Origin of the sequence: Siphonobacter sp. SORGH_AS_1065 (assembly GCF_030818595.1) — a bacterium.
In the GTDB taxonomy this organism is placed as follows: domain Bacteria; phylum Bacteroidota; class Bacteroidia; order Cytophagales; family Spirosomataceae; genus Siphonobacter.
In genome coordinates this window covers 1-57671 of sequence record NZ_JAUTAM010000008.1, presented here as the reverse complement: position 1 = coordinate 57671, position 57671 = coordinate 1, and the positions used below count along the sequence as shown (strand labels likewise).

Annotated in this window: 44 protein-coding genes (1 of these 44 running past the window's edge); 30 read left to right on the top strand and 14 right to left on the bottom strand. The window is 44.8% G+C overall.

Features of this window, described 5'->3' with window-relative positions; all coding sequences use genetic code 11:
- The 6 genes from QE390_RS22835 to QE390_RS22810 form a co-directional block, all read left to right on the top strand.
- Nucleotides 1-723: the 3' portion of a peroxiredoxin gene (locus QE390_RS22835; RefSeq protein WP_307144049.1), read on the top strand. 567 nt of this gene lie to the left of the window's left edge; the window shows 723 of its 1290 coding nt (coding positions 568-1290); the start codon falls outside the window, past its left edge; the stop codon is at nt 721-723.
- Nucleotides 724-847: 124 nt separating this feature from the next.
- Nucleotides 848-1456: a YceI family protein gene (locus QE390_RS22830; protein ID WP_106636128.1), complete on the top strand. Its 609-nt coding sequence runs from the start codon at nt 848-850 to the stop codon at nt 1454-1456.
- Between the two features lie 13 nt (nt 1457-1469).
- Nucleotides 1470-1946 carry a protein-disulfide reductase DsbD domain-containing protein gene (locus QE390_RS22825; RefSeq protein WP_307144048.1) on the top strand — a complete coding sequence of 159 codons (477 nt, stop codon included), beginning with the start codon at nt 1470-1472 and terminating at the stop codon, nt 1944-1946.
- Nucleotides 1943-2884, top strand: coding sequence for a cytochrome-c peroxidase (locus tag QE390_RS22820; protein WP_106636126.1), 942 nt, complete (start codon nt 1943-1945; stop codon nt 2882-2884). The genes QE390_RS22825 and QE390_RS22820 overlap by 4 nt, the downstream gene beginning before the upstream one ends.
- An 82-nt stretch (nt 2885-2966) precedes the next feature.
- A complete protein-coding gene (locus QE390_RS22815; RefSeq protein ID WP_307144047.1) occupies nt 2967-5717 on the top strand; it encodes a TonB-dependent receptor in 2751 nt (916 codons plus the stop codon).
- Nucleotides 5718-5728: 11 nt separating this feature from the next.
- Nucleotides 5729-6487 carry a DUF4397 domain-containing protein gene (locus tag QE390_RS22810; protein ID WP_307144046.1) on the top strand — a complete coding sequence of 253 codons (759 nt, stop codon included), beginning with the start codon at nt 5729-5731 and terminating at the stop codon, nt 6485-6487.
- A gap of 68 nt (nt 6488-6555) precedes the next feature.
- On the opposite strand, the gene QE390_RS22805 is transcribed toward QE390_RS22810, so the two are convergent.
- Complete coding sequence (locus QE390_RS22805) at nt 6556-7626, bottom strand: histidinol-phosphate transaminase (protein ID WP_307144045.1); 1071 nt, start codon at nt 7624-7626, stop codon at nt 6556-6558.
- Between the two features lie 481 nt (nt 7627-8107).
- Between QE390_RS22805 and QE390_RS22800 the strand changes: the two genes are divergently transcribed.
- Nucleotides 8108-9652: a sulfatase gene (locus QE390_RS22800; RefSeq protein ID WP_307144044.1), complete on the top strand. Its 1545-nt coding sequence runs from the start codon at nt 8108-8110 to the stop codon at nt 9650-9652.
- Nucleotides 9653-9708: 56 nt separating this feature from the next.
- The gene (locus QE390_RS22795) at nt 9709-10770 is read left to right on the top strand and encodes a formylglycine-generating enzyme family protein (protein WP_307144043.1); all 1062 of its coding nucleotides are present in this window, start codon (nt 9709-9711) and stop codon (nt 10768-10770) included.
- A 33-nt stretch (nt 10771-10803) separates the two neighbouring features.
- Here QE390_RS22795 and QE390_RS22790 read toward each other — a convergent pair whose 3' ends face one another.
- From QE390_RS22790 to QE390_RS22750, 9 genes are all read right to left on the bottom strand, one after another.
- Nucleotides 10804-12438: a 7TM diverse intracellular signaling domain-containing protein gene (locus tag QE390_RS22790; RefSeq protein WP_307144042.1), complete on the bottom strand. Its 1635-nt coding sequence runs from the start codon at nt 12436-12438 to the stop codon at nt 10804-10806.
- Nucleotides 12439-12608: 170 nt separating this feature from the next.
- The gene (locus QE390_RS22785; protein ID WP_307144041.1) at nt 12609-13280 is read right to left on the bottom strand and encodes a response regulator transcription factor; all 672 of its coding nucleotides are present in this window, start codon (nt 13278-13280) and stop codon (nt 12609-12611) included.
- Between the two features lie 30 nt (nt 13281-13310).
- Entirely contained in the window at nt 13311-14663 is a 1353-nt protein-coding gene (locus tag QE390_RS22780) for a caspase family protein (RefSeq protein ID WP_307144040.1), read from the bottom strand.
- A gap of 154 nt (nt 14664-14817) precedes the next feature.
- A complete protein-coding gene (locus QE390_RS22775) occupies nt 14818-15891 on the bottom strand; it encodes an OmpA family protein (protein WP_307144039.1) in 1074 nt (357 codons plus the stop codon).
- A gap of 1162 nt (nt 15892-17053) precedes the next feature.
- Nucleotides 17054-17704, bottom strand: coding sequence for an isoprenylcysteine carboxylmethyltransferase family protein (locus QE390_RS22770; protein WP_307144038.1), 651 nt, complete (start codon nt 17702-17704; stop codon nt 17054-17056).
- Between the two features lie 88 nt (nt 17705-17792).
- A complete protein-coding gene (locus QE390_RS22765) occupies nt 17793-18368 on the bottom strand; it encodes a hypothetical protein (protein ID WP_307144037.1) in 576 nt (191 codons plus the stop codon).
- Between the two features lie 119 nt (nt 18369-18487).
- Nucleotides 18488-20428 (bottom strand): caspase family protein, encoded by a 1941-nt coding sequence (locus QE390_RS22760; protein WP_307144036.1) that lies wholly within the window; start codon nt 20426-20428, stop codon nt 18488-18490.
- 7 nt (nt 20429-20435) lie between these two features.
- Nucleotides 20436-21131, bottom strand: a complete 696-nt coding sequence (locus QE390_RS22755; RefSeq protein ID WP_307144035.1) for a hypothetical protein — start codon at nt 21129-21131, stop codon at nt 20436-20438.
- Nucleotides 21132-21223: 92 nt separating this feature from the next.
- Complete coding sequence (locus QE390_RS22750; protein WP_307144034.1) at nt 21224-22126, bottom strand: RNA polymerase sigma factor; 903 nt, start codon at nt 22124-22126, stop codon at nt 21224-21226.
- A gap of 207 nt (nt 22127-22333) precedes the next feature.
- Here QE390_RS22750 and QE390_RS22745 point away from each other — a divergent pair, with 207 nt between their 5' ends.
- Genes QE390_RS22745 through cbiB form a run of 5 tightly spaced genes read left to right on the top strand, consistent with a single transcriptional unit; the run spans nt 22334 to nt 28284 of the window.
- A complete protein-coding gene (locus QE390_RS22745; protein WP_307144033.1) occupies nt 22334-22987 on the top strand; it encodes a methyltransferase domain-containing protein in 654 nt (217 codons plus the stop codon).
- Nucleotides 22988-22996: 9 nt separating this feature from the next.
- The gene (locus QE390_RS22740) at nt 22997-24868 is read left to right on the top strand and encodes a magnesium chelatase subunit D family protein (RefSeq protein WP_307144032.1); all 1872 of its coding nucleotides are present in this window, start codon (nt 22997-22999) and stop codon (nt 24866-24868) included.
- Nucleotides 24869-26356, top strand: coding sequence for a cobyric acid synthase (locus QE390_RS22735; protein WP_307144031.1), 1488 nt, complete (start codon nt 24869-24871; stop codon nt 26354-26356). It abuts the gene before it with no gap.
- A gap of 3 nt (nt 26357-26359) precedes the next feature.
- Nucleotides 26360-27364, top strand: coding sequence for a histidinol-phosphate transaminase (locus tag QE390_RS22730; protein WP_307144030.1), 1005 nt, complete (start codon nt 26360-26362; stop codon nt 27362-27364).
- Nucleotides 27355-28284, top strand: coding sequence for an adenosylcobinamide-phosphate synthase CbiB (gene cbiB, locus QE390_RS22725; RefSeq protein ID WP_307144029.1), 930 nt, complete (start codon nt 27355-27357; stop codon nt 28282-28284). The genes QE390_RS22730 and cbiB overlap by 10 nt, the downstream gene beginning before the upstream one ends.
- Here cbiB and QE390_RS22720 read toward each other — a convergent pair.
- Nucleotides 28281-30971, bottom strand: a complete 2691-nt coding sequence (locus QE390_RS22720) for an outer membrane beta-barrel protein (protein WP_307144028.1) — start codon at nt 30969-30971, stop codon at nt 28281-28283. The genes cbiB and QE390_RS22720 overlap by 4 nt on opposite strands.
- Nucleotides 30972-31346: 375 nt before the next feature.
- Here QE390_RS22720 and QE390_RS22715 point away from each other — a divergent pair, with 375 nt between their 5' ends.
- The 7 genes from QE390_RS22715 to QE390_RS22685 all read left to right on the top strand — a co-directional run bounded on the left by QE390_RS22715 (nt 31347) and on the right by QE390_RS22685 (nt 43267).
- Nucleotides 31347-32378, top strand: a complete 1032-nt coding sequence (locus QE390_RS22715) for a FecR family protein (RefSeq protein WP_307144027.1) — start codon at nt 31347-31349, stop codon at nt 32376-32378.
- A gap of 4 nt (nt 32379-32382) precedes the next feature.
- Complete coding sequence (locus QE390_RS22710; protein ID WP_307144026.1) at nt 32383-35952, top strand: SusC/RagA family TonB-linked outer membrane protein; 3570 nt, start codon at nt 32383-32385, stop codon at nt 35950-35952.
- Between the two features lie 20 nt (nt 35953-35972).
- The gene (locus QE390_RS22705; protein WP_307144025.1) at nt 35973-37340 is read left to right on the top strand and encodes a RagB/SusD family nutrient uptake outer membrane protein; all 1368 of its coding nucleotides are present in this window, start codon (nt 35973-35975) and stop codon (nt 37338-37340) included.
- A 10-nt stretch (nt 37341-37350) separates the two neighbouring features.
- Entirely contained in the window at nt 37351-39324 is a 1974-nt protein-coding gene (locus QE390_RS22700; RefSeq protein WP_307144024.1) for a TlpA disulfide reductase family protein, read from the top strand.
- 3 nt (nt 39325-39327) lie between these two features.
- Entirely contained in the window at nt 39328-40914 is a 1587-nt protein-coding gene (locus tag QE390_RS22695; RefSeq protein WP_307144023.1) for a S41 family peptidase, read from the top strand.
- Nucleotides 40915-40935: 21 nt separating this feature from the next.
- Nucleotides 40936-42078: a TlpA disulfide reductase family protein gene (locus tag QE390_RS22690; RefSeq protein WP_307144022.1), complete on the top strand. Its 1143-nt coding sequence runs from the start codon at nt 40936-40938 to the stop codon at nt 42076-42078.
- 157 nt (nt 42079-42235) lie between these two features.
- Nucleotides 42236-43267 carry a histidinol-phosphate transaminase gene (locus QE390_RS22685; RefSeq protein ID WP_307144021.1) on the top strand — a complete coding sequence of 344 codons (1032 nt, stop codon included), beginning with the start codon at nt 42236-42238 and terminating at the stop codon, nt 43265-43267.
- A gap of 44 nt (nt 43268-43311) precedes the next feature.
- Here QE390_RS22685 and QE390_RS22680 read toward each other — a convergent pair whose 3' ends face one another.
- Nucleotides 43312-43911 (bottom strand): RNA polymerase sigma factor, encoded by a 600-nt coding sequence (locus tag QE390_RS22680; RefSeq protein WP_307144020.1) that lies wholly within the window; start codon nt 43909-43911, stop codon nt 43312-43314.
- Nucleotides 43912-44154: 243 nt separating this feature from the next.
- Between QE390_RS22680 and QE390_RS22675 the strand changes: the two genes are divergently transcribed.
- Complete coding sequence (locus tag QE390_RS22675) at nt 44155-44574, top strand: BLUF domain-containing protein (protein WP_307144019.1); 420 nt, start codon at nt 44155-44157, stop codon at nt 44572-44574.
- 468 nt (nt 44575-45042) lie between these two features.
- On the opposite strand, the gene QE390_RS22670 is transcribed toward QE390_RS22675, so the two are convergent.
- Together QE390_RS22670 and QE390_RS22665 are read right to left on the bottom strand one after the other, a co-directional pair.
- Complete coding sequence (locus QE390_RS22670) at nt 45043-45456, bottom strand: OsmC family peroxiredoxin (RefSeq protein WP_106636094.1); 414 nt, start codon at nt 45454-45456, stop codon at nt 45043-45045.
- A 72-nt stretch (nt 45457-45528) separates the two neighbouring features.
- Nucleotides 45529-46155 (bottom strand): TetR/AcrR family transcriptional regulator, encoded by a 627-nt coding sequence (locus QE390_RS22665; protein WP_307144018.1) that lies wholly within the window; start codon nt 46153-46155, stop codon nt 45529-45531.
- 132 nt (nt 46156-46287) lie between these two features.
- On the opposite strand from QE390_RS22665, the gene QE390_RS22660 reads away from it, so the two are divergent.
- The 9 genes from QE390_RS22660 to QE390_RS22620 all read left to right on the top strand — a co-directional run.
- Entirely contained in the window at nt 46288-47319 is a 1032-nt protein-coding gene (locus QE390_RS22660) for a sensor histidine kinase (RefSeq protein WP_106636092.1), read from the top strand.
- Complete coding sequence (locus QE390_RS22655) at nt 47316-48062, top strand: LytTR family DNA-binding domain-containing protein (RefSeq protein WP_307144016.1); 747 nt, start codon at nt 47316-47318, stop codon at nt 48060-48062. Before QE390_RS22660 ends, QE390_RS22655 begins: the two co-directional genes overlap by 4 nt.
- Nucleotides 48063-48195: 133 nt before the next feature.
- Nucleotides 48196-48972, top strand: coding sequence for an acyl-CoA desaturase (locus QE390_RS22650; RefSeq protein ID WP_106636090.1), 777 nt, complete (start codon nt 48196-48198; stop codon nt 48970-48972).
- Between the two features lie 154 nt (nt 48973-49126).
- Nucleotides 49127-49765 (top strand): RNA polymerase sigma factor, encoded by a 639-nt coding sequence (locus tag QE390_RS22645; RefSeq protein WP_307144248.1) that lies wholly within the window; start codon nt 49127-49129, stop codon nt 49763-49765.
- 197 nt (nt 49766-49962) lie between these two features.
- Nucleotides 49963-50922 carry a FecR family protein gene (locus QE390_RS22640; protein ID WP_307144015.1) on the top strand — a complete coding sequence of 320 codons (960 nt, stop codon included), beginning with the start codon at nt 49963-49965 and terminating at the stop codon, nt 50920-50922.
- 208 nt (nt 50923-51130) lie between these two features.
- Nucleotides 51131-54481: a SusC/RagA family TonB-linked outer membrane protein gene (locus QE390_RS22635; protein ID WP_307144014.1), complete on the top strand. Its 3351-nt coding sequence runs from the start codon at nt 51131-51133 to the stop codon at nt 54479-54481.
- 13 nt (nt 54482-54494) lie between these two features.
- On the top strand, nt 54495-55847 hold the full coding sequence (locus QE390_RS22630; protein ID WP_307144013.1) for a RagB/SusD family nutrient uptake outer membrane protein: 1353 nt from the start codon (nt 54495-54497) through the stop codon (nt 55845-55847).
- Nucleotides 55848-55874: 27 nt separating this feature from the next.
- Nucleotides 55875-57002: a TlpA disulfide reductase family protein gene (locus tag QE390_RS22625; protein ID WP_307144012.1), complete on the top strand. Its 1128-nt coding sequence runs from the start codon at nt 55875-55877 to the stop codon at nt 57000-57002.
- Between the two features lie 103 nt (nt 57003-57105).
- Nucleotides 57106-57671 (top strand): PLP-dependent cysteine synthase family protein (locus QE390_RS22620; protein ID WP_307144011.1); only part of this gene is annotated, 566 nt, incomplete at its 3' end.

The following is a 57671-nucleotide window of genomic DNA, read 5'->3' as shown; positions in this document are numbered from 1 at the left end:
GAGGGGACTGTTCAGGGAAATGAATTTGTTCTTTCGGGCTTCACCGGGCCTAATCCCGTATTGATCAAAGGAAAAATCAACGAGGACAAAACCTTATCCGCCGAAATTGATCGTGGGTTATACGTTACTCAAAAGCTGGAGTGGACGAAAAACAAAAAGGCCGAACTTCCGGATCCCTATGCTCTGACTCAACTGAAGGAAGGTCAGAATAAACTGGATTTCACTTTCCCCGATCTGAATGGAAAAACCGTAAAACTGAGCGATGCTAAATACAAAGGCAAAGTGGTTATCGTGGAAATCATTGGGACCTGGTGCCCCAATTGCACGGATCAGACGGCTTTTCTTTCCCCCTGGTACAAGGCCAATAAACATCGCGGCGTAGAAGCCATCGCGGTTGGTTTTGAACAGAAAGATGATCTGGAATACGCCAAGTACACACTAGGTAAACTGAAAGAGAAATACGGTATTGAATACGACATTCTCTTCGGTGGTATTGCGGATAAAAAACTGGCTTCCGAGAAATTCGCGGCCCTCAATAAAATGATGGCGTTCCCAACAACGATCATCATTGGTCGGGATGGAACCGTGAAGCAAATCCACACGGGTTATACCGGGGAAGTAACGGGGAAATACTACAAAAACTACGTAAAAAAGTGGAATAAAGACCTGGACAAATACATTGCTGAAGAAGCTCCGGCCAGCAGCGATGTGGCCGCACGATAATCGTTCGATCGTCAAAGTTGATTTGCCATGTATTCGAGTATCGGGTAGTTTACCCGATACTCCTTAAAAAACCATAATTCGCTACTAATCAACTACATTTACAAAAACCTAAACAAAACTTGTCATGAAAAAAGTACTCGCTCTCCTCGCCCTTGCGTCATTCGCATTTACAAAGCCTCAGGCTACGGTTACTTACAAAGTAGATACCCAGAAAAGCACTATCGTGTGGAAAGGTAAAAAAGTGACCGGTGAACACTATGGCAACGTTACCCTGACCAGCGGCACCCTAATTGCTGATAATGGTAAGTTGAAAGGCGGTTCGTTTGAAAGCGATCTTCGCACGCTGACGGTTACAGATTTAAAAGATCAGGAATACAACCAGAAGCTGGTCAATCACCTCAAAGGGGATGATTTCTTCGCGGTTGACAAACACCCTAAATCAACCTTTGTGATTACGTCGGTAACCCCACAGGCAGCGGGTCAAGTGCAGGTCAAAGGGAAGTTAACCATCAAGGGCATTACGCAGGAAGTAAGCTTTCCCGCCACGGTAAAGGCTGATAAAAACCAGTTAACGGCATCAGCTAAAATTCCGGTAGATCGTACCAAATACGACATCAAATTCCGTTCGACTAATTTCTTCGAAAATCTGGGTGACAAAGCCATCCACAATGACTTTGAACTGGATGTAAACTTAGTGGCTAACGCGGGCGGCACGGCTTCGGCGAGTCGATAATCTTTCCTTGTTTATGAGAAAAATTTTTACTGGGCTAGTCGTTTTACTAGCCAGTGTGACCTCACTATGGGCTCAGGAAAGCGTTCAGCAACTCGAATGGGATTATTCGCTATCGAAGACCGCTCTCCAGCCCGGTGACGAAGTAGAGCTCATCGTGAAAGCTAAAGTTGAAAAAGGCTGGTCTTTGTACTCTTCTGATTTTAAGGCAGATATAGGTCCTCAGCCCACTCATTTTGAGTTCGTATCTAATGGCACGTATTCAGTGCTAGGTCCGGTCGTTCCCATTTCGCCCCAAACGAAGCAAGACAAAACCTGGGAAATAAATGTTTCTTATTTCACAAAACAGGCCGAATTTCGCCAGAAGGTCAGAATCGATAAACTAGATTATTTTTTCACAGGCTACATCACTGGTCAGGTTTGTCACGATAAAAAAGGCTTATGCGTTCCTTTCCGACAAGCGTTTAATTTTGATCCCCGAAATGCCCAATGAAAGTCTTTTTCCTCGCTCTGGGGGGGATTCTATTACTCTTTCTGAACTTCAGGTTTATTACTTCAGAAGAACCCCTAAGCAAAGTAGAACTGGGCAAAAAGCTCTTTTTTGACCCTATTCTTTCCGAAGATCGCACCATTAGCTGTGCTTCCTGTCACAAACCCGAATTTGCCTTTGCGGATACGATGTCCTTCAGTCTGGGTGTGCGAAATACCCCCGGTGAACGTAATACGCCTTCGGCGATGAATCTGGCAGGTCGGTTGCAACTCTTTTGGGATGGGAGGTCATCGTCTCTAGAAATGCAGGCTCTGGAGCCGATTGCGAACCCAACCGAAATGAACTTGCCCATCGCCGAAGCTGTATCCCGCCTTAATGGCGACAAGTTTTACGCAAAGGCTTTTCGTAAACTTTATAAATCAGACGTTACGGCTACTCAACTGGCAGAGGTAATTGCGGCCTATGAGCGAACGCTGGAAACCAGTAATACGCCCTATGACCGGTATATCAATGGGGACGATGCGGCCATGTCGGCTTCGGCCATTCGTGGCAGAAATCTGTTCATTGGTAAAGCCAATTGTGCCAATTGCCATTCAGGAGAAGATTTCACGGCAGATCGATTCAAGAACATTGGTTTATTCGATGGAAAGGATTTGCTGGATCAGGGGCGGTTCAGGATTGTAAAAGACAGTACTTACCTGGGTCACTTTAAAGTTCCGGGCTTGCGTAACGTGGCCTTAACGGCTCCGTATATGCATAACGGTATGTTCAAGACACTGCGGGAAGTCATTAATTATTACAACCATCCCGACCAGTTTGTCAAGAATGGTTTCAACCGGGACCCCTCTCTTAGTACCCCCCTGAATTTAAGCGAAGGTGACATTACTGATCTGGAGGCGTTTCTGCATGCGTTGACCGACGATCAGTTCACTAAAAAGTAAATCAATGAACCCGAGCTTCCCCTGCTCGGGTTTCTTTCAACTCATTTATTCTACTAATTCTATAGATTTAGTAAATTAATATATGAAACACTTTCTTTACCTGACTTTCCTACTGATTATCAGTTTAGCTACGAAGGCACAGCAACGAATCATCAGTGGTAATGTAAGCTCTTCCGCCGACAGCGGTCCCATTCCGGGAGCGTCTGTTTACATCAAAGGTACCACACACGGCAGCTCCACCGATGTCCAGGGTAACTTCAGACTTACGTTCAATAAAGGTACTACCCTTATTATTTCTGCCATCGGTTACCAGACGCAGGAAGTGGCTCTGAATGAGTCGAATCAATACGTCATCCGGCTGGAATCTGCGGCGAATCAATTGGGTGAAATTGAAGTAGTAGGCTCCCGAAACGCCAGTCGTACCCGAACAGATTCTCCCGTTCCCGTTGATGTAATTGATCTGAAACCCTTGAAAGAATCGGCTCCCCAAGTGAGTATTACCCAACTTCTGCAATACGTTTCGCCTTCCTTTCACTCGGTCAATGGCAGTAATGCCGGGGATGCGGGTTCGGCCCTGAATCTTTCGCAGCTACGGGGTTTAGGCGTAGATCAGGTGTTAGTGCTGGTGAACGGCAAACGTCGCCATAAAAGCTCTAATGTTAACTGGGGTGGATTGGGCAACGGAGCTACGGGTTATGACCTGAACTCTATTCCAACGGGTTCGATTGAACGCGTGGAAATACTCCGGGACGGAGCCGCTGCTCAATACGGCTCAGACGCGATTGCCGGGGTTATTAACATCGTTTTGCGGAAAAGCACCGACGAACTAACGGCAACCTCAACCGTCAGCACGCGGCGTCGCGGCGATGGAACTACGACGCGAACCAGTGCCAATTATGGATTTTCGCTGGGTAACAAAGGCGGTTTTTTCAATGCAACGGCTGAATTTGCTACGCAAGGAATTTCCCTGACTCCCGGCAAAGACGATTCGGGTTTGTACAACGGCCCGATTTACGGCGGAGGAGCCAATACTCGGGCTTACGATGCCATTTATACCAAAGAAATAGATGAGGCTATCCTCGCCAAGCGAGGCATTGATCGGCACTTTTTTGATCAACGCGGTGGCGGTTCTAACAAAGCTAAAGACGCGTTACTCTTTTTCAACGCGGCCATTCCCCTGAAAGAAGAAGCGGAAATCTATGCTTTTGGCGGAATCAGTCACCGCAACTCACAGTTTACGGCAGTCTATCGTCTGTCCGGCTGGACTGAGCGAACCAACTCGTTTTTATACCCCGACGGTTTTCTACCCGCGATGGAAAACATCATCACCGATAAGTCTCTGACGCTGGGTATTAAAGGAAAAGTACACGGGTGGAATGTTGATTTTTCGAATGTTTATGGAAAGAATGATTTCGGTAACGTCATCACCAATTCCATCAATGCTAGTCTGGGTTTGAAAAGCCCAACTACGTTTGACGCAGGAAAGTATAACGCCAGTCAAAACACAGCCAGCCTTGATTTCAGTCGTTACTTTGATCGGGTGTTGAAAGGATTGAACGTTGCCCTGGGTGCCCAGTACCGGGTGGAAACCTATCAGATCATTGCGGGAGAGGAAGCATCCTACAGCAAAGCCGATTTACGCACGATTTATGACATTGATACCACGGCGGCAGGTATTCCTTACCTGAATAATGCGGGCAGCATTGGTCTAAACGGTCTTTCGCCCGGCTCACAAATCCACGCCGGATTCCGTCCAGCCAACGAGGTCAATGTAAACCGGGCCATTTCAGCGGGTTACCTGGACCTAGAAGCAAACCTTACCCAGAACTGGTTACTATCGGGGGCGTTTAGGGTAGAGAATTTTTCAGATTTTGGAAACGTAACCACTTATAAAGTAGCCACCCGTTACAAATTCAGCAACTGGTTAAGCATTCGGGCTTCGCATAACACAGGCTTCCGGGCCCCCGATCTGGCTCAGTTCTATTATACCGAAACATCCACGAGTTTCCAGCAGGGCCGGGCTATTGATCAGGTAACGGCTTCCAACAAAAGTGCCGCCACCCGGGCATTAGGGTTCCCTTCCCTAACGCCTGAAAAATCAAAAGGGTATACCTTCGGATTTACTTCCCAACCCGTTCGTAATCTGGAATTAACAGCGGATGCGTATCTGGTTGAGGTGAACAATCGGGTAGGCAATACGGGTAACTTCTCAGCAACCGATACCAACTTACCCCTGGAAGTACGTACCCTCTTCGTGCAAACGGGAACAACACAGGCCAAGTTTTTCTATAACTCCTTTAGTACCCGCACGAAGGGTATTGAGTTTACAGGAAGTTATAAAACACCCTTCCGCAGTGGTCAGTTAACGCTTCTGGTGGGAGGCAACTTTGTAAAGAATGAAGTAACCAATGTCCATACACCCAAAGGGTTGGAAGCCTATCGTTACATTATTTTTAACGAAGGCGAAAAGGCCCGGGTTACCTCCAATATTCCCGGTCAGAAAATTACACTTCAGGCTTTCTACCGTCAGGGACGTTTTAATTACCTGCTTCGCACGGTGTATTTCGGATCGGTTACTACGGCTACAGCCCTGAATGCCACCTTCCCCCGACCTGATTATTTCTTCCAAAAACTCAATCCTATCTGGGTAACGGACGCTTCGGTAGGTTACCGCGTTTCTTCGGCCATTCAGGTAACGGCTGGTGTCAATAACCTCTTTAATCAGCTCGGCGATTATTCTCAGGTAGTCAGCCTGCGTAATCCGACGGTAGTTGGGATTCAAAACGGCAGTGCAGGGATTCAGCCCTTCGCCCGCCTTTCTGTCACTTTCTAAAAACAGCATCCATGAACAAGCTCTTCATAAAAGCAGGTCTGTTACTCACGTTCATTACAGGTTTGACTTCCTGCAACAAAACCGATTACCTTGATCTTAACGCCTCCGAACGTCCTGCATTAGCGGCCTATGTTCGCTTTGTGAACGCCCGTACTACCGCCACGCCCGTTCAGTTCTGGACGTTTACCAACCAGATCACTTCCACTGCCTTAGCCCCCGGTAATGCATCTGCGTATCTGCCTACAGTTTTTGGAAACGTTCAGATTAACCTGACGGAAGGTTCGGGAACGAGTTACAAAGCTTCTCAACAGTTTGGAAACAGTGCCACTTTTAGCAGTTCTGGCGGGCCGAATGGTCCCATTGCGGATTTTTATCATACCGTTTTTGCCACTCGTAAAAACCGGACTTCTGGAGACTCACTCATTCTCTTCTACGATAATCTGACTACTCCGGCTGCGGGCAAAGCCAAGCTTCGTTTCGTTAATCTTTCCCCCGATCAGGGAGCTGTGACGGTAACGGGTTCGGATGTTACTTTTACGAATGTGGCTTACGGAAGAGCGGCGAATTCAGCCCTGACCGGAGAAACGTTAAGTGCCTACACGCTCGGCCCCTTTTTAGAAGTAACTGCTGGAACGAAAACGCTTAACGTCAGTAATACGACGGGTGTTCTCCACTCAGCCTCCTACACGTTTCAGGACGGAAAAATTTACACCCTCTTTACTCAGGGTTCGCCGGGTGCCTTGAAAGTGGTTTCCCTCCTGCACAACTAACGATTCACTTCATCAATAGATCCGCGTTTAGCTTTAATCTTAACCGTCGACTATCAGAGTCGGCGGTTTTATTTATTAACAATGATCGTCTTTAGAACTTCCTGAGCCTTTTTATTTTCTTCGGGTAAGCCAATGGTAATGCGAATCCAGGTCTCGTAGGGAGCAAAGGCCCGTCCAATTTTAATACCAGCTTTCGTGAAGGCCGCTTCCGTTTCAGTATATGGTTTTTTCGTATCCAGATACACAAAATTGGCCTGAGAATTCGTATGAGTTACCTTCCATTCATCAAGCCATTGATTCCACTTTTGACGTTCTTGCTGGATTTGTTGGGTTACTTTGGGTAAATAAGCTTCGTCCTCCAGCGAAGCCAGAGCCGCTACCACCGACAGGCGGTTTAAATCATGGACATTACCCAACCCCTGAGCTTTCAGGTAACTGGCTAATTCTTTAGTCATGACGGCATAACCGATCGATAAACCCGCCAGTCCATAGGCTTTAGCAAAGGTTCTGAAAACCATGACATTATTACCCTTTTTAAGATCAGCCACGGCGGTTCGGCCCTGAAAGTCATCCGTAAATTCCAGATACGCTTCATCCACTATAACCAAGGCTTTCTTACTGGTTTTCTCAATAAAATCATGGAAGGTCTTCGCGTCATTCACCGTTCCCGAGGGGTTATGCGGATTCACCAGAAAGATGGCTTGGGTTCGTTCATTTACCTGCTTACTCAGGGCAGGTAAATCGTTTTCTTTATTCGCATTCAGTGGCACCGAGATTACCTTTCCACCCACCCGGGCCGCCGCGTGAACCAACACGGGGTAGCCCGGAACGGAGTAAATGAACTCGCTCCCAGCCCCGCCCTTCAATCCCAGGTAAATCCCCAGTTGATCCAGAATTTCACCCATCACAATCTGATCTGCCGAGACCCCTTCACGTTGAGCGATGGCTTTTAGTAGCAACTCCCCTTCTTCACCCGTATACCGACTTAATCGATTTTTTTCCGCTTCCAGTCGCTGATAAACCGCAGGAGAAGGGCCATAGGGATTCTCATTCAGCGAAAGAGGAATAACCTGAGCTTCCATTCGCGTGGTCAGGCTCAAGATCAGGAAAACAATCGCGTAAACGTGTCTTTTTTTCATCGCTGTCAAAATTCACTAGTCTTTATTTTCAATGTATTTAAGGAAACCATCTGAGCTTATCAGAAATTTAGTGATGGTCACAACATCATATAACGATTTCACATATACGTTATAATAAATCTGAGACTAATTCATCTGAATTTTCGATGATAAGTTATTAGAAACCCAAAGCATTCCACTAAGCTTTCTAATGATAATCCTCAACCCAACCATCGTATTCAGAGGCTTTTATAACATTGTAAAGATGAAACGCAGTGTTTCAAATTACTAATATAGCCTATAGATTTTATAGATTATTTTCATTTCTGTGGAATAATAACAAGATTTGCAGTCTGTAAAAGACATCCATTTTGCTTTTCTCTCTGGATCGATTTGTCATTCTTGAAAGTAGTTCAGGCAGGAATTTGCTCGTATGGTTTCATCATTAATTGAGTACCTGGACTGCTTAAAACTAGTCTATTGTTAGCCTCACTCTATCGAAATGAAGCGTACCTTTTTATACTTCTTCACTGCCCTTTGGGGGATCAGCCTAGGGCAGGCTCAAACGCCGCAGCGGCCCAACATCGTTTTCATTTTCTCGGATGACCACGCGTATCAGGCCATTAGTGCTTATGGCAGCAAGCTGGCTCAAACGCCTAACATTGACCGCATTGCCCGCGAAGGAGCTTTGCTTCAGAACAATGTGGTGACTAACTCCATTTGTGGCCCCAGCCGGGCTACTTTGCTGACAGGGAAGTACAGTCACAAAAATGGCTATACCGTCAACGAACGCAAGTTTGATATTAACCAGCCCGTTTTCCCGGAATCCTTACAAAAAAACGGTTATCAAACCGCGTGGATTGGAAAAATGCACCTGGGAAGCCTCCCCAATGGCTTCGACTACATCGACGTTTTACCCGGTCAGGGTCATTATTACAGTCCGGATTTTATCAACGGAAAACGGGATACCGTTCGGCATGAAGGGAAGTATGTCAGTAACGTAATCACTGAACTTTCGCTGAACTGGTTAGAAAAACGAGATCAGTCTAAACCCTTTTTTCTGGTGGTAGGTCATAAGGCCACCCACCGCGAATGGTTGCCCGATATTCAGGATTTAGGAGCGTACGACGGCGTTACTTTCCCCCTACCCGCCAATTTTTACGATGCCTATCAAAACCGGGAAGCGGCGGAAAAGCAAGACATGACCATCGAAAAAACGATGCGATTGAAGGAAGATTTAAAGGTACATCTGGACTACGAAGCCCAAAGGCTCTATGGCGAGTATAAACGCTTTACCCCCGAGCAGAAGAAAGCGTTCCGGGAGTATTACGAAGGCAAAGTCAGTAAAGAATTTGATGAGAAAAAATTAAGTGGCAAAGCCCTGACCGAGTGGAAATACCAGCGTTACCTGAAAGATTACCTCGCTACGGCCAAGTCGCTGGACCGTAACATTGGTCAATTGCTCGATTACCTCGATCAGTCGGGACTGTCGAAAAATACGGTAGTGGTGTATGCTTCCGATCAGGGGTTTTACATGGGCGAACACGGCTGGTTTGACAAGCGATTCATCTACGAAGAATCCCTGAAAACGCCCTTTGTGATTCGCTATCCGGGCGTAATTAAACCCGGAATCAAGGTGGCTCCGCTGGTTTCCAACATTGACTGGGCTCCGACCATTTTGGACATTACCGGCACAAAAATTCCGCAGGAAATTCAGGGGAAATCTTTTTTACCGCTTCTGAAAGAACAAAAACCTACCGACTGGCGGAAAGCGGCTTATTACCATTATTACGAATTCCCGGAGCCTCACCACGTTTATCCGCACTTCGGCGTTCGTACGGATCGTTATACGTTGGTGCATTTTTACGGCGAGATTGACCGCTGGGAACTCTATGATTTGCAGAAAGATCCTCACCAGCTAAAAAATTTGTACGGCGAGAAGGGCACTGAAAAAATCACAACTGAACTGAAAAGTCAGCTAAAGCAACTGATGATTGACTACGATGATCAGGAAGCTCTACGCTTGCTGAATAAATTAGTTAATTAATTTTGAGGAATGTAGCGGTGCCTTTTAGTTACTGCCTTCTCTAAACTCATTCGTGCATGTTTCGAATTTCATGGTTACTGGGTCTGATTCTGTTAAACTCCTGCCAGGATCGAAAACAACCCGCAACCAACCAAGCTACCATTCCGGTATGTGAAACAGGGGAAGCCATTCCCAGCCGAGTCGCTTACTTTAAAACGGATTCCAGCCGTACGAAAGTAAAGCCCGGTTCCACCCAGGGAATGGTTCGCATTCCCGGCGGTGATTTCACCATGGGGTCCAACGAATTCGAAGATACCCAACCCCTACACGCCGTTCACGTAGATGCCTTCTGGATGGACGAACACGAGGTAACCAACGCGGAATTTGCGGCCTTTGTAAAAGCAACGCATTACGTAACGGTTGCCGAGCGTCCCCTAAATCCCGCAGATTTTCCAGGTGTTCCGGCGGCTGACCTCGTTCCGGGTTCGGCGGTCTTTACCCCTCCTACGCAGCCGGTTTCGCTGGAGAATCCGCTTCGCTGGTGGAGCTACGTGCCGGGAGCAAACTGGAAACATCCTAAAGGTCCCCATAGCACTTATAAGCCGAACGATCCCGTTATCCACGTGTCCTACGAAGATGCCGCCGCGTATGCCCAATGGGCCGGTAAGCGGCTCCCTACCGAAGCCGAATGGGAGTTTGCCGCTCGAGGCGGAAAGGCACAAGCCACCATTTATTACTGGGGTAATGATCTCAAGCCGAAAGGGCAATGGGTAGCCAATATCCATCAGGGCCACTTCCCGGACCATAACGCTCAGGAAGATGGCTTTGCCGAATTAGCTCCCGTGAAAACCTATCCGGCCAATGCGTATGGATTGTATGACATGGAAGGCAATGTCTGGGAATGGTGCTCGGATTTTTACCGTCCTGATTACTACGCACAAAGTAGCAAAGATAACCCTAAAGGCCCTCAGGATAGTTACGATCCACAGGAGCCAGGAGCGGTAAAACGGGTGCAACGCGGCGGTTCGTTCTTATGCAGCGATCAGTATTGCATTCGCTACAAGTCCGGCAGTCGCGGAAAAGGCGAAGTAAGCAGCGGCAGTAATAACCTGGGATTTCGCTGCGTGATAAGTTTATAAGCGAAAAGCCTTTACTGCCTAAAGGCTTTTTCATTAGCTAAGAAATCGTGAAGTCCGACCGCCAGAATAATTAATTTTTACCAGTATGATTGTTCCCCGGCCGGGTTTGGAATCTATTTCCATTTTGCCATTCATAATAGCAACCCTTCTTTTCATGCTTTGAAGCCCCATCCCCCGCTTTTTTACCAGTGACGGCTCAAATCCCCTGCCATCATCTTCAATAATCAGGTTAATCTGCTTTTTATACCAGGTAAGCTGTATCGTAACTTCCTTGGCCTCTGCGTGTTTGAAAATATTATTAATCGTTTCCTGAATGATGCTGTACAAGGTCACTTCCATTACCGTTTCGAGACGGTCTTTTTCGAAGCCTTCGGAATGAATGGTAAATTTGGGCGATTCGATCTGACCATACATTTCGGTAATCATTTCCAATAGGCCTAATTGCAGCAGAGCCGCTGGGTAAATATTGTGAGCAATATTTCTGCATTCCTCCGAGGCCAGTAAAAGCATTTGATCTGTTTGATCAAAAACGTCTTTCATATTCTCCGAAGACATTTTTTTCAACAGCCCGACATTCAGTCGAATGGCAGAAAGTAACGCCCCCATTTTATCGTGAAGATCGCGGGCCATGCGTTCCCGTTCTTCGTGACGAGTCTGCATTTCAACGCGATACTGGGTCTCCTTCACTCGCAATAATTGCAGCTGATCCAGGTAAAAACGATACGCAATGCCAAGCGTTAGTAAGAACATTTCCCAGAGGGTTCCCACGTAATAAGCATTGAATAACTGACTGGAGGCAATCTGATGCCAGTTTGAAAGTGATTCTATAAAACCAATCACAATTACAGGAACTGTGGCAAAAGCAAAAAGCCACGCAGGTTTATATTTTCTCCTGAAGGATTTAACCGCAAATAGTAAGGTAACTAAAAACAGTCCATCTAAAAAGGGATAAAATACGGCCCTTAATTCAAATAACCGTAGATCTGCGATGTAGGTTGTAATCAATAGAATCAGAAGAATAGCGATCAGCACATAGCCTATTTTCAACCAAAACTGGTCGGAGGGTTTATTTATTTTTAGAAATTCTTTTGTGAAGAAGAAATAACAAATAGCAATAGAAACTACTAAAATCCCGAACACATCTTTATTGTAGACTATTTCAGGAATTGCTGAGGTCCAGTAATAATAATATTCATTCTGCATAAGCATGACCATCAAAGATGTACTTACGCAGGCACTGTATAAGAAATAAAGGCTACTTCGAAACAACAGCATCAGGGCTATTCCAAAACATAACATTAACATCATTCCCCCTACATACAAGTGCTGATATAAGGTTTGTTTAGAAATAAATTGCTGCCCAGCCGTTTTCTCAAATAAATAAAATGGACTTAAGGAAAGTTTATAGTTATTTTCTTTAACTCTTAGAAACAAACGATTCGTTTTACCGGGCTCTAGGGTAAAGGTATAAATAAGAAAATTCGTTGGGTAAATTCGTTTACAGAGGGGTTGCACGGTCCCTATTTGAGGAAGGAATTGAAGGCGACTTCCCTGAATATAGCCTTCAAGAAAGTCAATTCCTTTGGTAACAAACATTAAAGTAATGGGACGTGAACCTGTATTTTTCAGAAAACTTTGAAAATAAACTGGTTCTTTACGGCTACCCATATTTTCACCCGGTATTTTTTTCCATGATACGCCCAAGGAATCTTCAGAAAAAAACGTAACTGGTATTAAGTCAACGTTGGTAAATTTATTAGAAACAAGTAAGGTATCCTGTGCATAAGAAACAGATATCAATTTACATATAAAGAAAAGAAGCAATAAGTATTGTTTTTTCATAATATACCCTGTCGGTGTGCTTTATTCACCAATTCTGCCGCATTTTTTGCACTAAATTTCCTTAATAAATGTGATCTAAATTCACTAACAGTAAATTTTTTAAGTCCTATTTCATCGGCAATGTCCATATCGGTTAACCCTTGAGCAATAAATGTTAGTACTTCTTTTTCACGCCGGGTTAACTGTACCGTTTCAGTAATCGTAGTTTCATTTCTGAGATCTTTTCTGTGCAATATCCCTTCAACCTGATTTTGCAAATACTTGGTACCGGAATGTACCTGCTGAATAGCTTTTAATAACTCTGTCAATGAGGTATTTTTAAGTAAATAACCCATCGCTCCAAGTTGAATGGATTTTTTAATGAGACTATAGTCATTATAGCTGGATAGAACAATACTTTTAACGTGTGGCATATGCTCCTGAAGATATTCCAGAATCTGAAAGCCGCGATCTACATTCGGTGTTAACTTGCCATGTTCTGGAATACTCAAATCCAGTAAAACAATATCTACTTTGAGTAAGGATAAGGCTCGTAACGCTTCTACTTTATTGGTACAAATACCTACTACGTTAAATTGGCTCTGCTCAGAGAATAACCTTTGAAAAGATTCAGCTAATATATGCTGATCTTCCACAATTAATAATTGGATAATGGGATAATTGTTCATAGATGTTCACAACATAAGGTTGAAATACCACTATTTTTTTTGACGAATAAATATAAAATCTCCACCCTTTCCGTCATCACCAACGTTGTAAATAATACCGTACTGGGGCTGTTGCTTAATTCCTGAAAATCCAGGATTGGACTCTAGTGCCTGCAATATCTGAAAATATAGATAATTTCCCTGTAAATAAGGGAGAGGGGATTGCCGAAGGTTTTCGACCAAGAGCTGGGCAAAAATGCTTTGATCGGGTACTTCTTCTTTAGCCCCACTGGTTAAAGCGTGACGACTGCGGGTGGTTTGATACCGCTCAGCCACTTTTGCGTTCGAAATCTCACCCGCCGTTTTTATTGAACGGTTAATCTGAAAAAGAGTGCCGCTAAAACATGCATCTGCAATCACTAATAGATGTCGGCATTTAATTACCCTGAGCTTCGTTACAATATCATTGTTGCTCACCCATTCGGCTTCGGACCCTTGCTCGGCATCCACAGGCAACCAATAACCCGCCTTGCTTTCCTCGTCCCAATGGCCATGACCCGCGTAATAAATCAGAACATTATCTTTTTCCGTTACTTTTCTTCGCAATTGTTCAAAAGCATGCAGCAAACTAGCCCTGTTAGGATTGGTTAGTAACTGAACATTTTCCGATTCAAATGTATAGTTACTCAGCAATACTTCCTTAAGCATGGTCGCGTCAGCAATAGGATAACTCAAAGGATTCAGCCCTTTACTAACCTGATAGTCATTAATTCCAATCAGTAAAGCATAATAGTTTCCTTCAATAGTTTTAGAAATGGTTCCTACCGGAGCGTCTCCTATTTCTGTACCTCTCGGTGCCAGGGGATAGGGTTTCACATCTGCGTTAACATCTTCTGAAACAATAGTTAGAACGATGAAATAAATCGTTTTTCCATTCAAATATTTACCAATCGTTTCAACGCGACTATGGCCTTTTACTAACGTTGTTCTAAAGGTTTTATCCCTACGTTGGCTATGGCTACCGGAATCTACAAAGCCAAATTGTTGGACCAAATCTCTTCTCATTTTAAAAACCTGAGTTGGGTTTCCGATCACAAAAGTTAAACGCGGACTTCCCTCACAGTACGTAATGCTTTCATTCCATTCTCCCTCATTGCCCTGCATGGTTCTTTTAAATTCAATGCAAAGTTTATGCGTTTCAGAATTGATAAATGCCTTTTCGTATACAAAACCCAGGTCTGCAATTATTCCTTCTCTGTTTACACCTTTGGCTAGACTGATTTCAAATAGGTCATTCCATCTTAAATAACCCACCTGAGCATTCGCCTTTGTAAGTAGACCGACTGCAATAAAAAACAATAAATATCGTCTAATAAATGCCGTTTTGTAATGTTTAAACCTCATACTCTTAATTCTCTTCTTATTCTCCTCGTTAATGTAAGGAATAGGCAACAGTAGCTTAAGTGCTCAAATAATTCAATTTTATTAGCAAAAAAATTCATTCTTCAAATAATCATCTAACAACGATAAACCATACTTTCATTATTCTTAATATTTATTATTGACATAAAATACAGATACTATTTTCAAAACCAATCTCTTGCGAATAATTTCTTAACGAAGACCTATTCATCACTTGTTGCAGGCGTTTATTCAAACTCATAAACTTACTCCCTTGGTATATGATCATGTTAGATCTTTCCTTTATATGGCGGTTAAAGAGGTAGGTTAGTGATGTATCAGATTTACGTTCGAGCTCCACTTGTTCACAATATGTACAATAATTGAATTGATTTATTAGTTGCTCCTGAGTGGAAGGCTTATTTCTGCAATTACTACAAAAGATTGATCTTTTCGTATGTAAAGAAATAATCCCAAAATCTGCGTATATATCTATTCGTATGAGCTTTGATAACTTATTTGTTTTTTTTACCTGAAAATCAAAACTTGTTTGTGTCTTTAGTTTTACCATTTCCTGGCATTCATACTTTTTATGCTTAACCAGGGGATCGGCATTAGTTACATACTCTTTTTTTACTTTGACAATGGGTTGATCTAATGCTACTTTATAACCTACCATAGCATCAGCATTCATTTCTACCTGTTTTATTTCTTCTGTGTTTTCCCTAAAAAGTATAGGTACATCATCACTACTACCAATCCATTGCAATTCAACCCGGCGGTTTTTACGGCGGCCTTTTTGCGTATGGTTGGATGCAAGGGGAACCACAGAACCAAATCCTCGCGTGTTTAATTGCAATGGCATTATTCCTTTGGTAATTAAAAAGTGTCTTACCATTACCGCTCGATTAGTAGAAAGGATCTTATTCTTTCGAGGCTCCCCCGTATTATCCGTATGCCCCTCCAGAACCAACTTCGCTTTAGGAATCTGTTTAAAATAGTACGATACAGCCGTTAGATATACCTTGGCAGAAGCGGTTAATTGACTGGATCCGTATTCAAATTCGATATTTCTTAAATGTATATATTTATTTTTAACCGTTTCTTCACGATGCTTTTCCATAGCCTTCATGATACCCAATAATTCTTTATCAGAAGTATTCTGAGTAAAGCCCTTCGGGCCTGTTAAAAAATAAATCATTAATGCGAAAAAAGCAGGTGTTTTTTTCATATTCAAACAGATTAATGCTAACATTATCTGTTTTGCTCAACAGATCATCAAACACCTTTTTATTGAAAACCACATTTGAAAGGTAATTGGCGGATTAGTCATTTTCTAGATTTGCACATAGGTCTTTAAAGAGATTCTGTTTATAAAGACCACTTTGACTTCTGTTAGTGGTAATTTGAGAAAAGTATCCCCCTAAACCGAAAGTATTAACTGACTCATGATATTATACGCAAGCATTTTAAATGATTAGACTGGCCCCAGCCAAAGGCCGGGGCAGTCAGGATTCGGGTGTTAAATGAGCAGATAATCTTTAGGTATAGGTGGAATTTTGCAATTCCCATCATTAATGTATACTCCATAACCTAATATAGCAGCACAATTACAGTTAGGAATATCATTAATGATGGGCATCAATAAATACTAAGGTTGAAGTCTAGGAGAGCAAACGGAATAAATACAGTTTTTACAACTTGATGGGCAACAAACAGTAGGATCATTTGGCTACTTTATTAAGGCCTTTCGGCGGTGACCATTTATAAAATGGTGAGTAATGGAATTTCAGTAATCCACTTGCGTTAGAGATTACCCGTCAACTCGTTTCAAAGAGAGTTCAATATTTATCATAACAGAAAAAAGCATAATAATCTCATCCAGATCTCAATAGCTAAATATTAGCTTCACCTATCAGAATCACGTCTTCAATAGTACTATGCTTCAGTCTGTTACAACATATCGTGAGTTGGAAAGTATTGCGAATCTTTGGTCTTTAATTTCAAATCCTGTCCTTTGCCTGGTTACCGCCTATGGCGATAAGCAGTACCCTAAGCGAAGCAAAATTGACCTTTGAAGATTGTTAAACCAACCCCTAAAAATAGGGGGTATTTCGCAGATCGCTCATTTTATGAATAGCATGAGCCTATTAGAGATACTATTTCTAAATTAATCATATACAAAATAAAAATATGACAACAAATACCCCTTATCCATCTCATACCCTCAACAGATCATTACATTTATAATCATTTATCAACGTCCTTAAGACCCATTAGTAAAGAGATTGCCCTAGATGGAACAAGCGACATAATCACTATTCTTTGTACAGAATACTCATTCGAAAATCCAGTATTATATCGTCTAACCATGCCTGTGTAATGAAGGATATTTACCAAATGAATGGAAACAATTTCCAGGTATGTTTTTGATAGTCAGTGTATTTTTCTCCAAAAACGCTAATTAAAAACTTCTCTTCAATTGAAACACGATAGACGTATGATCCCGTAATAAGGATCAGGATAATCATTGTACTCCAAAAGCCTTGTAAAGTCACGCCCGTTGCTACCAGAAATAGCCATGCTCCTGTGTAACTAGGGTGTCTTAAATAGCTATAAGGCCCCGTTTTTATTAACGTTGGAGTGATCTTTCCAACGGTATTCGTAAAGTTTTCTTTAAGTTCTCGAATGGCTATGTATCGAAAGGTCAAGCCCGTAATCATACCCATAAGTCCCAGATAGAATGCATAATTATTTTCCTGAGAATCAGGCATATTTCTTATAAAAATCCAGTCTATCATCAAAACCCATTGCCCTAGCCAGCTGGTTACTAAAAGAATAATCATTGAACCTCGATCCTTCGTGTTTTCAAAATCTGCTTTGGTGATAGTTGGCTGGGTTATCAACAGCATTGCACATCCGACGACTACTGGTATTAGTTGCCAAGTAGTTAAGCTTAAGTCGTGATTACGTAGGAAATAAATCAAAACAGGCAGGCCATAAAAGAGCAATAAAGTGAAGGCTACTTTAAAGTAATTTTTCATTGAGCGTGGAGATTTAGGGCCGAGTTTTTTCAGCCCGCGTAGTGTTGGCTACCAGGATTAAAAAAGTAAAATGGAGAAGTAGGGAAACTTATCGGCTGAGGCCTTCAGCCATCATTTGGAAAGTCACTGCAATGAAGTAGAGATTTTCATTCTTTGGGTAAGTACCGAGGTAGGGAAGATTTTCAAGAAAACTGCCTTCTTTTCTGTCATTAAGGCAAGTAGGAATGGTTTCGAACTGGAATGACTTCCGCAGGGACCGTCCTAAAGCCGTTCGGACAATGGCAACGAATCCCGATAAATTCCAGCGTTTTCCGTAATACAAAAAAGCTTTTTGTATCAAAAGAAGTACTTCAGGAGGGGCCTGAGGCTCAATTGCCAAGCGTCCATACTCTACGGTGCGGTTCCAGTCGAGCGGTAATGAAGATTTGTGAAAGTCTACCTGAAAAAGATCTTCTCCCGGAAAAATTCCATTCGTAGGAAACATAAGAGATGCCGTACCGAGAAGCTTGTCATTCTGGTCATATACCACCAGCACTTTCGTACGGTAGCGTTGACTCGTATGCAATTTACTGGCTTCAATCTGGTGGGTCTCCCAGTAACGCCGCTCCACCAGTGCGTAAGCTTCTGAGATTTCCTTTTTGTTTCGTGCGAGTCTGGCTCTCATGATTGTAGTGTTTTTCTAATTCACTACTGAATCGGGACGACTGCACTGAAACGTCAGGTGAAAATTTCCTTTTCTAAAAAATATTTTATAATTATCTATAAATCAGAATTATAGCTGTATTATTTTTTCCTGGCCGGAATAATTTCAAAAACAAAAGACGCTGTTCCTAACTGATCTAAGGACATTTCATTGGGTTTACTTCCACGAAAATTCGACCGAAAAAGCTTCTGATAAGGATGGTCAGATTCTTGTTCTGGGATATTGCCCCGATTAAGTACAGCCGTTCGTAAGTCAAAGGGCTGGGAGGCCATCAATAGCTTGTACATCTCGGTACCATAAGGCGGGGAAATCATTTCAATTGGGTAATGAAGTGTTTGTTGCGGCTTAAGGTAAAGCCCTTCCTTGCCCCATCCTTTTCCCGGTAGAAGAACCGATGTTTTACCCTGAGGCTCAATATCGATCAGGTTGAAGTAAAAAGCCGTCTTGCCCGTATTGGTGATGCTCAGCCAACCCTGATCCTGCGTGGAAAAGGTAGGGTAACCACCCGAATCTGTTCGTTTTTCTACAACTTTGTAGTTGCCCTGTTCGTCTTTTTCCAGACGAACGGGTACGAGTTCGAGTTTTGCCTGAAAAGAATTCGAAGACTGGAGGGTTAACTCCCGCAACAATTTCGCCTGAATGTAATTTTGCAGGGCCTCTTCCGTTTTATAAACCCATTGGTCGTTCAACGGCAACTTTTGCCAAACCTCTGCATCCTGCTGGTGAATGATGAAAAGAGTATCCCTTTGTTCTTTTACCAGAACCTCCGCAGAATCGCTAACCCAAACCAAGGCCCCATTATTCTCAAGTCTCTGATAAAGAATACGTTGCTTCTTCTCTGACAACTCCGCTTTGAGGCGAAGCTGACAGTTACCCAAAGCTTTTGAGTATTCATAAACTTTGTAGAAATCCATTGAAGAAGTAGGAAGTGGCTGCTTTAAATGGACCTTGGACTGAAAAGCACTACTCTCTATTACTTCTCCTTCCAGATCGTCGTCGCCTCGAGGGTTATCAACCGAACGTAACCGAACTTTCGCTCCCTTGAACAAGCCCGAAAGTGTTCCTGCCGCCACCGTTACTTGGGTACGAAACTGGTCAACAAATCCAGTTATAGAATAAAATGTCGGACGAATAACCCCCATCCCACCCAGAACCAATTCTTCGGTATCTCCCTCTAACTGAGGCGTTTGACCTGGGGCCTTTTGGGCCATAATGGTTGAAATTACTTCGAAAAAAACACGATAAACCGTTCCTTTTTCCAACTGTTCGAAAGCTTTACTAATGGCATAGCTTAGCGACCCTATTTTCTTGCCTGCGTCATCTTTGGTTTCGTAATTAGGCTGCGTTGATTTCGCTCCGCTGATAAATACAAGCTTACCTAAGCCTCGCCCCGAGCGGCTTTCAAACAAACCCGAGCCATTTTCGGTGGAAAGAAAATCGCTGATCATCCCACTTTCCCCCCTCACTTGCGACTCTCCGCGAGAGGCCGTTCCCGAATGGCAGGAATCCAGAAACAGCACCACTTGCCCGGACGAACCTACCTTTCCCCGCAAACGATCCAGCCAGGTGCCTAACTCATCATCCCTCAGGTGAAGCGTCCCTGAATAGAAGGCATCAAAACGCTTAGGAGCGTCGTAAGGCACCAGGCATTCGTCTTTACCATCGGCTTCGTCACCCGTATCGTCCTTTAACTGACAGCCGTGCCCAGAATAATGAATCACTAACTTGTCCCCCGGCTGGGCCTGATTATAAAGCTGTTGCAGGGATTGAGTAATGCCTTTTCGGGTAGCCTGAGCATTGGTACAGGTCAGGATACTGCCAAATTCCTGACGTTGCAAGGTCTCTGTCAGTACCAGCCGATCGCGATCTGCATTTAAGGCAGCCCAATTCTTGTCCGCGTAATGAGCAATAGTAATAAGTAGGGCTTTTTTGGATGGATTTTTCGCCAAACTCCAGGATACTGAACCTAGAAAGAGCCATCCACACACCCAGAAGTGGGGAAGAATCAAGCTTTTTCCCATAGCTTTCCTATAAAGATTCCAGCATTTTCCGGGCAGATGACTGGTAAGAATGTTGCTTATTACCAGCCATTCGCTTTAATAAATCAAGAGCATTTTCCCGCTGATGATTTATTAAATACGCTAAAGTCAGATACCATTCCGTTCTTTCTTTGAGCATTCCTACGGGTTCTTTACTTAACACCTTTTTGAAATCTGAAATAGCAGCTTCTTCATTTTTCAGGGCCAAATTAGCCAGACCGTGATAGTATAAGGCACAACTCAGCTTTAATCTCGATTGGGTCAAACGTAGTGTTTGTTCGAATAAGCCGTTGTAATACGACTGACGAATGGACGCAGGTAAATCACTACAGAAAACACCTTGGTCATCTCCACGGCTTTCGGCTTCGGGTTGGTAATAAGCTTCAAACACCTGATCCTGCCGATACGCACGAACCTGCATCAGCATAACGTAACCTATTCCCAGAAGTACTACCAGTGAAGCCACAAGCCACGCATAACGCTTCATGGACTTCAAGGATCGCACGGGCGTTGCATCCTCGTGATTACCCTCCTTTTCAACGGTCGGGCTTATTTGCTGAACCTGGTATTCCAACCTCAATTCTTCCAGTCCCCGATGAAGACGCTGATAGGTGTCTAATCGTTTACGTAGCTCTGGCTCCTGTTGCAGCCTCTGCTCAAAGTCCTCACGTTCAGACTTTAGCATCTGGTCTTTCACATAAGCCTCAATATCTCTCTGGTCAAAAATCAAATGCCATTATACGCTAAAATTAGTGATGTCATTAGTCCGTTTATCTATTACCAGCCTCGTTGAACCAAAATGCTTCGCAGTTGTTCCTGACAGCCCCGGTAGGAGTTTTTGGCATGCCCTTTAGAAATGGAGGTTCGTTCAGCCACTTCCTCCCAGGAACACCCATGAATATCCCTTTCAATGATGATACTCTGACAGGGCTGGCCCAGCTGTTTTAAAGCATCTTCTACAAATGCTTTTGTATCATCTACCGACTCTTCCGTCAATTCCGGGAAATCACCGGTTGGTTTTCGGGTACGGAGTATATCAATCCAACCATGCACCATCATCGGATGAATATAAACTAATATCGTAGCTTTCTCTGGCCCCTGATAACTTCCCCGCTCAATTGCATCCATGAATTTATGCAGGACTTTAGTGAGTAGCGTGTCCGTATCATCCCGAATATCAACCGGGCTATTATTCGAAACATGGCGATAAAATTTATAATAGACCAGTTTTATAAACTCTTCAATAGCAGCATTATACTGCCTTCGAATTAGTCCTAATTCCTTTCTTAGTTGAGTATAATCATTCAGTTTAAGTATAGCTACTAATTGCTCTAATTGAGTATCATTTGGAAAACGTAAAAGTGCTTCCTGCGTTTTTTCTTTCGCTAATAAAATCGTCTTCTCCTGAAATCGTTGTTCGAGTTTTTGCAACCATTCCATTCTTTCTTCGACGGTAATAGTAGCCTGTACTAAAGCCTCATCAGCCCGAGTCCAGATTAATGCATAATCAATCGATAACTCCGACAAACGATTCTGTTCCAGTCGATTATTACTAAGCCAGTCGGCAAATACCGTTGCTTTTTCTTCAGAAATAGGGATTGATTGAAAAGCCCTTCCCAGAAAAAGACCTCGATACATTCGTAGTTCCTTTGAAAGACCGTCGCTGGGTTTTAAGTACATAGAGCTAACCATTAATTCATTCCGATACTATTTTACTTAAAAAAAATTAAGTACCACTATTCATTACATCATTCTTTTTAAATAAATCATCGGATTAACTTCCTAAAAGTGGACAAACAGTTTGTAGAATTTAGGAAGCTATTTACACTGGCTCAGGCTTTTTAAAATTACATCAGAAATTGCCGCAAATTTGAAAACAATATTGCCATGAGCCATCAACAACAAGTAGAACATATGAAAGAATTAGCCCGCCAACTGAGCTGCCCCGACGGCGAAGAAGGAATTAAAACGGGTGAACATATGAACATTAACAACGCCTTCATGACCTCCCTTACCATTGATTCGCTGGAGTTGCTTCCGGGTCAGAACGTATTGGAAATTGGACCGGGTAATGGGAGGCACGTCAATTATTTACTCGAAAAATACCCCCATGTTACCTATCGGGGCGTGGACATTTCGGAAACCATGGTAAGCGAAGCCCGGCGACTTGTTCGTTCAAATCAGGCTCATTTTCAGTTAATTGATGGAGAAAAATTACCCTTTGCTGACGCGAGCTTTGATGCTCTTTATACCGTGAATACCCTTTATTTCTGGAAAGAACCCCTGGCTTATGCTCAGGAAATGGCTCGGTGCCTAAAACCTGGCGGTACGCTACTCCTGGCTTTTGCAGTGAAAGAATTCATGGAACATTTACCTTTTACCCAACACGGCTTTGAGCTTTATGAAGAAAAAACGGCAGTAGAGCTTTTGCAAGAAGCTGGTTTTCAGATCGTAACTACGAATCAGCAAACGGAAGAAATTTTGAGTAATGCCGGACACCCGGTTGTGCGTACCTTTGTACTCATTACCGCTCAAAAGTAAATCTCCGTTATGGCTTACCCCTTTGCCGCCCTCGTTGGGCAGGAACCCCTGAAACTGGCCTTATTACTCTGTGCTATCAATCCCGGCATTGGCGGTATTTTGATTCAGGGCGACAAGGGAACGGCTAAAAGCACCGCGGCCCGCGGGCTGGCTGAGTTAATGCCGTCCCTGCAACGTGTGGCTCAGTCTCGTTACAATGCCTCCCCCGAGGAGTTACTCGAATGCTGTGAAGCCTGCCAGTTGAATCCTGGTTCTTTCGAAGTCGTTCCGGTTCCTTTTGTTACGCTTCCCCTCGGGGCTACGGAGGACCGGGTTTTGGGACATCTGGACCTGGAAAGTGTTCTCAACGAGAAGCGTAAGAAACTACAACCCGGCCTGTTGGCCACGGCTCACCGGGGCATTTTATACATTGATGAAGTAAACCTGCTGTCCGACCATCTGGTCGATGTGCTGCTCGACGTAGCCGCGATGGGAGTGAATACCGTTCAACGCGATGGTTTGTCGATTAGTCACCCATCGCGGTTTATGCTCATCGGCACGATGAATCCCGAAGAGGGTAATCTTCGGCCTCAGTTTCTGGATCGTTTTGGATTAATGGTAGACGTGCAGGCCCCAACGGATTTCAACGAACGAACCGAAGTCATTCGCCGCCGCATCGCCTATGAAACAAACCCCAAAGCGTTCATCGATACATGGGCTGCCGAACAAACGAACCTAACGCAACAAATCGAGCGGGCCCGACAGTTGTTACCTTCGGTAGCTATGCCAGAAGGATTATTAACCCTTATCAGCCAACTTTGCACTCAACTAAATGTCAGCAGTTTACGGGCCGATATTGTTCTTTATAAAACGGCGTTGACCTTAGCCGCTTACCATAGCCGGACTACCGTTACGGCTGATGATGTCAAACAGGCTGCCGAATTGGTATTACCGCACCGCCGCCGCAAAAAACCGTTTGAACCGAATCACTGGAATAACTCGGAGCTGGATGAGTTAATGAATCAGTTACCGCCACCACCGGAAGAAACAGGGAATAACGATACCCGCGAAAATAACCCCGCAGATTCCACAGATTCCGATTCTTCCGAAGAAGTTTTTGACAGTGCCCCGGTGGCTTCTTTCCCCTCTTTGCAAGTCGAAGATTTTCGGATGAACGCTTCGGCGGGGCGACGCAGCATTACGGAAAACAGTAACCGGGGCTTTGTGACGCAAACCATCGCCAATGCCCAGACCAAAGATTTAGCCATTCAGGCCAGCGTTCAGCAGGCTATCATCCGTAATCCTGATCATTTTTCCTTACAAAAAGAGGATCTTCAGGCGAACGTCCGAAGTGGCAAAACCGGACATCTGATTGTTTTCGTAGTGGATGCCTCGGGTTCAATGGCGGCTAGTCGTCGGATGGAAGCCGTGAAGGGAAGCGTCCTGAGTTTATTAACTGATGCTTATCAGCGTCGGGACACGGTAGCCGTCATTGCTTTTCGGGGCGTAGAAGCTCAGTTGGTACTTGAACCTACCCAAAGCGTCGAGCGGGCCGAAACGGCTCTACGGGCTTTGCCCACCGGCGGACGAACGCCATTACCCCAAGCGTTACAACTGGCCCAGGACTTACTGAACCAGCGGAAAGAAAACCCCTTACTGATTATTTTGAGCGATGGCAAAGCAAACGTTCCACTACCCGGCGGCGGCGATGCCTGGCAGCAATCCCTGCAAATCGCTCAATCCCTGCGACAGGTACCCACCCTCGTGCTGGACACCGATACGGATTACCTGCGGCTCGGCAAAGCCAGCGAACTGGCGGCGGCGTTGGGAGCGGATTGCGTATCGCTGGAAGCATTATCCGCCGAAACCCTGACCCGAACCATTGTTAAGCAACTCCAATAAATGAATCGCGTGCATTCATCTGCCCAGCTTCGACCCATTATGTTTGTGGGGACAGCTTCTGACGTAGGCAAGAGCATCATTACCGCCGGATTTTGCCGGATTTTTAGACAGGATGGTTATGCTCCCGCCCCATTTAAGGCTCAGAACATGTCCCTGAACAGTTATGCCACGCCAGAGGGGCATGAAATGGGCCGGGCTCAGGCCGTGCAGGCAGAGGCTGCGGGTATTCCCTGCCATACGGATATGAACCCGGTACTACTCAAGCCTACCACCGATCAGCGTTCGCAGGTGATTTTGAACGGTAAACCCGTAGGCTCTCAGTCGGCATACGAGTATTTCCGCACGACCGACCGAACGGAGCTGTTTGGCTCGGTAACCCAGGCTTTTGACCGATTATCCCGTCGTTATTCTCCTATCGTTATGGAAGGTGCAGGCAGTATTTCGGAGCTTAACTTAAAACATCGGGATATTACTAATCTTCGCATGGCTCAGCACGCTGGGGCAGCCACTTACTTAATCGGAGATATTGATCGTGGGGGCTTATTCGGCTCTGTTTACGGAACCATTGCTCTTCTGACACCCGAGGAACGGGCCTGTATGAAGGGCATCATCGTCAATAAATTTCGCGGCGACGCCCGACTTTTTGAGGATGGAAAACAAATGCTCGAAGAACTCACGGGCTTACCTGTCGTGGGAATACTACCTTATTTTCGGGATATATTCATTGAAGCCGAAGACTCTGTTTCGCTGGAATTGAAACAGCGAAACCCTACGAAAAATAAGGTCAATGTCGCGGTGATTCTACTACCCCGCCTTTCAAACTTTACCGATTTTGATCGACTGGAAAAAGACTCCCGCGTCCACCTGTTTTACACCCACCGCCCGGCTGACCTTGAGCAATCGGACCTCATTATTCTGCCCGGTAGTAAGAATACGATTGAAGATTTACTTTTCCTGAAAAACAACGGCATGGCCGAAGCTATTATTAAGGCTCATAAATCAGGAAAAACGGTGATTGGCATTTGTGGAGGATACCAGATGCTCGGCGAACAGATTGAAGATCCTTTGCACATAGAATCGTCTGTCGATTCTATTCCGGGTCTCGGACTTTTGCCCGTTCGCACGGTGTTACAGGCCACGAAAACCACGCTTCAGCGGCAGTTTCGTTTCCGGGCCTCGGAAGAACGTTGCCTGGGTTACGAAATTCATATGGGGGAAACTTACGTAAATGGCGAAAGTCAGCCCTTAACCGAGTTCGATTCGGGTGAAAGCGAGGGTTATTACCTAGACGAGACCTGCTGGGGTAGTTACCTGCACGGTATTCTGGATAATCAAGTCGTAGTCGATTCGCTGCTTTCCCGCTTTACATCGGCGGAGGTAACCCCTTTCGATTACGCTGCCTACAAGGAAGAACAATACGATAAGCTCGCCGCTATGATTCGGGCGAATGTTGATTTAGAATTGATTTACAGTCATTTAAAAAAGTAAGGTATGCTGGAAGGACACGGCGATGATGGGTATCGTTTTTCGGGAAAAATTCGGGCCGACTTCAGTACCAATGTCTGGTACGGCGGGGAGCCTGTGGGCCTGAAAGCCTATTTATTTGACCGCTGGGAAAAAGTAAATCGTTACCCCGAAGTATTGGCAGAGACCCTGTCCGAGCGGATTGCCCAACATCATCAGCTGTCCACGTATCAGGTGTTGGTTAACAGCGGTTCAACCGAAAGTATTTACCTTATTGCTCAGGCATTTGCGGGTGCCCAAACCACCATTATTACCCCCGCCTTCGCCGAATATGAAGATGCCTGTACGCGTTTTCAGCATCAGCTTCAGTTTGTAAACTGGTCGAAAAAAGAAGTATTACCCCAAAGCGATCTGGTTTTTATCTGTAATCCCAACAATCCAACCGGAGCTGTTTTCAGCGAACTGGAAAAGTGGTTAATCGATTATCCATCCACCCTTTTTGTCATAGACGAGGCTTTTATTGATTTCACCAAAGCCCTTGCATCCAGCATTCATTTATTAGCTCAGTATTCGAATCTGATTATCCTTCGTTCCCTGACAAAAACGTACGCTATTCCCGGTCTTCGACTGGGTTATGTATTGGCTTCTCCCGGGTTAATTGATCGATTAAAGTACCAGAAACAGCCCTGGACGGTTAATACCTTAGCTCTCGAAGCAGGACATTTTATCTTCGAACATTTTAACGAAATTCAGATTCCTTTACTATCCCTGTTAGCAGATAAAGAGTCGTTTGTTCAGGCGTTAAAGCAGATAGAATTCCTGGAAGTTGAGGACAGCGAAACTCATTTTTTTCTGGTAAGAACCCGTATAGATACAGCGGCAGCATTGAAATCTTATTTGCTGGAAAAGCACGGTTTATTAATTCGAAACGCCAGTAATTTTAGAGACTTAAGCCCGCAACATTTCAGGCTGGCTACGCTTCGTCCTTCTCAAAATCAATTATTACTTTCTGCCTTACACGAATGGTTTTAAGCCTTGCCGCTTTATTCATCGGCTATGCACTGGATTTATTCATCGGTGATCCTGATCACTGGCCGCATCCCATTCGGGTGTTTGGTAATGCTATTTATGCAGGAGAAAAAAGATTCAATACAGGTAACCATCGGTTCTGGAAAGGCTTGGGTATGAGTCTGTTCTTATGTCTGTTGGTGTTTGCTTTTTTTACTTGCATTAACCATTTACTCCAACTCTTACCTCAAAGCCTCTGGTTGATTTTCAACGGAATTATGGTGTGGTACGGACTAGCGAATCACAACTTAATCAGCGAGGGAAAAAACGTTTTTAAAGCCTTGAATGAGGGCGGTGTTGAAGCAGGGAGAACCCAGCTTTCGCGGATTGTCGGTCGCGATACCCGAAACTTAAGCCCTCAGCAAATCAGAATTGCGGTACTGGAAACCATGTCCGAAAATCTAAGCGATGGCGTAATTGCTCCCTTGTTTTATTATGCTCTTGCGGGGGTTCCCGGAATGATGACCTACAAAATGATTAATACGCTGGATTCGATGATTGGGTATCGCAATGAACGGTACGAGCAATTCGGCAAATTTGCCGCTCGCCTGGACGACGTTGCCAACTTCATTCCCGCCCGATTAACGGCCTTACTAATGATCCTGGTTACCTTCAGCAAACGCGGGCTTACGTTCGTTTTCCGTTACGGCAACCAACACAAAAGTCCGAATTCGGGTTACCCCGAAGCAGCTTTGGCGGGTATTTTAAATTGCCGTTTCGGCGGACCCAATGTCTATCATGGGAAGCTCGTGGATAAGCCTTACATCGGAGCAACGGAACGAATGATTGAAGATCAAGAAATCAAACAGGTCAGCCGTATTAACCATTTGACCTGTTTATGGATGATTCTGCTTATTGCTATGATTTTCTACGCTTTATCCTAACGCCTTGCTGACCTGGTTTTACGTTCTGGATTAGGCGTTGGCATTCCCCCGAAATTTCGGAAATGATACATAAAGCTTACCAGAAAATACCGGGATAACACCCGATTCTGCCGTTCTTCCGTGTAGAGTTCCGTGACGTTACGCGTCACGCTCCGGTTCTGATTAAGTAAATCAAACACCCGAATCTGCATTTCCGCCTGCTGTTTTTTCAAAAATTTCTGACTAACCGTTACGTTCCAGAGCGTATATCGCTGGGCCGGACCGGCCGTATTTCCGCCATAATGTTGATAGGTCGCATCCGTGCTAAGCCTCAGGTAAAAATCCCACTCGTAATAAAAGCTTGCGGATACGGAGGTATTGATAAACGATGTATTTCGCTGACTTTGCAGGGAATAGTGAGCGGACTGGTACGTCAGCATGGTCCGTAGGTTATATCCCAACCGTTCCTGATACGAAGAATTTAATTGTAGTTCGGGACTGATCAGTAAAGAATTAGCTTGATTAACCTGGCCATTGACCAGAGTCAGGCTGCGGTTATAGTTAATGGAAGAGCCTGTATTAACCTGTAATTTCAGAAACTCAAGCTGACGTCCATAATTAACATTACCCGATACCATGTAATGGCCGTTGGTATTCAGGGGAAGCGTCGTTTGAACGCCCTGCTCATCAAAACGGACCGATTGTATAATTTTATTGGTGACCTGATTAGCATTAATGTTAAGAAAGAAATTCTCAAAAGTCGTCGAATTAAAAGAGTTATAATTCAAGTTCATTGAATGATGGAATTCCTGCCTCAAGTCGGGATTACCCAGTCGAATGAGTAAAGGATTTGTATTATCAGCCACGGGCTGCAACTGATCTACGGTTGGGGCTTGCGTTTGCCCCTGATAATGAAGCCGGAGGTAACGATCCTTTTTTACTTTAAAACTTACCATGGCTGTGGGTAACAGACTGATAAAGTCTTTAGTAATATTCTGCGACGTAGATCTACTGCTAAGGCTTGCCTGCTGGACATCCATTCCCAGATTGAAAAGATTCTGGCCTTGATTTCGCTGGAATAATACGCCCGCTGCATGACTGGGGTAACTCGACCGAAAACGATTGGACAGGGAGTCATTGAAGCGGTCATACCTGCCCGTTGTTTCGTTATAGTCGCGAACTTCCCGATTGGAATACGAGGGATTTTTCTGGAATCGGTAATGAAACTCAAGTCGGTTTTTTTCCGAAAGCGGTTCACTGTACGAAACATATACCTGATGACGGGAAGAACGGGTCGTTTGTTCATTTTCCTGATTAATCGTCTGGTTTTGTCGCTGACCAAAGAATTCGTTCGTAGACTTGGTTAATCCTTCATTTTTTTGATGATTCAGAGAAAGCGTATAGGTGACCATTACGTTTCTCCCTTTCTTGTGAAAGTTTCGATTCAGGAAAGCGTTAACCGAACCATTTAAACTTTGATTATACGTTGTATTTTCAGTACTACTTTGATTAATCGGATTCAGAAATTCTGAGCCTATGGGAAACATTTGTGACTGTCGATGGGAAAGATTACCGGATTGCTGAAGCGAGACATTCGAATTCAAACGGAAACTGGTCAGCGAATCAAATTCATGGTTAAAATGGAGATTCAGCGAATGGGTGGTGTTTCCAGCATTGGACGAACTCGATTCCCGCACCTGATACGAGGTATCGGGCAGTGCATACGTGCGAATGCTTTGCTGGTCATTAAGGGATTTAACCCGATTAGCTCGATAATTGATACCCAGGTCTGTTTTCTTGCCCCAACGATTTTGATAATTTACTCCCCCTACTAACGTTCGATTAATGGATGAACCACTGCCGGGGCCACTATTGGTATTATCTGCCTGAGCAATTACTGAAAATTGCTGCGATTCTCGAAAACGGTTTAGATTGAGTCGAACCCCATATCGCGGATTTCTTTCACTCTGATCGGGGCCAATACTGAATTCCTGATCGCCGAATAAACCTTTTCGTCGGTCTTTTTTGGTGACAATGTTGATGGTTTTACTCCGCGACCCGTCATCCATTCCCGACATTTGGGTTCGCTCTGATTTCTGATCAATCAACTGAATTTTCTCGACTATATCAACGGGCAAATTTTTCGTTGCCATTTTAGGATCACCGTCAAAAAATGGTTGCCCATCCACCAGAATCTTCGGCACATCCTGGCCCTGAGCCTTGATATTTCCGTCTTTATCGACCGTAATGCCGGGTAATTTGCCGAGTAACTTTTCTATGACCGCACTGGGCTCCGTCTGAAAAGCTTCTGGATTATATTCTATCGTGTCTTTTTTAACCGTCACCGGCGGTGCCTGCCGGCGAATAACCACCTCAGCTAAGGTACTGGCTTGGGTGAGAAGTGGAATAGTGTCTAGCTGAATATCAGAAGTATTTACCTGAAAAACTGAACTATAATTCTGATAACCTACGTAGCTAATGACCAGATGGTATTTGCCTTTCGTAACACCCGAAAGGATAAACTGCCCAGCTTCATTACTACGAGCTCCTTTCACCAGAACAGAATCCGAAAATGTAAAAAGGGTAACACTGGCATCCGACAGATTCACCCGAGTGTCCGAATCCTGAATTCGACCTCGCACCTGCACCTGAGCACTAGCCCACGACCAAACCCCACAAATCAGGATTAAAACCCAAAGAAATCGCATTGCATAAAAAATAAACCCCGCCCTTCACTCCTGACTCTACGCAAAGATGAGAAATGCTTTTGATTGAATACGTCAATCACGATCAAGATGTTGTACGGTCCTGAAAACCGTCGCCCTTCTCAATCAGTCGTAAGCCATTCCCTTAATCATCACTTAACAATTTGATCATCTGTCCTTTATAACTTTTCTTCTTTGTAAAAGCCTTTTCATTCCTGCCGTCCTTGGCTAAAATTTTAGACTTTCTGCTGTCTACTATTCTTTGGCATTTTTTAAAGAAGCATTCAGGTATGTTCAGGTTTTTAAAAAATTTCAACTTTTTATTCTGAAAGAAGGGATAAATTAAAAATTCCGTGTGTATACCTAATTGAAGAGACCATGAACGAAGCATTACAAGTATATCAGACCTATACAACGATCGAATTCTTTAAGGATGAAACGTTCGTTGACAGTGTAAAACATCCCACGTCCGAAAAAGAGCAGTTCTGGCAGGAGCTATTACGGACCTATCCTGATCGTCGTCCTTTTGTAGAAGAAGCCCGGCAATGGATTGAATGGTTGCAAAACCAGCCTCTATACATTCCTCAGCAATCTGAAACGGAAGCCTGGGGACAATTATGGGAAAAGATTGAAGAGAAAGAGCTTTACCAGCGAACATACATCCGCCCGATCCGTCGGGCCACGCAGTGGGCTTCAGCGGCGGCGGCAGTCGTTCTGGTCTTTTTCGCAGGCCGTGAACTTATCCAATTGGGAGATCAGCAGGTAGAAACTCCTTTTGGACAACTCAGCACGATTACCCTGCCGGACGAGACGGAAGTGGTCTTGAACGGTAATTCGAAAATTCACTATTCCCGGAACTGGAAATCTAGCAAACCCCGCGAAATATGGGCGGAAGGCGAAGTTTCTTTTCACGTCAAGCACGTGGCTATTCAAAACCGGGTACAGGAGTCTGATTCCTTCCGAGTACACGTAAATGGATTAAATCTGACGGTGTTAGGAACTCGTTTCAACGTCAAGTCACGGCGGCAGAAAACGGAAATATCACTATTGGAAGGACGCGTCAAAGTTGAAAAACCCGGCGTATTCGTCCGTTACCTCAAACCGGGAGAAAGTCTGGGCTACGATGCCCGAACCAGCCAGTTGCAGGCTCTTGATCGCAGTCCGCAGGCGAATGCGGCCTGGGTTAACAAAGAGCTTGAACTTACCGGATATACCATGGCTGATGTAGTGGGCATACTGGAAGATACCTATGGCTATACCGTCACTGTTGACAAGCCAGAATTATTGAGCAAGCGGTTGAATGGAACGGTTCCGGCGGCGAATCCGGACGACATTTTATTCGTGATTGAAAAAGTATTTGATGTAAAAATCGAAAGGCAACACCAGCATCTGATTATACATACCCCCTAAGTTTATGAAAAAACCCTTATTGTTCCTTGTCTGCTTACTCCTAACGGGTCCGGCTGCCTTCGCTCAGCAACGGATCACCCTGAAACAGGCTCTGGCCAAAATCCAGGCTTTTTACGGAACCAAGTTTTCCTACGCCGAACACTTGACCGATAATATGTATGTTCAGCTCAAAACGCCGCTGTCAAAAAACCAGCCAGTAGAGAATGTACTAAAGGAAATTCTCTACCCCAATAAACTCTTATTTCTATACGTTCAGCACAATTACTACACCCTGATTAAAGATACCCGCGACCAACCCTCGAAGAACCGAGTGGAGACTTCCGCACCTGGTTATACAGAAACCGTCGAGCCAGAGTCTGCCTACATCGAGACCATTCGCGGCACGATTACCGACAGTCACGGCAAACCACTGATTGGGGCAACGATTAAATCCGACCGGGGAAATGTCGGCGTAACTGCCAATAGCGACGGTCAATATACGCTTTGGCTCAAGCAACCCACCCAGCACATTACGGTATCTTTTGTCGGGATGGTTACGCAGCGGGTGGCCGTTGGTAACCGAACCATGATTAACGTCATCCTGGAAGAAAACACGCAGGAATTAAAACAAATTGAAATTCTCTCGACGGGTTATCAGAAAATTCCAAAAGAGCGGGCTACGGGTTCTTTTAGCCAGGTAACCAAAGAAATTAAAGATGTTCCCAGCATTAACCTGATGGAGCGTCTGGAAGGAGCCATGCCTGGCGTAAACTTTAATGTCCGCAAGAACACTATCCAGATTAGGGGTGTAAATTCTTTTGGATCAGGTGCAAATACCAATCCACTCATTGTCATTGATGGCTTCCCGGCCATTGATCCTGAGTTAACCAGCCGTGGTACTTCCCAGTATACGGCGGGGGCCATTTTAAGTCGTTACAATCCAGAAGACATTGCTTCCATCACCGTTCTGAAAGATGCCGCCGCTACGTCCATCTGGGGAGCACAGGCCGCCAACGGCGTAATCGTGATTGAAACAAAAAAGGGCCGGCCCAATACCTCTTCCATTAATTTCAGTAAGAACCTGAGCATCTCTCGTCCCGCTGATTTGTCAAGTTTAACAACCATGAGCAGTGCGGAATACATCGCTCTTGAAAAAGAGCTCAAAGACCGTGGTTTTTATTCTGACCCAACCAAATGGGATTCTTCCTGGATGAATTTCAACCAGAATCGTCCCCTCAGTGATGCGTTGGAATGGATGTTCCGGGTGGATCGGGGCACAGCAACGGTTAGTCAGCGGGATTCGGCCTTAAGTGCTCTTGCGGGGATTAATAATCAGGGTCAAATTCGTAAACTGCTTTTACAAAACGCAATTTCCCAGCAGTATAACCTCTCTCTTTCAGGAGGTGGGCCGAATAGCACTTATTACCTTTCAACGAATTACAGTAAGGATATTCCCGTTTTTCGCAGCAATCAATCCGAAAGTTACTTTGTGACGGCTAATCTGGGTAACCAGTTTTTTCAGAACCGCCTTCGACTCAACACCAGCCTCAATTATAACATTAGTAATAGCATCAATAATTCAGCGGCTATTAATGCCATTACCACAAGTAACCTGGGCCTTCGTCCCTATGAGTTACTCGAAGACGCTCAGGGAAATCACATTCAACGGTATTACGTGTATCGGCAGGATGTCGCCCAGGCTTTTGAAAAGAAGGGTTACCTGCCCTATGGGTACAATCCTATTGATGAATTGAATTATTCGAAATACACCACGCAGGAAAATCGCCTTCGCTTTGGAGCAGACTTAACGGGTATGCTTACGGATTGGCTCGATCTGACTGTGGCCGGACAATGGCAGCGAAATCTGGTAAACGGTGTGAGTCTTGACGAATTGCAAAGTTACAACATGCGAAACCGACTCAACTATGCCACCAGCATCAGCCCCACTACGGGCAGCATCGTATATGGTATACCGTTCGGAGGTTCGATGATAAGCAGAAACCAGATTAATGACAGTTATTCGTTGCGTGGACAGTTCAATATCAACAAGAGCTGGCATCAGTTTGCTCAGTTAAACATGGTAGCGGGCAGTGAAATTCGGCAGACCTTCAATAATGACCAACAGCAAACGCGTTACGGATACAATGCCGATACCCGTAGTTCACTGGCCTTTAATCCTTCTATGGCTTACACCACCATTGACGGATATAGCAGCATCCTTGGCTATAACGACGGAGCAATTACCTATGACCGCATGCGGTACCTGTCGTATTACAGTAATGCGGGACTTTCATTTCTTAATAATCGCTATTCTTTATCGGCTAGTATTCGTTTTGATGATTATTCGCTCGCCGGCATTTCACGGAGTCGCCGGGCCCGTCCCCTGTGGTCTACGGGCGTTAAGTGGAATATCAAGTCCGAATCGTTCATGAATACCGTCTCGTTTTTTGACGATTTACAGCTTCGCCTCACGTATGGAATAGCCGGAATCATTCCAACCGCTACCTCCAACAGCACCTTAATTAATACGTTTGGAGCTGATAACCTCACGAATGAAGCTTATGCCAGCATTTCAACGCCCGCCAATAGTCAATTAAGCTGGGAAAAAACGGCAAGTAGTAACATAGGACTCGATTTTGTACTGCTTAAAAATCGCCTCTCGGGAAACTTTGATGTTTATAAGAAAAAATCTACGGATATTCTCGGACAGTTTCCTTACAATTCTACCTACGGCTGGTCTACGCTTAAGTTTAACTCGGCATCCATGGAAAATCATGGTTATGAGCTAGGCTTGAAAGCAGAAGTAATTCAATACCGGGGTTTCCGATGGTCCTCTGCGTTCAACGTTTCTTACAACACCAATAAAGTTACCGATACCCGATTTAACCAAACTACCGTGGGGCAGATCCTGAGTAATGTATTTCTAAACGGAATGCCTACGGATTACCTGTATGCGTATCGCTGGGCTGGCCTTGATAACCGCGGACAAGGACAGATTTATAATAAAAGTGGAGAAATCGTTTCGGATCAAGTCGGTGTCAATAGCTTAACTCGTGAAGACTTGGTATATGTGGGTCGGACAACGGCACCCTATTTTGGAGCTTTCATTAATAACTTTTCATACAAGGGCTGGACGCTGGCGGTTCGGTTTACCTATGCCATGGGACACGTCTTCCGTCGTCCTTCAATAGATAACTATCCTGATTATCAAGCAACTGCTCTTTCAGGACTGATGGGAACTCAGAAAGATCTGGCTCTTCGCTGGCAAAAGCCCGGGGACGAAGCTTTCACCAACGTACCCGGTCTGGCCAACATTAGTTATAACAGCGTAAGTCGATATAAGTTTTCCGATCTTCTCACGGAGAGTGCCAGTCATATTCGCTTTCAGCAACTTTCACTGGGTTACCAACTGGGCGAATCACTACTAAAAAAGTTACCCGTAAAATCAGCCAGTCTGAACGTAACGGCTCGTAACCTGGGTCTGATTTGGGTGAAGAATAAAGCGGGCGTTGATCCCGAGTATTACCGCACGAATAACTACGCTAACCTTCCTCCGGTAACAAGCTTTTTCTTCGGCCTAAACGCTTCTTTCTAATGATCCTAGCCAATATGAACATGAAAAAATACATCTCGATTTTATCAGTTTCCTTATTGGTCATGACTTCGTCATGCCGGAAATACGTGGAGATTGAAATCAATAACAGTAACAACCGACTTCTGAAATATACTTCTGATTTTCAGTCTCTTTTAAATAACTATACGGTTTTTACAGCAACGCCTTCATTACCTATGCTTTCGAGTGATGATATTGATGCCGGGGCCGATCAGGCCGCCCAAAACCGTCTAACCACGGACCAGAGTAATGTCTATACCTGGGCCGAAAACTATTACGACGCTACGCAAAGCGACGCGGGCTGGGATCAGCTTTATAACCAGATCTACGTCTGCAATGAGGTGCTTGCTAAAGTAATGACCAGCGAAAATGGAACCGACGAAGCAAAGCATAAGATTTATGCGGAAGCTCAGGTGCAACGATCCTATGCCTACCTCACGCTGATTAATCTTTACGCACCGATTTACCAAAAAGATAAAGCAAACACCACTCTCGGGGTTCCCTTATTACTCGTTCCTGATCTTTTCCAAAAGTTAAATCGGGTATCCCTGGAAACCGTTTATCAACAGATTTTCAAGGACATAGCCGAAGCTTTGCCTTTTTTACCTACTTATCCGAGTTTAAATACCCACCCCGGAAAAGCCGCGGCTTATGCCACATTGGCCCGAGCCTATCTGATGCGTCAGGAGTATGCACTGGCTCAGGAAAATGCCCGTAAGGCTCTGGAAATCCAGAACACACTGGTTGATTTAACTACCTATCAGACCAGCCCTACGCAATATCCCCGTCACCTGAATAACCCGGAAATCATTCTTTCGAAATCGGCCTTATTTAATACTAATATTCCGCTCAATCCTGCTTTATTACAGCTATTCGACACAAACGATCTTCGCTATATGCTCTTTACGCGGGTCGGTACGGCTTTTGCCCCGAACATTGTGGGAAGGGGATATTATAAAGGACGCTTGACTGTAGACTTTTCTATTAACTCAGGACCTAGCGTTGGCGAGATGATGTTAATTCAGGCCGAGGGCTTTGCTCGGAATAACCAGACTGATCAGGCCCTTCAGGTACTCAATACCCTGCGTGCCAAACGCTTCACGGCGGCTAATTATAAAGCTTTACAGGCCACTACCGCTCAGCAGGCTCTTGGGTACGTATTAGACGAACGTCGCCGGGAACTCATGGGAACCGGTCTTCGCTGGCTCGACCAACGTCGGCTAAGTCTGGAAAGCCAATGGGCCAAATCGGTCACTCGAACGTACAAGAATGTAAGTTATACCCTGGCTCCAGCCAGCAATCGCTACGTCTACCCGATTGGACCGAAATACATTGATCTCAATCCTGAGATTCAGCAAAATGACCGTTAATTTTTCCTATATGAAATCTCCTTTTGTTATTCTTGCCTGTCTGGCCCTTCTGCTCAGTAAGGGCTTGCAGGCTCAGCAACTCACGCTTACCCCGCAAAAACCAGTAGCGGGGAAGACGCTTCAAGTGCAGTATTCACCCCAAGGCAGTTCGCTAAAGGCGGGTGTACCCGTTTTAGGGGAGGCGTTACTCTACCAAAATTATTCCTGGACACGAGTGGACTTGCCTTTGGAATCAAAAGGCAATCTCTATCAGGGACAACTTTTGATCCCCGCCCCAACTGCCTTTGTTGCCTTTCGGTTTTTTCAGGGATCCCCTTTCAGGCCCGATCAACTGGATATTCAGAAAAGTTATGGACTGACAACCGTTAGCTCCACAGGTCAGACTTTACCCGGTAGTGCGTTGGCTTCCGTTATCTTCCAGATGCCTACTCTGGATAGCCATATGCCCTTTTTTTGGAATGATATGCAACCTGCCTTATCAACAGAAATACTTCAGAAAGCCCTCCAAACGGAGTTAAAAGAACCCGCTCGGGTAAAGCACTTCATTCCTATGTACCTAACCATGCAAAAAGCCATTCTGGGTAAGTCTTTTACGCAGCAAGCTCCGGCATTACTCGCCAAATTGGAAGCCATTCCTGACTTATCAGAAGCGGATCGCCTGGAGTTGGCTCGGTACTATAGATATGATTTGAAAGACAAAAACCGGGCCGATCAAATAGAACAATCGGTCATTCAGGGTAACCCTACGGGGCCTTATGCCCGATTGGCCGCTTCTCATGAGTTAATAGGAGCAAAATCTCGGGAACAGATGATTAGTAAATCAGAAAGTTTTCTGAAGAAGTTTCCTTATGACGAATGGAAGAAAAACGCTACTAACCAGGCTTTTATTTATTACGAAGTTCACCGAAACCTAGCAACGGCTTATTTCGAAACTCGTCAGTTTGGTCCACTCCTGGCTTTGCTTCCCCAGCTTGATTTTAAAACAACCAATGAAATTGCTCGCTGGAATATTCATCGTGCATTTACTTTCAAAATGCTTCCGCTGGATAGTATTAACTTGATTTCAACACCTTTCATCAAGCATCTGATCCAGAACGTAAAGGATGGCTCGTACGAAGAACCGAACGTTTTCACGGCCAAAGATGCCCAGATACAGGCCGCTAATCAACTGGATGAGCGGTTATACATTCACCTGAGTCTGTTGCATGAATTGGGAAAAGATCAGGAGGCGGAATCCTATTTCAACCATTTTTCGGAAAAAGGGAAATACGCCAATGCCGAGTTCAACGAAACCTACCTTCAGATACTCGAAAAAACGGGATCTCCTATTCAATCCTTTCTGGAATCGTGTGCTAAAGCGAATGCTCTTACCCCACTAATGCTGGAAAAATTACAGTCGGAATTTGCTAAGAAAAAAGGCTCCGCTGATGGTTTCCAGACGTACTTGTCTTCCCTAAAATCGGACGAAGAAAAAGCCGAACTGGAAACGTACGTCAAACAGCATTTACTCAATGAAGAAATCATGCCGTTTGCTCTGGAAAACCCCGAAGGAAAGCTGGTGCGTTCCAGTGATTGGGAAGACAAAATCGTAGTAATTGACTTTTGGGCTACCTGGTGCAAACCCTGTATTAGTGCCTTTCCCGGTATGCAAATAGCCGTTGATAAATATGCCAAAGACCCGGAAGTGGCTTTTTATTTCGTGGGAACCATGCAACACGATAACTACAAGGAAAAATCGGAAGGCTATATCAAGAAGATGGGCTATCGTTTTAACCTTCTACACGATGGAATTAATAAGAAAACAGGTGAGCAAAACGCGGTATTCAGCACGCTGGCACCCCGCTTCAATTCGTCAGGCATTCCTCGGAAAATTGTGCTTAAAAATGGCATGATGCGGTATAGTTCCGAAGGCTACTCGGGTAGTCCAAGTAAGCTGGTGGACGAATTGTCTACGGTCATTGAAATCCTTAAGTCCGAGAAATAAGCCATGAATACGACCACATGTTACCTGGCCCTGGCCTTAGGCTTACTAACGATTTCAGGGGTGAATGCTCAGGTAAATCCCAAAGAAAAGTTTGCTTCGGCCTTAAGAGCGATTGAAGCCAATTACGTCGATCCCACCGATGATGAACAGCTAACGGATGCTGCCATTCGAGCCATGATTAAGGAGCTTGATCCGCATTCGCAGTACATGAGTCGGAAAGAAGCCGAAGCCATGAATCAAGCCATGAGTGGAAATTACGCCGGAATTGGCATTCAGTACCTCATGCAAAATGACAGTCTGTTTATTACCCAGATTGTACCGGAAGGCCCCGCCGAAAAAGCGGGTTTGCGGGCCGGAGACCGGATTATTGCCATTGACGGTCAGCAACTGGCCGGGAATGGGCTTTCGAATCTCGACATTATGAAGAAAATCCGGGGAGAGAAAGGGCAACCTATTTCCCTAACACTTGTTCGTCGCAGTTCCCCTGATCCTTTAACCGTAGCACTCACTCGGGGTACCATCCCCAATAGATCCATCCGGAGCTATTACATGGTCGATAAAACCATTGGCTATATTTCGCTGGGCATTTTCAATACTACTACCCGTTCCGAGCTTGATCAGGCCTTGAACGCTCTGAAAGCCCAGGGAATGAAAAGCTTGATTCTAGACTTGCAGGGGAATGGGGGTGGTTACGTACAGGCCGCTATCGGTGCCGCCGATGAATTTTTGAATCAGGAAAAACTCGTGTTCTATAGTGTGCCCCGTGATGGCGGTAAAGATTACTATTATACTGGAGGTCAGGGGCAGTTCATGACGGGGAACATGGTGGTTCTGATTGATCAGTCCACGGCTTCTTCCAGTGAAATTCTAACCGGAGCCTTACAGGATTGGGACCGGGCCGTGGTAGTAGGTCAGCGGAGTTTTGGAAAAGGTCTGATGCAAAAGCCCGTGACCTTACTGGATGGATCGGTGCTGCAACTGACGGGTGCCCGTTATTACACTCCAGCAGGACGGTCTATTCAGAAACCTTACCACGGCCATGCTTACGAAGACAACCTGACGACCCGACTGAAAAGTGGGGAGTTAACGGATGCCCAGAACATTCATTTTCCGGATTCCCTCAAGTATAAAACCCTCGTAGGTAAACGAACCGTGTACGGGGGCGGGGGCATTATGCCTGATGTCTTCGTTCCGATTGATACGCTGGAGTTTTCTCCTTACTTCCAGCAACTGGTGGGTTCGGGTATAATTAGTCAAATCGCTTTTGAATACATGGATCAAAATCGGGCAACGCTTCAAAAACAATACCCTGATTTCCAGTCCTATGAAAAAAATTTCCAGCTTCCAGCGGATTTAATGGAACGCCTGGCAAAAATGGGAATCACCCCTAAAGGTAATGAAGCTACCCAAGCACGATTGAAGACTATGGCTGAGTTACACCTGAAAGCTCAAATTGCCAGCCAGCTTTTTGGTAGTAACACGTATTACCAACGGATGCTGAACAGCGAAAACGGCAGTTACCTAAGGGCCATTGCTATTCTCAAAAAGCCCAAACAATACGAACAATACTTACAGATTTCACAACATTAAATCGTTTTTCCCTGATTAGTCATGAAAAGATTCATTCTTCCTGCTCTCCTACTCGCTCAGCTTAGCAGTTACGCCCAGGGCAGTTACACCATCAAAGGTAAAGTCGGTCATCTGAATAAGCCGGCCAAAGCATATCTCTATTACAAAATCCGGGGAACGAATCAGTCTTTCGTAGATTCAACCTTTCTTACGGATGGCAACTTCACGTTTAAAGGGAAAGTAGATTCACCCAAGGAAGCGAACATCCGGCTCGTTCATGACAATACGCCGAACGATCCGACCAAACGCCCCAAATTTGACGTACTGGCCTTGTTTGTTGAGGATACTGAAATTACCCTAACGGCGAAGGACTCCATTAAACATGCGACCATTAAGGGTTCGAAACTGAATGATGAGAATACCAAGGTAAACGCCATGCTGAAGCCTCATTACGACAAGTACACGATTTTAAACGACGAGTATAATAAACAGCCCGAAGAGAAAAAATCGGATAAAACGTATATCCAGAGTCTGGAAGATCGGGCAACAGCCATTCAAAACGAGATCATTGACGTAAAAATGAAATACGTCAGAAGTCACCCCGATCAGTTCATGGCTTTGATGGCTTTCAATTCAACCTTACCTCCTGAATTCGATGCCCGTAAGGCGGAAGAAGATTTTCTTAAACTCAGTGCTGCCGTCCGTAATTCTGATCTGGGAAAAGATGTAGCCGAGAAAATCCAGAAGGTCAAGAAAACCCAGGAAGGTTCTTTAGCTCCTGATTTTACCCTTAACGATGTGGCTGGTAAACCCGTTAAGCTTTCAGATTATAAAGGTCAATACGTATTACTTGACTTCTGGGCCAGCTGGTGTGCTCCCTGCCGCCGCGAAAACCCGAATTTAATCAAAGCTTATCATCAGTTCAAAGACAAGGGCTTTACCATTTTGGGGGTATCGCTGGACAAACCTGAAGGTAAAGAAAAGTGGCTGAAAGCCATTAAAGACGATGGCCTGACTTGGACTCAGGTATCGGATTTAAAAGGCTGGGATAGTCCCGCTGCCCAGCTTTATGAAGTGGAAGCCATTCCCATGAATTTTCTGATTGATAAAGAAGGTAAAATCATTGCCAAATACCTGCGGGGCGAAGCCTTGAACACGAAGCTTGCCGAGTTACTAGGCCAATAATATTCAATTAGTTTTGGTTAAGTGTAGGACTAATAAGGTCTCTTTTTGAGGGGCCTTTATTTATTTTCCTCCTTATCACGGTAAGCTTTGCTTCGTGTCTGAAATAGGTAGTACATTTACACAGAACGGCCTAAGCCGACTACTTCATCAATCTATCATGTTTTCAGAATTTTTAGCGGAACCTTCGATCGTTCAGCCAGTTCGGCTGGATGCTAACGAGAACCCCAATGGTCCCTCTCCGCTCGTGCAGAAGGCCATTCTTCAAGCCCTTTCCTCGGTTAATCGGTATACGTTCAGCGAGTTACCCCGGCTTCAGGCCAGCATCGCTGCGTACGAAGGAGTCCCTACAGCACAAGTTCAGTTAGGTGCCGGTATTTCTGACCTGCTGGAAAAGATCGCCTTACGGTTATTTCAAAATCCCGGTACTCTGATTTTGCCCAGTCCAACCTTTCCTTTATTGGGGAATGCGGTTAAGGGCATGGGTTCCAACTGCGTAAGTATTCCCTGCTTATCGAATGGGTCACACAATCTGGCCGCTATGGAAGCCGCCCTTACGGAAGAAACTCGTCTGGTTTACGTCTGCAACCCTAATAACCCAACGGGCAGCATCACTCCGAGTGCTGAGTTAGTAGAATTTTGCAAGCGTATCAGTAAACGAGTACCCGTCGTGGTAGATGAAGCCTATCTTGATCTGGCCGTTGATGTCCCGAGTATGGCTTCGCTTTTACGGGAAGGATACAATGTTATCATCATGCGAACTTTTTCTAAGGGTCTCGGTCTGGCAGGGTTACGCATTGGTTATATGCTGGGTCAGCCAAGTTTTTTGAAACCCTTACAGGAAATAATGGCTTATAATGGTCTGATGTTGAGCAACATTGCCGTTCAGGCGGCTTTCGCAGCTCTGGAAGACCGGCCATTTCATGAGTCTTACATTGCAGAAAATCATCGGGTTCGAAACGAGGTTTCGCAGGCTTTGCTTGAAATGGGTTATGAAATCATTCCTTCCTTTACCAATTTCATTTTATTCAGTATTACAGGGCCTGCCCTAGATTTTGAGCTATACTTTAAAGAGCGAGGCTATGTTCTCAAGACCATGGCTTTGGACGGAAAAACCTGGTGCCGTCTCAGTCTTGGAACGCGGGATCAGATGAAGAGTTTTTGCCAGCTTCTTAAAACTATCCATTCTTAATTCCCTAATCTCCGTATCGAAAGCATCGATACGGAGATCAATCCTTAGTTCGTAACTTGATTCTTCCAGTAAAGAAAAACGCCGAACAATATCCTAAACTCATGGGTCGACAGATGAGCTTTTAAACTGTCCAATGCTTTGTAAAGTAATTTATAGGTACTACTGGAAGATATACCCAGAATCTCGGCAATTTCCTCGTACTCAAGCCCTTCATAATACTTCAGGTGAATAATCTCCCGTTGCCGAGGGCTCATCTTCTCCAACGCTTTTTCGAGATTTTCCTTCACTTTCTGCTGATGCTCGGCCTGAATCATCGTAACATCATGCCCAAGTTCAATCTGAAAGGTATAATCTCCTTCGGATTCAAAAAAATCAAGCAGGGGCGTCGCATATTCGAGCTTACGAAACAGCGTTCTCCGGAAAGCTTTATACAGGTAATTTTTTACGGAAGGGGTTTCTTTAATTGAAGTTCGATTGAGCCACAACTTTACAAACAGATCCTGAATGGCATCTTCAATCGCTAATTCATCGGGACTGAATTTGCGTCCGTAATTATACAGACGGCGGCGGTAGGTGTTGAAAAGCAATTGAAACGCCTGCTCATCACCTGCTCTGAATTCATCCCACCATTTCTCTTCTTCCATTGCCAATGGATGCTAATCGCTTTTCTTTTAGAATCGTTTTGGAGTATAATTTGGTATAAAGTGCATGCAAAGGCGAAGTTTACGCAAGATATGAAAAAACACAGAACTTTCTATGGGAATATCAGCACTTTAGCTTACAGTGAGTATGATTTATTTTAGATTTGTAATGCGTAAGTCGCTCGTTTTGCGAACCGAGCCTGCCCTATTCCTTTTTTAAAAGCTATACGCTCTGGCCGACTGCTTATGTTATACCGCATTGCCTTTTTCAGTTCCTCTAAACAACTCCTTCAGGAACAGGAGCTCATTGCCATTTTAGATCAGTTTGCCACAACCGTTGACGCCTTTGACATTAAAGGAGTTTTCATTTATCTTAATGGAAGCATGCTGCAAATGGGCGAAGCTGAGCTTGAAAAGTTCGAAGCTTTTATCGATTTATTAAAGTCAGATCCACGCCAAACCTACATTACTATTCTCTCCAAAAATCCCATTGAACAGCGGATTTTTAGCCGAAAATATCTCTTTTATAAAACATTGGATGCCAAGAATTTTTCCGGCTTAAGCGAGGTCATCAGCACTGTCTTTTCGCCTGATTACGGGAATAATCCAGATAATGAAATGATCAAAATTGTTACTAACTTTTTCCAGGATAATTATCGAAATTAACTAATCTATTGATTTATTAATCAACCTATTGAGTAGTATTGCCCATTATAAATACATGAGTCGAGTAATTAATTGAGATGAATAAGTTCATACCCATACATGCTTAATTTAAAAGCTATAACTATTCTCTAAAACATGATTAATAACTAGTAGCCCCAGGCAATTAATTACCAGGGCGTGTATTTCCTTATCCAATTGTTAACGCTATGAACTAATCCTTTCTTTAGGAAATCTTAAAGCTCAGCAACTGATAGTGTATTCTGAGGGTACGCATTCCATCCTACAGGAGAATTTTTAGGTTAATTGAGATGAAACCCAATCCATTAAGTATTGATTACCAGTCGTTTTACTGATTCACTAGCAATGGTAGTTTAATTGGGCATACCCGTATCTCCCTTGACTATTACCCTAGGAAAAGCCCACTCAATTCATGAAAATTGAGTGGGCTTTTCCTAGGGTAATAATTAACTAGGCAATCAGACTGGCATTCAGTTTAATTTCGAAACTAAACGCTCCGCTTACGGGACAGGTTTTTTCAGCTTCAGCGGCGATTTTCTGAAATTCTTCCTCCGTAATACCGGGTACTTTTGCCTGTAACGTTAATTCAGACAAGGTAATCTTTCCGTTATCCAAGGTAATAACTGATTCCGTTTCCAAAGATTCTACGGTATAACCCGCCTGCGTCAAATCCAGGTCTAATTTCATGGTGAAACAACCTGCGTGAGCTGCGGCCAGTAACTCCTCGGGGTTCGTTCCTACTCCTTCAGCAAAACGGCTATTGAATGAATATTGAGTCTTGTTAAGCGTAGTACTTTGCGTCGTTAAATGACCTGCTCCTGATTTAATGTCTCCGTTCCAAACGGCTGTAGCTCTGCGTTTCATGATTGTGTTGTTTTTGTAATAGATTGATTAGAAATATTTTGTACCAAATAGTACAATATTGGTTAAAAAAATTTACTCGATTACGGCCAGATTCAATTTTAAAAGTTCAGCCAGTTTTGCCGAATCCGTTTCCATCCGACGCGTTACGTTAATGCCATTCCACAGATTAATCAGATACGACGCCAGCGTTGCCGGAGGCAGGTTTGTTTGAAGTAACCCCAGGTCTTTTCCTCGCTGCATGGCTTCTTCAAAAATACTTTCCAGCAGGGTTAGGTAATGAGCAGCCAGCAACTTAAGTCCTGAATCGTTTTCGCTAATCTGTACAAGAGCATTCCCAAAGTAGCAACCCTGATTCCCAATCGGCGATTGTTCTCCCACTAAACCCAAAAAGAAGTCCTTAATCAGCTTAACGGGGTTATCACAGGCATGAATGGCTGATCTCAACTCTCTGAAATTCTGATCCACCACCCGCTTCATGGATTTTTCGAACAGTTCCTGTTTGCCTCCTTTGAAAGCCAGGTAAAAACTGCCCTTGCCAATACCCATGGCTTTAAGCAAATCGTCTGCTGAAGCGTTGGCGTAGCCTTTTTCCCAAAATACGCCCACCGCCCGATCAAGGGCCCTTTCTTCGTCGTATATTTTGGGTCTGCCTGCCATTTCCTGTTTGTTTTGCTCTACAAAGGTATAATATTGTACCATTTAGTACAAAATATTTTTTCATTTATTTTTAAATTCTTTTCGCATCCGACTCCTCTGTGATCTGATCCTTATTATTAGCAAAAACTGAACGCGACCTTTTACCTTTGACTAACTCTTATTCCTGCAAAAGCCTTGACAGAAAAGTTTCGTTATAAATTTCAGGTCCGTTGGACTGCTTTGCTCGGAGCCCTGAGCTTCGGCATTGTGGTGCCTACGTTTTACATTCCCATGGAGTTGGGGTCCTCCGCTCACCTGCTCTCCATTCTAGTGGCTACCCTGACCAGTTATATCATTTGGGAAGGAAGCAAGCTCATTCAGGCCTTAACGCTGTACTTCTTTCCCTGGGAACGCAGCATTACCAAACACCTGGTGTATGAAGTCCTGGGAATTTTTCTATTCTCTTCGTTGAGTCTGATTTGCGGAATTCTGATTTATGGCCGACTCGTAGCATCCGAATTAATCACGCTTGGCGTAATCGTCCAGAATGCGTTCGTTTCCTTCCTGCTCGCGTTGCTTTTTACGGCTTTCAATGAAGGAACTTTTCTTTTTAACCAATGGAAACAGTCGCTGGTTGAACAGGAAAAACTTCGGCAGGAAAACCTCGTGGCCCGCCTTGAAGGGCTCAAAAAACAACTCGATCCGCACTTTCTCTTCAATAGCCTGAGTGTGCTTAGCGGTGTAGTGTATAAAGATCCGGCTCTGGCCGATTTGTATATCAGTAAACTAGCCCAGGTGTATCGGTATGTGTTAGATCACACCGAAGAAAAACAGGTGCCTTTAGCTGCCGAAATTTCCGTAGTTGAAGCTTATTTATTCCTGCTCAATGTTCGGTTCTATCATAAAATCGAAGCCCGCATTGAGCTTTCCCACGCCCAACGGGCTCAGGTATTGCCCCTTTCCATTCAGTTATTGGTGGAAAACGCTGTCAAGCATAATTACATTTCCGACGAACACCCGCTCACGCTTTCCATTTATACGGAAGGTTCAACGCTTTGGGTGACCAACAGCATTCACACCAAATCGGGAAAGGTTAATTCGAGCGGTATTGGACTGAAAAACCTACAGGCTCGTTACCAGTTTATGACCGGACAGTCGATTGTGGTGGAACCCGATTCAAGCGTATTCCGGGTAGGGTTACCCTTGATTTACTCTGAAAAAGCATGAAAGTAGTTATCATTGAAGACGAATATTTTTCAGCCGAAAAGCTCCGGTTTTTACTGGAAAAACTTGATCCTACTATTGAAGTACTGGCGGTATTGCCCTCGGTTGAAAAAAGCGTAGCCTGGTTCAGTGCTCATGCCGAACCTGACTTGATCTTCTCCGACATTCAACTGGAAGATCAGGAAAGTTTCGAGTTATTCGAACGGCTCTCCATCGATGCTCCCATCATTTATACCACCGCCTACGACCAATACGCCATTCAGGCCTTCAAGCAAAACAGCATCGATTATCTACTGAAACCCATTCAACCCGAAGAATTACGGGCGGCCTTGAAAAAGTACGAAAATCAGGCGTATCGTTTATTGAAAAAAGGTTTGTTACCCACGCCTCAACCAACGAAGTCTGAACCCAAAGAGCGTTTTATGGTGCGGAAAGGAAATGGCTTCGCCGTGGTTAAAGTTCAGGACATCGCTTATTTCAAAAGCGAAGACAAACTCAGTTTTGTCGTTACCTTCGACCAGCAGAAACTGTTAATTGACGCGACACTGGAAGAACTCAGCGAACAGTTAGATCCCCGTCGCTTCAACCGGATCAGCCGTAATCGATTGGTTTGCATTGACAGCATTCATAAAATTCACCCGCATTTCAATGGTCGGTTGAAACTGGAGTTAATGCCACCGGACGAAGAGGAAGTATTCGTCAGTCGCGACCGGGCTACGGCCTTTAAAGAATGGATTAACTCCTGACCTTGCTTTTTTGGCCCTACGATTCAGTCAGGTAATGTTACAACTCGGGAAGTGAATTCGACCAGTCATCGCTAAAAGCTCGGTTTAGAGCCTCTCAGACCGAATATTTACTGAAAAAAGTAAAACAAAAGCGATGACTGCAATCCTCATATTCTTTGCTATACACTGGTACGGAGCCTTATTTTTCCAGACCGTTTTCCTTCACCGTTACGCTGCCCACCAGGCCTTTACCATGTCCAAAGGCTGGGAACGGACGTTTTTTGTATTAACCTGGATTTTTCAGGGTTCGAATTACCTGAGTGCTTACGCCTACGGCGTGATGCACCGCATGCACCATGCCTACGCCGATACGGAAAACGATCCGCACTCGCCGATGTACAGCAATGGCATTTTTGATATGATGCTGAAAACGGCTAAATTCTACTCGGCCATTCGCGAACGCCGCATTGCGGTTGATCCTAAATTTACCGCCAACGTTCCTGATTGGAAAAGTTTCGATGATTTTGCTTCCAGCCGGGTTTCCCGTGTGGCCTGGGGTACGCTCTATACGCTTTTCTACATCTACTTCGCACCGTCCTGGGGCTGGTTCCTGTTGCTGCCCGTTCATTACCTGCTGTCACCCATTCACGGTGCCATTATCAACTGGTTTGCTCACAAAATTGGCTATACGACCTTCAAGGTTAACGATACTTCAAAAAACCTGATGCCCGTGGATTTTCTGATGATGGGCGAAGGTTTTCACAACAACCACCACACCTACGGAAACCGGGCCAACTTTGCCTTCAAATGGTTTGAAATTGATCCTTCGTATCAAATCATGAAAGTATTGAATGTTCTCAACGTCATTCAGTTACCCAAAGAAAAAGGCCGTACAAAGGTCTTTATGGAGAAAAGAAAAATGGCCTCCTAAGCGATCCACGTCGTTAGTCCTGTAAAAGGTAACCACTGAAATGGTTACCTTTTATTTTTTTACCCGGGTTGCGTGCTGACTATTTGTAAGTTAACATAGTGAGTAGCCTTCCAATCGTAAGTCGATGGAAGAATCTACCAAATAATTAACCTGTATTCCGTATTTTTACTCGAATTTTTGCAAACAAAATCTGGGTAAGGCCATACTACAGCGATCTTTCGATACGGATCAGGAGTTACTAGCTCGTCTTCAAGAAGGAGACGAAAGTGTATTCTCGTCCCTGTATGATCGGTACTGGTCTCCCTTGTATGCGTACGTCTATAACCGCATTCGGCTAATCGAGGAAAGCGAAGAGCTGGTTCAGGAAGTCTTCATTATTTTCTGGGAAAATCACTCGGCCCTGACCGTTACCGACTCCCTCGCTCCTTACCTGTTCAGTGTGCTCAAAAAGCGGTTACTCTCCTATTTCCGTTCGGAAAAAGTACGCAGCCAATACGCCGAACACTTTAGTCATTTTCTTTCACAGCAAGTCGATAATTCTACCGATGAAGAATGGGCGGCGGAAGATTTGAAACAACGCATTGAATACGCCATCCGTGAGTTACCCAATAAATGTCAGCAGGTGTTCTGGATGAGTCGGCGACAGCAGCTTTCCATTGAGGAAATTGCCCGGGAACTACAGATTTCAAACCGAACGGTTGAAAACTATTTGACAACGGCCCTCAAGCATCTCCGATCGGTGCTGGGTGATTCTATTTTATTACTAGCCATCGGAATGCTATTTTGCCATTGATTAATAGGCTTTTTCCGAAATCACAGGAAGTTTATTTTACTAATTTTAAATTTCTCAAAAAATAATTGCCTTTCGACTGTGTGTTGAAGCCCACTTAGGGAATATAACAGTAGAGAGGCAGCTAGAGGCGTGAATTTTTAGGTTTATTAACCCGAGTATTTCACCTTTTTTCCACTCTAACCTGATTGCATCACTTTATGAATGAAGAACAATTTGACCGGATCTTAAGGAAAGTTCTGGACGGAACCGCTACGCCTATCGAACAGAAACAGGTCGATCAGTGGCTGGCTTCTTTCCCTGAACAGGCTTTTGAAGAAATACCGGCCATTGAAAAACAAGCGATTAAAAACCGAATGCAGGAACGCATTCAAAAACACATTCAACCCAACCCGGTACGTCGCCTGCCCTGGTATCGGCACATCGCCTGGCAACTGGCAGCAGCTCTGGTAGTACTGATCGGAGCCGGACTGGCAGGTTATCAATACTGGACCAACCGTGTTACCCTTGAAATGGCTTATGCAAATGCGAAAGAGATTCATAAAGTCATATTACCCGATGGAACGCTGGTATGGTTGAAAGACTCCAGTAGTCTGGAGTATCCGTCCCGATTTACGGGAAACCTCCGGGAAGTAAAATTGCATGGAGAAGCGTTTTTTGAAGTAGCCAAAAACCCTGAACACCCATTCATGATTCATTCGGGCCGCATGACGACTAAGGTTTTAGGAACCAGCTTTAATATCCGAAACCGGGCTGAAAAGCTGGAAGTGGTCGTATTTACGGGAAAAGTAATGTTAAGCTCGCCGCAGGGTCAGGTTACTTTATTACCCGCTCAAAAGGCCGTTTATCAACAGAAAAGTCAGGATTTTAAACCGGAGATTCTGCAACCCAGCGAACCCGAAAAGCTGACCTATATTCAGGGAACGGAGTATCCCATGCAGTTTGAGGACGTACCGATGTTTGAAGTGTTAACCCGTATTGAGAAGAAGTTTAACGTTCACATCATCAGCGATAAAAAGTCCATTTATGACTGTTTATTAAGAGCCGATTTAACAGACCAGTCGCTGGAAAATACATTATCCGTCTTAACGCAAACTTTTGGGGGTACGTATGTCATCGAAGGGGCAAGCGTTGAGTTAAAAGGTCTTAACTGCCAGTAATTTTCTATTCACTTAATCATTTATTCACTTCTATTTCTGACTGGATGACATAAACCTGTTCTCAACTCTTTAAAAAAGGCCAGAAGTGCCCCCGCACTCCTGACCTTACATGAACACCCAGTAACGCAATTACTCCCGCTCTAGGAAAGCGGGCAGGCTGTTCATTGTCTTATTCCGAAAACCGTCTGAATAAAACTTGACCAAATTAATGCTAAAAATTTATACCCCCCAAACCGTCACTTATCAACTTATGCGATTTACGGTTTATCAATGCTTTCTGGTGCTATGGCTGGCTTCCATGACCTTTGCTCACACCAACTACGCCCAGGGCGTTCTGGATCGTTCGGTCACTATCTCGATTCAGAATCTTACGTTAAAACAAACGCTGCAACAGCTCGAAGCTAAGGCGAGTGTACGATTCGTATACAGCAGCAGTTGGCCACAAATGAATCAGAAAGTAACGGTTTCAACGGTCAATACTTCCCTGAATCAGGTATTAGAAAAGGTATTAACTCCCGCGGGGATGACCTTTCAGCCACACGCGAATTCTAACATGATTGTGATTAAGCCCCTGAAATCAACCAGCTCAACGGACGTTCCGCTGGAAATTCAGCGGGAAGTGAGCGGTCAGGTGGTCAGTGCGGATAACGATCAGCCCATGATTGGGGTAAGTGTTCGGGTTAAAGGTACCTCTCAAGGAACCGTTACGAACGACCGAGGTGAATTTCGCATTACTACACCCGACAAAGGAATTGTGTTAATATTCAGCTACGTAGGCTACGAAACCCGCGAGGTAGGGATAGGTACCCAATCGTATCTGAAAGTAGATCTGAAGCCCAAAGATGCTTCGTTAAACGATGTAGTGGTCATCGGTTATGGAACTACCACTCAACGTTATAACACCGGGGCGGTTAGCTCCATTACTGCGAAAGACATCTCCGTCCAGACCATTTCTAACCCGCTGGTTGCCTTACAGGGTAGAATTGCGGGAGCTCAGATTACGCAGAATAATGGTTTACCCGGCAGTTCCGTTCGTATCCAGATTCGCGGCCAGGGTTCATTATCTTCAGGTACGGTTCCTCTCTACGTAGTTGATGGTGTTCCGTTTACCCTGTTTAATGGTGGACAACCCGCCAATGACAACCTGAATGCTTATGGTATTTCTGGTGCCAATGGTGAGCAAAGCCCTTTAAGCCTGATTCCCCCCGAAGATATTGAGCGAATTGACGTATTGAAAGATGCAGATGCTACGGCCATTTACGGTTCACGCGGATCGAACGGTGTCATTTTGATTACTACGAAGAAAGGCAAAGCCGGGAGAACCCAGTTCAATGTTAATGTCAACAGCGGAGCGGGAAAAGTGCCTCATTATATCCCCATGCTCAATACGGAACAATACCTTTCTTTACGCAAGGAAGCTTTTGCCCGAGCGAAGGTAACGCCTAATACTTCGAACGCTCCAGATTTAACCTTATGGGATCAGAACGCTAACACGGATTGGCAACGCAAATACCTGGGCGGCACGGCTCAATTTGTGAATGCCAGTGCATCGGTCTCGGGAGGCAATGCCTTCAACTCTTTCTTATTCAGTGGTTTATATCGCAAAGAAGGCACCGTATTCCCCGGAAATCTGGGAGCTACTACCCTTTCGGGACGTTTCGCTGGTAGTCACACCACGGCGAACCAGAAATTCAGAATCGATTTCACGACCTCTTACTCTCACCTCAAGAACAACCTGGTTGGATCGGATCTTACTTCTGTCTACAGTCTGGCTCCCAACTATCCGCTGTATAATGCGGACGGTAGCTTGAACTGGACCGGAGGTTCAAACCCGGAAGGTCTGCTTATGCAGGAGTTTGACAACGTAAGCACGAACTTCATTACCCAACTGAATTTAAAATATACCATCTTACCCGGCCTGGACGTAAAAATCAACAATGGTTATACGTTGACGGGTATCGATCAAATTCAGGTTAATCCGGCCCGTTCACAAAACCCGTTGTATAACCCCATTAGCTCGTCCGTTTTTGCTAACAATAAAATCGAATCTTATATTGTAGAGCCTCAGGTAGACTACCGCAAAGCTTTTGGGAAAAGTCAAATCAATGTTCTGGTTGGGGGAACGTTCCAACAATCAAATGCTACGGGCCAATCCATTGAAGGCCGTAATTACACCAATGATGCTCTCCTTAAATCTTTAATAGGAGCGGGTACTATACTCGTTACCCAAAATAACTATTCGCTCTATAAATACACTTCTGCTTTTGGTCGGGTAAACTATAGCTGGGACAACAAGTACATTCTTAACGGAACCTTCCGCCGCGATGGCTCATCCCGCTTTGGTCCTAGCCATCGTTTTGGAAACTTTGGGGCTATTGGAGCTGCCTGGCTGGTTTCTTCGGAAGAGTTCATGAAAACACTTCCCTGGTTTAGTTACCTGAAACTCAGAAGTAGCTATGGTTTGACGGGTAATGATCAGATTCCTAACTATGCCTATCTCCCTACCTATCAGCTCACGAGTAGCACTAATGTTTATTCAGGAACGGCTACGTTGGTTAATTATAATATTCCTAATCCAACGCTCCATTGGGAAACGACCCGGAAACTCGAAGTAGCTCTCGAAATGGGTTTCTTTCACGATCGGATTCTGCTGAAATCTGCTTACTTCCGTAATCGTTCGGGCGATCAGTTGGCCAGTACCAACATGCCTACCCAGTCAGGGGTGAATTCCTTTTCGAGTAACCTGGATGCCGTCATTCAGAATAAGGGATTTGAATTCGAACTGAATACCATCAATGTAGCTACGGCTGCGTTGCGATGGTCAACGAATATCAATTTTACATTCCTGAGAAATAAGCTCCTTTCCATTGGCGATCCCAAAAAGCTTTTCAATTCCAGCTCTTATACCATTGGCCAGCCCGTCAACGCAACCCGCCTGTATCAATACACTGGTCTGGATGCCAACGGTTTGCCAACCGTACAGGATATTGATGGCGATGGCGTCATTAACTTCAACAAAGATCGAGTGATGGCTCCTATCGGGAATCCCTTCTTTGGTGGTATCAATAACTCACTTTCCTACAAGAATTTCCAGTTAGATGTATTCCTGCGGTTTAATCACCGAATGGGCTATCAATTTAATTTTTCTGATTTATACGGCTTCCCCTTAGGTAATAGTGTGGCAAACAAAACAACGGCGGCTCTGAACCGGTGGTCCGAGAGCAATCCTAACGGTGTTTATCCGGCAGCTACTACGCTTTATTCATCCGCGTTTAGCTACTATTCTTCCTCGAATGCTCTGTGGGGAGATGCCTCTTTCCTCAAGCTCAGTACGGTAAGTCTGTCCTATAACCTTCCTGCTGCCTTGATTCAGCCCCTTCAGCTTTCGAAAGTTTCGGTGTATGTACAAGGGCAAAATATGTTTACCTGGGCCAAACAGAAATACATCCTTGATCCTGAAACTTCACTGCCCGGTACGGGTACCGGGTTGGGTTCGGGCCAGTTCCAGGCAGTGCCTCAGCTCCGTACCATTGTTGCAGGTCTTAATGTGTCATTCTAAGCAGGATATTCCCATGAAATCTATCTTTCGTTTTCCCCTCTTTATTACATTGGCAGGTTTAAGTCTTGCTTCATGTGAGAAGTTTGTAAGCATTGATTATCCTCCCACCGTTATTGGGGTAGATGACGCTTTTAGCTCTGATGCCTCAGCTACCAGCGTGGTGTTAAATATGTATTCTACCGTTCGCAGTAACCCTACCATCTACTGGACTGTATTTGGCGGACTGTTGAGCGACGAATTGGAATACACTCCTACTAACTCAGATCTGGAACAATTCGAAAACAATACGGTTTCTCCACTCAATACGTTTGTTTCTGAGTATATCTGGTTCGAGGGTTATCGTTTTATTCGTCAGGCCAACATGGCGATTGAGGGTATTTCTAAGTCACCGGGTATGACTGAAGCAGGCAAAAAACAGTTGCTCGGCGAAAGCAAATTCTGGCGTGCCTACGCACTATTCCATTTGGTAAATTACTTCGGGGATGTGCCTTTAACGGTTTCATCGGATGAGTTTCTAAATGCTGGCCTTCCCCGAACTCCGGCAGCTCAGGTTTGGGCTCAGGTCATCACCGATTTGAAGGACGCCAAAGCCAGTCTGCCGACAGCATACGTAGGTAGCTTACGTACCCGAATCAACAAACACACGGCTTCGGCATTGTTAGCACGTGCGTACCTGTATACCAAAGACTACGCGAATGCCGCTGCGGAAGCTTCGGAAGTGATTGGTTCGGGGACGTATAGCCTGGGAGATCTTTCTACGACCTTTGTTAACAATAGTAACGAAACGATTTTTCAGACGGCTACCTTACTGGGCTTCACAAGACTGGGAGCGAATTACCGTACATCCAATCCTAATGCGGCTCCAGGTTTTGTGTTGAAATCAAACTTTGTTCGTTCGTTCGAAGCGGGGGATAAACGTCGTACGGCCTGGGTCGATTCCATGACCATTGGGAGTACCGTATACCAGCGGATCAACAAATACAAACTTCAAACGGCAACAGCGGGTAACGAAAACAACGTGATGTTCCGACTGGCCGAACAGTATCTGATTCGGGCTGAGGCACAGGCAAATTTGAATCAGTTCACGGCAGCTAAAGCGGATTTAGACATCGTTCGCAGCCGGGCTGGCCTGTCGGCTTCTACCGCCACTACGCAAAGTGCCTTGCTAGCAGCGATTTTGCAGGAACGTAAAGTAGAGTTTTTCGGAGAATTCGGCCATCGCTGGTTTGACCTCAAGCGAACTAACCAGGCTGATGCCGTGCTAACTCCGATTAAACCCGGCTGGAAAACGACAGGACTGTTAATGCCCATTCCTTCAACCCAGCTTGAAGCGAATCCAGCATTAACGCAAAACTCAGGCTATTAATCACTCACTAATAACCAATATCTATTTATGAAAAAAATAACCACCCTGGCTGGACTGATGCTCATGAGTATCTCGGCCTCGTTTGCTCAAAAAGCCCCGGCTTCGACGTACCTGATTAAGGGTGAGATTAAAGGTTTAAAGGAAGAGAAGATTTATCTGTATTACCCCAAAGGCAGTGAGTCGGGCCGTGATTCCATTGTAACGAAAGATGGCAAGTTTGCCTTCAAAGGTGCTTTAGACCATGAAGGAACGGCTTCGCTTTCACTGGCTTCCAATCGTCAGCAATTCGTAGCCTTTTTTATAATGCCGGGCGTTCCTACCACGGTCACCGCCGTGAAAGACTCCCTTTCAAAAGCTACTATTCAGGGAGCGAAGGAAAATAAGGAGTGGAAGCAGCACCGTCATGAGCTGGAGTCCATCGTTTTCACGCAGTTACAGGCCATTGAAAAGAAGTACGCTGGCTATCGATCAGGCCCTAAACAGACCCTACCCGATAGTCTGGCGAAACTTCAGTCCAAGGAAATTCAGAACCAGTTCAAACGGGCCGATAGCCTTTCTCAGGCTTTCATTAAATCTCATCCGAATTCAGTGGTAAGTCCCATGTTGGCCATCAGTTACTACAGCATGGAACCCGAAGCGGAAAAACTTCCGGGCCTGTACGCGGGCATGAGCCCAGCCGTTCAGAACTCATACTACGGAAAACAGATCAAAACACTGACCACCGATCTGGCCAAGATTGGACTAGGTAAGCCCGCTCCTGAATTCTCCATGGCCGATACCTCCGGCAAAGCGGTTGCCTTATCCTCGCTGAAAGGGAAATATGTACTGGTAGATTTCTGGGCGAGCTGGTGCGGCCCCTGCCGAAAAGAAAATCCAAACGTAGTAGCTGCGTATAACAAGTACCGTGACAAAGGATTTGAAATTCTGGGTGTTTCGCTGGACTCTAAAAAAGCAGCCTGGGTGAAAGCTATCGAAGCCGATAAATTAACCTGGCCGCATGTTTCAGATCTAAAAGGCTGGCAGAATGAAGCCGCCGGACTGTACGTAGTGAAGGTAGTTCCTACTAATTTTCTGTTGGATAAAGACGGAAAAATCGTTGCTAAAAACTTACGTGGAGCCGATCTCGAAAAGAAACTGGCGGAGTTATTAAAATAATGATTAAACCGGGAAGAGGGAGTTTCTTACTCTTCCCGGAAACTAAATAGTAGGTTTCAGTTTTTACTCTTCATCAACATTTTACTGAAACTTTAGAAATTCTATGAAAACGCAGGCAGAGCCCCGAGCATTAGATCTCAGCGAAAAATTCAATCACCTGTGGCACTTGGTGGGTAATACGCCCATGCTTGAAATTTTTTATACCCTTGAAGGAATCAGCCGTTCCATTTTTGTAAAATGCGAGCATTATAATCTGACGGGAAGTATCAAAGATCGCATGGCCTTATACATTCTCGATCAGGCGTATCGTCAGGGAAAAATCAACCCATCGGATACCATCGTCGAAGCAACTTCGGGCAATACCGGCATTGCCTTTTCTGCTCTGGGTAAAGCCCTGGGTCATTCCGTTCGGATCATCATGCCAAACTGGCTGAGCCGCGAACGCATTGATATTATCCAAAGTCTTGGAGCCGATATCACACTGGTTAGTAAGGAAGAAGGCGGTTTTCTGGGTAGTATTCGTCTCAGTGAGGAACTGGCCGCTCAAGGGGGTGTTTTCCTGCCCCAGCAATTTGAAAATCAGTATAATGCCGAAGCACACGAACGAACCACTGGTCCCGAAATCTGGCGACAACTGGATTTGATTAATAAAAAGCCGGATGCTTTTGT

Excerpts from the sequence above, each read along its gene's own strand:
- QE390_RS22635 (WP_307144014.1), top strand. The coding sequence starts at position 51,131 with ATGCTAAAAATTTATACCCCCCAAACCGTCACTTATCAACTTATGCGA.
- QE390_RS22625 (WP_307144012.1), top strand. The coding sequence starts at position 55,875 with ATGAAAAAAATAACCACCCTGGCTGGACTGATGCTCATGAGTATCTCG.
- QE390_RS22640 (WP_307144015.1), top strand. The coding sequence starts at position 49,963 with ATGAATGAAGAACAATTTGACCGGATCTTAAGGAAAGTTCTGGACGGA.
- QE390_RS22765 (WP_307144037.1), bottom strand. The coding sequence starts at position 18,368 with ATGAGAGCCAGACTCGCACGAAACAAAAAGGAAATCTCAGAAGCTTAC.
- QE390_RS22690 (WP_307144022.1), top strand. The coding sequence starts at position 40,936 with ATGAAAAGATTCATTCTTCCTGCTCTCCTACTCGCTCAGCTTAGCAGT.
- QE390_RS22655 (WP_307144016.1), top strand. The coding sequence starts at position 47,316 with ATGAAAGTAGTTATCATTGAAGACGAATATTTTTCAGCCGAAAAGCTC.
- QE390_RS22790 (WP_307144042.1), bottom strand. The coding sequence starts at position 12,438 with ATGGGTAGCCGTAAAGAACCAGTTTATTTTCAAAGTTTTCTGAAAAAT.
- QE390_RS22705 (WP_307144025.1), top strand. The coding sequence starts at position 35,973 with ATGAAAAAATACATCTCGATTTTATCAGTTTCCTTATTGGTCATGACT.
- QE390_RS22805 (WP_307144045.1), bottom strand. The coding sequence starts at position 7,626 with ATGAAAAAAAGACACGTTTACGCGATTGTTTTCCTGATCTTGAGCCTG.
- QE390_RS22710 (WP_307144026.1), top strand. The coding sequence starts at position 32,383 with ATGAAAAAACCCTTATTGTTCCTTGTCTGCTTACTCCTAACGGGTCCG.
- QE390_RS22815 (WP_307144047.1), top strand. The coding sequence starts at position 2,967 with ATGAAACACTTTCTTTACCTGACTTTCCTACTGATTATCAGTTTAGCT.
- QE390_RS22680 (WP_307144020.1), bottom strand. The coding sequence starts at position 43,911 with ATGGAAGAAGAGAAATGGTGGGATGAATTCAGAGCAGGTGATGAGCAG.
- QE390_RS22830 (WP_106636128.1), top strand. The coding sequence starts at position 848 with ATGAAAAAAGTACTCGCTCTCCTCGCCCTTGCGTCATTCGCATTTACA.
- QE390_RS22735 (WP_307144031.1), top strand. The coding sequence starts at position 24,869 with ATGAATCGCGTGCATTCATCTGCCCAGCTTCGACCCATTATGTTTGTG.
- QE390_RS22630 (WP_307144013.1), top strand. The coding sequence starts at position 54,495 with ATGAAATCTATCTTTCGTTTTCCCCTCTTTATTACATTGGCAGGTTTA.
- QE390_RS22810 (WP_307144046.1), top strand. The coding sequence starts at position 5,729 with ATGAACAAGCTCTTCATAAAAGCAGGTCTGTTACTCACGTTCATTACA.
- QE390_RS22675 (WP_307144019.1), top strand. The coding sequence starts at position 44,155 with ATGTTATACCGCATTGCCTTTTTCAGTTCCTCTAAACAACTCCTTCAG.
- QE390_RS22740 (WP_307144032.1), top strand. The coding sequence starts at position 22,997 with ATGGCTTACCCCTTTGCCGCCCTCGTTGGGCAGGAACCCCTGAAACTG.
- QE390_RS22745 (WP_307144033.1), top strand. The coding sequence starts at position 22,334 with ATGAGCCATCAACAACAAGTAGAACATATGAAAGAATTAGCCCGCCAA.
- QE390_RS22775 (WP_307144039.1), bottom strand. The coding sequence starts at position 15,891 with ATGAAAAAAACACCTGCTTTTTTCGCATTAATGATTTATTTTTTAACA.
- QE390_RS22795 (WP_307144043.1), top strand. The coding sequence starts at position 9,709 with ATGTTTCGAATTTCATGGTTACTGGGTCTGATTCTGTTAAACTCCTGC.
- QE390_RS22700 (WP_307144024.1), top strand. The coding sequence starts at position 37,351 with ATGAAATCTCCTTTTGTTATTCTTGCCTGTCTGGCCCTTCTGCTCAGT.
- QE390_RS22770 (WP_307144038.1), bottom strand. The coding sequence starts at position 17,704 with ATGAAAAATTACTTTAAAGTAGCCTTCACTTTATTGCTCTTTTATGGC.
- QE390_RS22685 (WP_307144021.1), top strand. The coding sequence starts at position 42,236 with ATGTTTTCAGAATTTTTAGCGGAACCTTCGATCGTTCAGCCAGTTCGG.
- QE390_RS22780 (WP_307144040.1), bottom strand. The coding sequence starts at position 14,663 with ATGAGGTTTAAACATTACAAAACGGCATTTATTAGACGATATTTATTG.
- QE390_RS22820 (WP_106636126.1), top strand. The coding sequence starts at position 1,943 with ATGAAAGTCTTTTTCCTCGCTCTGGGGGGGATTCTATTACTCTTTCTG.
- QE390_RS22760 (WP_307144036.1), bottom strand. The coding sequence starts at position 20,428 with ATGGGAAAAAGCTTGATTCTTCCCCACTTCTGGGTGTGTGGATGGCTC.
- QE390_RS22755 (WP_307144035.1), bottom strand. The coding sequence starts at position 21,131 with ATGCTAAAGTCTGAACGTGAGGACTTTGAGCAGAGGCTGCAACAGGAG.
- QE390_RS22750 (WP_307144034.1), bottom strand. The coding sequence starts at position 22,126 with ATGTACTTAAAACCCAGCGACGGTCTTTCAAAGGAACTACGAATGTAT.
- QE390_RS22715 (WP_307144027.1), top strand. The coding sequence starts at position 31,347 with ATGAACGAAGCATTACAAGTATATCAGACCTATACAACGATCGAATTC.
- QE390_RS22650 (WP_106636090.1), top strand. The coding sequence starts at position 48,196 with ATGACTGCAATCCTCATATTCTTTGCTATACACTGGTACGGAGCCTTA.
- QE390_RS22665 (WP_307144018.1), bottom strand. The coding sequence starts at position 46,155 with ATGGTACAATATTATACCTTTGTAGAGCAAAACAAACAGGAAATGGCA.
- QE390_RS22800 (WP_307144044.1), top strand. The coding sequence starts at position 8,108 with ATGAAGCGTACCTTTTTATACTTCTTCACTGCCCTTTGGGGGATCAGC.
- QE390_RS22730 (WP_307144030.1), top strand. The coding sequence starts at position 26,360 with ATGCTGGAAGGACACGGCGATGATGGGTATCGTTTTTCGGGAAAAATT.
- QE390_RS22695 (WP_307144023.1), top strand. The coding sequence starts at position 39,328 with ATGAATACGACCACATGTTACCTGGCCCTGGCCTTAGGCTTACTAACG.
- QE390_RS22720 (WP_307144028.1), bottom strand. The coding sequence starts at position 30,971 with ATGCGATTTCTTTGGGTTTTAATCCTGATTTGTGGGGTTTGGTCGTGG.
- QE390_RS22670 (WP_106636094.1), bottom strand. The coding sequence starts at position 45,456 with ATGAAACGCAGAGCTACAGCCGTTTGGAACGGAGACATTAAATCAGGA.
- QE390_RS22825 (WP_307144048.1), top strand. The coding sequence starts at position 1,470 with ATGAGAAAAATTTTTACTGGGCTAGTCGTTTTACTAGCCAGTGTGACC.
- cbiB (WP_307144029.1), top strand. The coding sequence starts at position 27,355 with ATGGTTTTAAGCCTTGCCGCTTTATTCATCGGCTATGCACTGGATTTA.
- QE390_RS22785 (WP_307144041.1), bottom strand. The coding sequence starts at position 13,280 with ATGAACAATTATCCCATTATCCAATTATTAATTGTGGAAGATCAGCAT.